Below are 57,671 nucleotides of genomic sequence, written 5' to 3'. Positions count from 1 at the left end.
GGATGGGAGATTTCAAGAGGAGCGAAAAGGAGGTTCACCAGCTTTTGGAATTGTATGCGTTTCGAATAGGAAGGCGCAGCCTTTTTTCAGTTGGAAAAGCAAAGGTTCTTACGCTTAACTCAGCGGAATACTGGTGAATTCACACGCTTTTCTGAAGGAGCATGACCTGCTCATGTAGTCAGAAATGGAATTTGAACAGCAGGACATTCACCGCACTTGGCGGCGAATACCCTCTGTTCAAGTTAAGCGAAAAGCAATGGTTAGACAGTTGCTGATGAAGGATGCCGGGCAGGACGGTGCGGGCACGGCGAGTGCGGCGGACGCCGAGCGGGACGGTGCGGGCGCGGCGAGTGCGGCGGACGCCGAGCGGGACGGTGCGGGCGCGGCGAGTGCGGCGGACGCCGAGCGGGACGGTGCGGGCGCGGCGGGTGCAGAAGACGCTGAGCGTGGTGGCGCGGGTGCGGCGGATGCCGGACGGGGCGGTACGGCGGGGCTGTTGTACGCCAGGTCTTCCCACTGGCGTACGAACTGCCGGACCGCGGTGCGCAGCCCCGCGTCCTCAATCGCCAGGGAGGCTGCGTACTCCCTGGCTGTTACGCCGGGCGGCGGCGGGCCATACCGCGCCGCCAGCCCGCGCCAGGCCAGCGCGGCTGCGCGCAGCTGCCGCTCGCGGCTCACGCTGCCGGTGCGGCGCACCGCCGGCAGCAGAGCAAGGCAACGCCGCCAGCGCCAGGCGGCGGCGAGCCCCAGCGCCGCAGCTGCGGCCGGCGCTGGCAAGTGCCCGCCCGCCTGCGGCAGGGCGGGCAGAACGTCCGCGCGCTGCGCAGCGGCGGACACGGGGGCAGCCGCCGGGCCTGCGGCAGCGGCGAGGGCGGCGGAGGGCGTGGGGTCGAAGGGGACCCAGCCCGCGCCGGGAAAGTAAACCTCCACCCAGGCGTGGGCATCGCCCTGGGTGACATTATAGCGCTGCGGCAGGGGATCTGCCGCCAGCGTTCCGGGCCCGTAGCCCTGGACATAACGGGCCGGAATGCCCGCGCTTCGCAGCAGCACGGTCATTGAGGTGGCGAAATGCACGCAGTAGCCTTGCTTTGTTGTGAATAAGAAGTCATCCACAAAATCCGCTCCTGACGGCGGCACCCGCGTCTTCAAGGTGTAGGTGTAGCCGCGCTGCAGATAATCCCTTACAGCGGTGGCGGCATCATAACGGTTGCCCGCAGAAGCTGTAAGCTGCTCGGCCAGGCCGGACACTCTTGCGGGCAGCTCAGCAGGCAACTGCAAATACTGGCTTTTGACTGCGGAAGGATCACCGCCAGAAGCCGCGCGCAGATCAGCCGGATCACTCTCCGGCAGCAGAGAATCAACGGTATATTCCGCCACTTTGGCGGGGCCTGAAGTCTCCGGGAGCCGGAAGCTGTTCATCTCCGGATTGGTCATTACATAGCCAAGGCGGCCCCCGTCTGTCAGCTTAATGGACTCCACATCAACCACAGCTCCCGCGCTGAAAAGCGGCAGGCCGCCGGAGGATGGAACAGCGAATTGAACCCTCTGAACCACCCTGCGGCCCTCCCCGGCACCGGACTCAATTAAATCCTGACCGGAAACAGGCAAGCCGGTCAGACTAAACGGCATAAGCTCCTCGCCCTCCCTGATCCAGCGGCGTCCGTCATAATAGGCAATGCTCTCCCCCCGCCAGTAGGACGGCTGATTGGTGAAGACGCTAAAAACAGCCTCAGTGCTGGGGGACAGCGGAGCACCAAGCTCAGCGTCTCCTGAACCGTAGCCTGATCTGCCGGACTGAAGCTGAAGCTCCTCAGAGGACTTCGACAGTTCTCCTGCCGCCCAGACCTGGATTTTGTCATAAACCGGCTGCAGTGTGATTGGAACTCCCGGCCGGGAGCCTTGCAGTTGGCCGATAGTCCAGGCTGCTGCCGCAATAATGAATGCGGTAGCCAGGGCAAGACCTCCCCAGAGTCCATACGGGAGAGAAGCGGCTCCGGTTCGATCCTTCAAGTGCAGCAGCCTGCTCATGGCCTGCATCCATAGAATCAGCCCCACGGAGACAACCACATCACCGGTCGTATTTACAGCAAAGCCCATATCCAGAGCCATAAGATAGACCAGTGTTACAAGAGTAAACAGCGCCGTGCTGCCTCTGTACAGCGCAAGCTGCTGTACAGAGGTAACCAGCAATCCCCAACCGAGTACAAGGATGAGCAGTCTGCTGTCACCGCTCAGGGAGGATATCCGTCCTGAAAAGAGCAGCGCGGCATCCTCCGGGATTTGTGCAATATACGCTCCCAGCCACCCCGTACCTTCATTGGTAGTGCATGTATAGAGCCAGGTCAGAGCAATCAGCAGGAACTGGCCGGTAAGCTGCAGAACACCCGGAAGCCGGCAGCTCCCCCACAGCAGCAGCACTGCCGCAGAGAACATCAGGATTTCCAGCAGATTGGCCGTATCCGGCACTTTGGCAGACCTGTGCAGTGGCAGCAGCCATTCTACGAACAGGCCAAAAATTGCCAAAGAGAACAGCAAACGATAGTGCAGGGGGATACTGTCCCTGATATCGGCATGGCTGTCCTCTGTGTCGCTCCCATTTTTCCCTGCTGCAAATAGCCCTTCCTGCCCGTTCTTATACTCCTCCCGCACACCTGGTGATTGAATCGGGCTTCCTGCCGTTTCCGGCAGTGCTCTACCGCAGCGTTGATTTCTCAGGACATTCACGGATATCCGCCCCCTTGTAGCTATATGCCGAAGAAATATCGCTCAGGCAATACACCCGCGCACCCAGTCTTGCCAGACTGCCGCTGATTGTATCTGCTGCACGCTTTTTAGGTTCGGATGATGCTGGAGCGGGCCCATCCCAGACATAATACAGCTCGACCTTGACCCCCTGCACGAGGAACCGGGCAAGTGTCCGGGCAGACTCTTCCGTCAGCCGGCCTGTAATGACGGCAACGGTCATTCCCGGAATCCAGCCCCGTGAAGCGTCTTCCAGCAGCCTGCTTAGACTGCGGTCGCCGTCCGGTGCAATTTCCGTGAGCATATCCTGCACCCTGCCGGGGATTTGCCCAAGTCCCTCATGTCTGGCCATGCCTTCCGGCCATCCGCCGCTGAAGAGCTGCACATAGGAACCGGAACGCTCGGCTGACAGCATAAGACCCATAGCTGCAGAAACAGCTCGTTCGAACGCCGGAGGCGCCATGCCACGCTGGCTGCGCGGCGCCAGCGCACCGAAAGGGATTTCATAATCCCCGGGACTATTGGCAAGAACAATGCAGGACATATGCCCTTCTTCCCGCTCCGGCACTCTGCTCTGCAGCGCCCCCTTGCGGGCGCTGCTCTTCCAGTGAATCCGGCTGAGCGGATCACCCGGTGAATACTCGCGGATATCTGCCGCTTCAGCATTGTAATTCCGGTTACGACTGCTGATCATAATGTCTCCGGTGATCATACCGCTGTCAGGCACTGCCCCGCCCAGGTACAGCGGTCTGGGCAAAACCTTGAAGCTGTCTTTGCCCTCCGGCTGACAGCCGCCTGTGAACAGGCCGGTCAGCTCTCCCCAGCTTACACTGCACCCGTGAAGCGTATGAATGCCTCTGGGCACCTCCTGCAGCTTATATGAGTAGACAAGTGAACGCCGGAATCCCGGAAAAAGCAATTGCTGATGCACCTCGCCGCCATAGTGGTCGGCGACAATCATCCACGGCAGCGGAATCCCTGCCGAGAAGCTGATCTGTACTTCTACGGTCAAGGTATCTCCCGCCACCGGGCGGAGAGGAGAAATACTGCGGGTAACCTTCACCTGCCGCGGCCCCAGAAGCTGCAGCAGCAGTCCGCCCAGCATAAGAACTCCGCAGGCCGTTAAAAGGAACAGCAGCGATGCTCCTCCCCGCCAGACATACAAGGAGGCGATAACCCCCGCTGTCAGAAGCATTCTCAGCCATTCTCCCAGTGCCGTCCGGCCGCCGGGGATAGGCAAGCTTTTAACATTTTCCGTGTGCTCCATTAGTGATGATGAGGACAATGGGATACCCTTCCTTTGGTCATAGACTAGCTCCCCTTAACCACCATATTTAAGCGGCGGCCTGGAGCCTGTTACTGTCTATTCTTCCCACCGAAAGGGATACCCAGACATTTAAAAACCTTAAAATCAGTTGATAACCGATTTTATCAGAGCGCCTTGACTCTGCGTTCCTCCCCGGTCACACCGGCCGTCAGCACCGGATGTCCTACAGCCTCCAGCAGACTCCGCAGCGGCACCCACAGCGAGGAGCCGATCATCTGCACCCCGGTATTCCGCTGCTGCTGCCTGCCGTCCGCGAAGGTTACAGTCAGCCGCTTATGCTCCGCATCCGCCATCACCGTCCGGCCGTTCCAGACAATTTTGCCGCTGCGTGTGGCTGTATCCCAGCTTACCTGCCCTCCCAGCCGTTCGACCGCCGCACGCAGCGGAACCTTATATTGCCCCCCGCTGATCTGGTATTCTCCCGGCTGCAGCTTTGTTTCCAGCATACCGACCTCCAGCGCGAGCGGCTTGCCGGGTGCAAAAAGCCTGCTGTTCGGAATAATATTCGCAGCAATCCAGGCTTTGGACGGCTTGATCCGGCCAGCCGCTGCTGCTTTGGCAGAAACTCTGAACTGTACCGGCTGTACCTCCTCATTCAGTACACCAAAAGCATACCCGGCTGCCTTGTATCGCCCGATAATCTCTGGCAGCGCCTTGGCGCTTTGCTCATGGCCTCCTCCGTCATGTAGCAGCAGAATCACCTCTGAGGCGCTTAAGTTTGCGGTGGAATCCCTTAATATATCTGCGGCAGGTACTCCCCGGCTTCTGGAATCACCGCTGTCCGCCGTCCAATCCACCACCGAATAGCCCGCTTGCTTAAGCAGATAGAAATACGTTCCGTCAAAGTGCCCGAACGTCCCTCCCGGGGCACGCACAAGCTGCGGGCGGACGCCGGTAATTCCCCGGACGATCTCTTCAGTTTGCTTGATTTGAGTCCAGAACTCCGTAAACCTGCTGTATAAATCATGGTAATTGTGATTATAGGAATGATTGCCGATAGCGTGGCCCTGCTCCCATATGGCATTAATCAGCTCCGGGCGGCTTTTGGCCTGCTCCCCAAGCACGAAAAAGGTCGCCTTGACCCCCTGGTGGCGCAGAATTTCCAGAACCTTTGAAGTGATATTGCTCGGGCCGTCGTCAAATGTTAAGTAGACCGTTTTTTGTTTCTTTTTGGCCGAAAGGGCCAAACCCGCTGAAGTTTTGGAAGATGATGCCGCCGTGGCCTTTGCCACTGTCTGCGGGCTGCGGTCCATGCTGAGCATTGCGGAAGCTGAAGCGGGGGCCTGCGGTGATTGCAGCTTACCAAAAGCCGGGGAAGCCGCGGGCAAATCTTGCTTCACAGCAGCAGGGCGATTATTCTTAGAGAGTGCGGGCATCACAAACCATATAACTGCCATAGCAAGCAACCCGCAGATGAATATCCGGCGGATATGAATTTTTTGGCTACTCTTCATCTTCTCTACCTCCAGCATTCTACTCGCGCGTTATGCGCCTTTTGGTAGATTGTATGAAGACAAGCCCCGAAATAGAATTAGGCATTTATGCCTTTGGAGAGTGGACAACATATGGAAATGCTGAAATGGATCGAGGAATTGTTTGCCAGCTATGGCTATAGTGTGCTGTTCTTTGGACTCCTGCTGGAGTTCGTCGCCCTGCCTTTTCCCGGAGAGACTACAATGGCTTTTGCGGGGTTTCTTTCCTATACCGGCAGACTTGATTTTATCCCGCTGATTGCCGTAGCTTTAGCCGGAACCACAATCGGTATGACCGTAACTTATTTCATCGGCCTCAAGGCCGGATTGCCTTTTATTCAGCGTTATGGCAAATGGTTTCTGTTCTCCCCGGCCAAACTGGAGAAAACACAGCGCTGGTTCGAGCGGTACGGCAGCATCCTCGTTTCCATCGGGTACTTCATCCCGGGCGTGCGCCATTTTACCGGTTACTTCTCAGGCATCATCGCCCTGCCGTTTCGCAAGTTCGCTATGTACGCCTACAGCGGCGCTTTGCTCTGGGTTATACTGTTTCTTGGTATCGGAAAAGTATTCGGCCCGCAGTGGATGGGCATCTTTCACCTGTTCGAGCTGTACGCCCTCTGGATCATCTCCGGCATCGCAGCCATTGCTCTGCTGATCCTCCTGTACCGTTACCGTCATCCCATCCGCTCCCGGCTGCTCCGGCGCAAAGCAGGCATGAAAGCTAAGGTGAAAGAAACCTCCAAGTAACACTGCAGTTATTTACGAATATTACGCCGGACCTTCTTCCATCTGCTGCGCACAAAAACATATCCCGCAAGCAGCAGAGCTACTCCGGCGAAACCGGCACCGCCCGCGAACCCCAGCGTTCTGGGTTCCACCAGATCCAGCAGCCAGCCTGCACCGAACATAGATACGCCGATCAGCGAACCGCTCACCGCCGACAGCATTCCAAACATGGCCGGCTGCTGCTCAGGCGGTGTCTCCCGCATCACAAGCGTGTCCAGGCAGGCATTGCCGATCCCCCCGCATAGCGACAGCAGAATATAGAGTACAAAAGCCACCCCAAAATAGCTGCTTGCACTGATACTCATAAGCATAATCCCTTCACACAGCAGTCCGGCCAGCGCTGCCGCAAGAAGTCTCCGCTTCACCAGCCGTCCGGCAAAAAAGCTGAGGCTAAGCCCAATGCCGAGTGCGGCATAGAAGGCCCCCACCCCAATATCTCCGGCATGAAACACTTGCACGGCGTACACACTGATCAGCACATTGTCCCAGCCATTGATAATCGACACCAGCAGCTCATAGGCAATAACGATCTGCAGCGCCAGACTTCCGCCCACCAGAAGCTTCAGCGTCCGCCAGCGCCCTGTTTTTTTAATCTTGCTTCCCTTTAATTCGGCCTCTCCGTCAACCAAGGGTACGTCTTGCCCGTCTGTGCTCTCTACATTCTGAGGAAAATGAATGCCCCAAATCAGCAGAGCCGCAACCAGGAAAGAGGCTGCATTCATGATAAAAGCCATATCCGGCCCCCACCACAACGACACGACTCCGCCGGTAAAGGCCCCAAGGATAAGCACACAGCCAGTCATCAACTGCTCCAGACTGTTAATTTTGAGCAAGGAATCCGGACCGGCCAGCAGCGGGATGGCAGATTTACGCACCGGACTATAAATTGCCTCGCCCGCCGCCATGATCAAGCTCCCTGCATACAGCAGCCACAATTTGCTCTCCCCATCCACCCATAGAAAAGACAGCGCCACCGGAACACGCAGCAGATCGACGGTCATCATAATGGCTTTGCGCGGCAGCCTGCTTGCCAGCATTCCACCCAGCGGGGCCATGAACAGATAAGGCAGCACTCTTACACCGAGCGATATTCCGACCGCCATCCCCGATCCGGTCACCTTCAGCACCAGCGCCAGCATGGCAATACTGCTGAACCGGTCACCAATCCCATTGACGAGCCCGGCCGCGAATAACCTTGAATACCCCCTATAATTTCGCTTAACAACTGTACATGAGCTTTTGTTCACAGCACTAATCCTCACATTCTTATTAAATAATTATCTAATTAGATGTTAATCGAATGATAGGTATATCGCAAGACTTTATTTTTTTGACTCCACGTGCAATATTAGGATAATGGATAAGCGTATAATTCCCGGGAAAGAAGGAAGCCACTTTGAAAATAGACCGTTTGCTCTCCATCGTCATTCTGCTGATGAACCGGCCCCTTGTTCAAGCCAAGGAGCTGGCTGATATGTTCGAAGTCTCTGTCCGCACCATCTACCGCGATATCGACAGCATCAACGGGGCAGGCATTCCCGTCGTCACCTATCAGGGGGCAAATGGCGGCATTGGCCTTATGGAGGGATACCGTCTGGACCGCAATCTGCTTACGGAGCGCGAGCTGGCTGAGATTTTCACCGCTTTGCAGAGTGTCTCCTCTTACGGAGGCAGCGGGAACAACCTGCTCATGGAAAAAATCAGCAGTGTGATCCCTCCCTCCCAGACCGATGCCTTCCGCAGCAAAACCAACCAGTTAATTATAGATTTCTCCCCCTGGGGATTGCAGGGGCCGCTGGAGGAACGTCTGTCCCTCCTGAAAGAGGCACTGGAGGAAACAGCCACTGTCAGCTTTGATTATGTCAATGCAGACGGCCATGTAAGCCATCGGCTGGTTGAGCCCTATACTCTTGTGCATAAAGGAGTGGCATGGTATTTATACGGCTACTGCACACAGCGCCAGGATTTCCGGCTCTTTAAGCTGCTCCGCATGCGAACGCTAGTCAAGGAGCTGCAGAAATATAACCGGCGGGAGATTCCGGTGCAGGATCTGCCTTGGGGTGCAGGATGGAAGGAAGCCATGAACCTGCTGCCGGTTGTCCTGCATTTTTCAGCAGAGGGCAGGCATCTTGCGGAGGATCACTTTGATTCTGAGGAGCTTCAGCCCGATGGCTGCGGCGGTTATACCGTTAAAGTAAATTATCCCGAAAACGGCTGGCTGTATGGATTTTTGCTGAGCTTCGGGACAATGGCTGAGGTGCTGGAGCCGGAGCATATCCGCTGCAGGCTTGGAGAAATAGCGGCGGGAATTGCTGCAAAATATAACAGCCATACATAATAACCTGAACGAATGCTGTCAGGTTTACTATTTTATAATGGACAGGAGTGTGCGGGGGCCGAAGCCTCCTCCAAAAAATAAAGGAGCGTGTGTGCAAATGGAAACAGCAGTATCGCATCAGAACGAGACTCATTACTGTCAAAGCTGTGGAATGCCTATGCCTGAAGCGGAGATGCAGGGCAGTGACCGGGAAGGTAATAAAACAACAGAATATTGCGTGTACTGCTACGAAGGCGGGGAATTCAAGCAGCCGGATATCACGCTGGAGGGAATGACCGATCTATGCGCCGGATTTATGGTCGAAGAAGGCATGGACGAAGCCGCCGCGCGTAAAATGCTGGCGGACTCCCTGCCGCGGCTGAAACGCTGGAGCACAGTAAGCGAAGCGAACTAGGAAGCAGGGCGGAGCTGTATCAGTTGAACTCCCGCAGTTACGACCAGCCCCATTATGAAAATCTATAGTTCAACTGTTTTTGCAGCAGCTATCAACAAAAAGGACTAACCATGCGCGCTGAATGAGAAGGCGGCAGGATAGTCCTTTTTTAACAGAATCCGATCTTAAATCAATTCACTTCTTAAGCTTGCTGCGATTTGGCCAGTTGCGGCTGTTCGGGCTTCACAGGCTCAGCTTCCTCTGTCTTCAGAAAGTCCGCCTGCGGCGAGGTCTTCTTGATGAACAAAGCCAGCACCAAGGCTACAACTGTAACCCAGGTGGCTACGGTAAACGAATGGGTAATCCCGTTAATCGTCGCTTCCTGTGTTAGCTTCAGCATGCCTGCCTTGTCAGTCTGCGATACAGCCCCGCTCATCACGGCATCTGTAATTACACTCTTCGTCCGGTTGGTCATCAGGCTGACAAACAGCGCCATCCCGAGTGCTCCACCCACCGTCCGAAGTGTGTTGGACATTGCCGTACCATGCGATGCCAAACGCTGCGGAAGCTGGTTCAGACCGGCGGTTACAATCGGCATCATCAGCATGGACATCCCGAACATCCGCGCTGTATATGTCAGGATCAGATGAGTATACGTGGTGGAGTCGGTAATTTGGCTGAACTCCCAGGTGGTAACGGTAGTGATGATCAGGCCGATGACGGACAGCCATCTTGCTCCGATTTTATCAAAAATAATCCCTGTGATCGGAGACATTACGCCCATCAGAATCGCACCCGGCAGCAGCATAAGCCCAGATTCCACCGGTGTGAATCCGCGGATGGTCTGCAAATAGATCGGAAGCAGAATCATGCCGGAATACAGCGCCATCGTAACAATAATGTTGATCACTGTGGTGAGTGAATACATGTTATACCGGAAAATACGGAATTCCAGCAGCGGATTGTCATGACTAAGCTCACGCCATACAAACAAGGCCAAAGCTACAACCCCCAAGATCAGACAGCTATAGACAGTCGCGCTGTTCCAGCCGTCCGTACCGGCGTCACTGAAGCCATACAGCAGACCGCCAAAGCCGAGGGTTGATAGGACAATCCCCAGCTTATCCAGCTTAGGCGAGGTTAACTTGCCGACATTCTGCATCGTCTTCATGCCAAGCAGTGTAGAGAGAACCGCCAGCGGAAGCACGATATAGAACAGTACCCGCCAGGAATAATGCTGAACAACCCAACCGGACAGCGTAGGGCCGACCGCCGGGGCAAAAATCATCGCTACCGCCATAAGCCCCATGGCTTTGCCGCGCTCTTCAATCGGGAAGATACGCAGGAACACAATGTTCATCAGCGGCATCAGAATGCCGGCGCCGACAGCCTGAATGACTCTGCCGACCATAATCATTTCAAACCCGGAACCTATGGCGCAGACCAAGGTCCCTATAGAAAAAAGGATCATTGCAGTTGTAAACAGTTGACGGGTTGTAAATTTCTCCACCAGATAGGCGCTGAGTGGAATGAGCACGCCGTTGACCAGCATGAATCCCGTTGTCAGCCATTGCGCCGTATTGGCGGCGATGCTCAGGTCCTCCATCATTTTCGGCAGCGCCACGTTCATCAGCGTCTGATTGAGCAGCGCCACGAATGCCCCGATCAAGAGCGCCGCAATGATTGGCCCCCTGCGTATCGTCTTCGCCGGCGCGGCGGCATTTGCGTTAATTGTACTCATAGCTTTTTATTGTCTCTCCCTTGCTCCAAAATTTTAATGATGTCCCCATGCAGCCGCAGCAGCTCTTGGGCATCCTCTGCAGATAAGTTCGATAATGGCTCCAGATGGCTTCTGAGCGCCTGTTTGCTTCGCGCCCTGATGTCCCTGCCTTTGTCGGTCATGGCCAGCTTAAATATACGTTTGTCGCTCTCTGAGCGTTGTCTGGTTATCAGTCCGGCCTTCACCATCCGGTCAACTACACCGCTCGCGGCGCTGTTCCCTAAGTGCAGCAGGTCCGCAAGCTCCGTGATTCCCACATCGGGGTGTGCCTTCAATTTGCGCAAGACCATTAACTGGGTCGATGTAACGCCCAGCTCTTCTGCATCCTTCCACATAAGCTGTTGAAAATTATGAATGATGCAGCGGAATGAAGAAAAGATTTCATCCAATTGCCGCTCTTTATCCTCCAACATTCATCATCTCCGTAAACTAGATAATATTTCGTATACGAACTATTTTACTATTTACGTATTTATGCGTCAAGAGTTTGCAGAAATTTTCTGAAATATGGGATTTGGCCCATCAGCTTAGTGTGGACTTCCTCCTTGTGACAGACTCTTCTAAAAATCACCCAGCTTTGGGGAATTTTTTATATAATCAAATTATTATAGCGAAAGCGGTGAAAAGCATGGATCAAGGAGCACGCAAGACCTGGAATGCGAAACATAAGCAATTAACGGGAATAATCACAAAACCGGAAGAGCACGCTAATGCAGTGTCGCTGTTCCTGGAGCAGCATGCCCGCCTGTACGCTTCAGACGGAAGCGATGTGCAGCAGCCGACCTATGAGGACGAACTGCTGCGGGAGCTGAGCGAGCAAACCATGCGCAGTTATCCGGTACATACGCCTGACAGCCGCAATTCGATTGTGTGGCATCTTTGGCACAGCGCACGTATTGAGGACATCACGATGAATCTCCTCGTCGCTGATGGGGAGCAGGTTCTACGGTCAGAGCAATATGCGGACAGGCTGCACATCCCTTTCCACCACTCGGGAAATGGCATGGAGGAGCAGGAAATCGCCGAGCTTAGCTCTGACATCCAAATTGATGCACTGCTCGCCTACCGGAAGGATGTTGCAGCCAGAACACGCTCTATCATCGCTGCACTGCTCCCCGGACAATTCCGGGCCAAGCCCGGTCCTGCACAGATCCGCAGAATCACCGAAGAAGGCGCAGTCAAAGCCTCGGAGCAATGGCTCATAGATTACTGGGGAGGGAAAACCATCGCAGGTCTGGTCCTGATGCCGGCCACAAGGCATAATTTTGTCCACTTGAACAAAGCGATGCGCATCAAGCAAAAGCTGCAGAAATAACCGGCACTTTCTTATATTTTCCAAAAAAAGAGCGTACCCCTTAACAGCTTAGGGTACGCTCTTCCTATACAAAATAAATGCTATAGCCCGTTTTCGATGCTTCCCGCCACAACAGGCTTTAGTTTGCTGCCTGTTTTTGCTTTTACGGGAGCCGGCTGCTCTTTGCTCTCCAGACCGCTGGCAATCGACATCATCAGCTTGATCCGGTTCGCCTGGTTCACCACGCTGACTCCGGCATCGTAATCAATGGCGGCAATGTTGGCGCCAGGATACAACTCCTTCAGCCCTTTTATCATTCCCCGGCCGGTAATATGGTTCGGCAGACAGGCGAATGGCTGAATACAAGCAATATTATTGACCCCGTTATCCAGCAGGTCCATCATTTCCGCCGTCAGGAACCAGCCTTCGCCCATCTGATTGCCCACGGACACAAGACGGCTGGCCTTCTCGGCCAATCCGTAGATAGTCTCACGGCCCTTGGCCAGCCCGGCTTCCACAAGCGCCGTCTTAACTGGTCTGCGGTAAATTTCCAGATAGGAGATCAGCATCGGATTGAGGTAGCCCAGCTTTTTGCTTTTGCCGAATTGCTCGGCTTTGTAGATTGGGTTGTAGACGCAATAAAAGATGAAATCCAGGAAATCCGGCATCACCGCTTCACCGCCTTCCGCCTCAATCATCTCGATGATGCGGTTGTTGGCGTCCGGATGGAACTTGATCAGAATTTCCCCTACTATCCCCACTCGCGGCTTAGTGGCCTTCGTCACCGGCAGTTGGCTGAATTCAGCGACGATCTCGCGGGTCAGCCGCTTGTATTCCCGGAATGAAAAGGTCGACAAGCTGGATTTGCAGCGCTCCATCCCTTTGCGGAACAGGGCCTCTGTGCTTCCCGGAATGACCTCGTACGGTCTGAAGCGGTGCAACAGACGCATCATCAGGTCGCCGTAGCACGCAGCGGCAATCAGCCGGTTAGCCAGCTTCAGGCTGATGCGGAAGCCCGGCTGGCTCTCCATTCCGGAGACATTCAGCGAAATTACCGGAATCTGCCCCAGACCAGAATCCTTCAGCGCCTTGCGCAGCAGTGAAATATAGTTGGTCGCACGGCAACCTCCGCCTGTCTGCGACATGATTACAGCGGTCCGGTCCGGATTATAATCGCCGCTCCTCAGCGCCGACAGGATCTGCCCGATGGTGACAATCGCCGGATAGCAGGCATCATTATTTACATATCTGAGACCTTCCTCCGTCTCCTGCGGTCCGGTACTTTCCAGAATCTTAAGACGATATCCGGCATCGCGGAAGACCCGCTCGAACAACTCAAAATGGATCGGCGACATCTGCGGCGCAAGAATCGTGTACGTATCCTTCATTTCCTTCGTGAACGGCACATTGGCCTGGGTCTTATACAGGAGCTGAGGCTGAACGTTGCCTTTCTCCCGCTCGCGCATTGCGGCAAGCAGTGACCGAAGACGGATGTGTGCCGCACCGAGATTGCTGATCTCATCAATCTTGATCAGGGTATACACCTTGTTATTGCGTTCCATGATCTCCTGAACCGCATCGCACGTAATCGCATCAATGCCGCAGCCGAAGGAGGTAAGCTGCACCAGCTCCAGATCGTTTCTGCTGGCGGCCAGACGCGCCGCGCGGTACATCCGGGCATGGTAGGTCCACTGATTGACCACCGCCACATCCCCTTCACTGCGATCCAGATGGCAGACTGCATCCTCCGTCAGCACAGCCAGCCCCATGCCGGTAATCATCTCTGCGATGCCGTGGTTGATCTCCGGGTCGGCATGGTAGGGATGTCCACAGAGCAGAATCCCCTTGGTATCACTGTGTGTAAGGAACTCCAGCGTCTCCTCTCCCTTGGTCCGCAGATCATATTTGGCGTTCTCTGCTTCCGCAAGTCCCGCCTGCACTGCGGCAGCGATCTCTTCCTTGGGAATATCCGCGAAGGTCTTTACCAGAACCCGGGTCAGCGCCGGAATATCGTCGAAGGTCAGAAACGGGCTGACCAGCGGAATGCCCTTTTCCTTCAGTCCATCCATATTGTTGCGGATCACTTCGGGATAAGAGGCCACGACCGGACAATTGAAATGATTCTGCGCTGCGTCATCCTCTTTCTTCTCATATACGACCGCCGGATAAAAGATAAAATCGACGTTTTTACCGAGCAGACTCTGCACATGCCCGTGGGCCATCTTCGCCGGATAGCAGATGGATTCCGAAGGAATGGTATCCATTCCGCTCTCAAAGAGCTTCTTGCTCGACTTCGGAGACAGCACGGTCCGGAAACGCAGTGCGGTGAAGAAGGTATGCCAGAACGGATAGTTCTCGAACATATTCATGGTCCGCGGAATGCCGACCGTTCCCCGCTCCGCCTGCTCCTCAGGCAGCCCCTCATAATCAAAGAACCGCTCATATTTATACTGCATCAGGTTCGGCAGACTGTTCTTCTCTTTCTTGCCTCCCGCCCCGCGTTCACAACGGTTGCCGGTAACGTGAAAGCTCTTGTCCGGGAACCGGCTGATCGTCAGGGCGCAGTTGTTGCCGCAACGGCCGCAGCGGCCCGGTGATACCTCGTATTTAAAGGCTTCCAGTTCTTCAGGACTGAGGAGGGTGCTGCGGCCTTCAAGTCCTGCATGCTCTCTGGCGATCAGCGCACAGCCGTAGGCTCCCATCACGCCGGCAATATCCGGTCTAACCACGGTTCTGCCAGTCAACAGCTCGAAGGCCCGGAGCACCGCTTCGTTATAGAACGTACCGCCCTGCACAATAATGTTGCGCCCCAAATCCTCGGGATTGCGGATCTTGATCACCTTTTGCAGCGCATTCTTGATGACGGAATAGGCCAGCCCTGCCGAGAGGTCGGCCAGAGAAGCCCCTTCCTTCTGCACCTGCTTCACCTTGGAATTCATGAACACCGTGCAGCGCGAGCCCAGATTGACAGGTCCCGTGGATTCCAGCGCCGCTGCGGCAAATTCCCCGATCCCGAGCTCCAGCGCGGAGGCAAAGCTCTCCAGAAAGGAGCCGCAGCCCGCCGAGCAGGCCTCGTTCAGCATCAGGCTGTCGATGGCTCCGCCCCGGATTTTGATGCACTTCATGTCCTGACCGCCGATATCGAGGATGAAATCAACCTCCGGCATGAATTTGGAGGCTGCCTTGTAGTGGGCCACCGTCTCCACTTCACCGCCGTCTGTACGCAGCGCCGCCTTCACCAAGCCTTCACCGTAACCGGTTGCGTAAGCTCCGGCGATGTGGCAGCCCTCCGGCAGTATGCGGTAAATCTCCTTCAGGGCATCGCTGACCGACTGCAGCGGATTGCCTTTGTTGCTTCCATAAAAGGTATAGAGAATTTCATCCGCTGATCCGGTAATGACCAGCTTCGTCGTTGTGGACCCGGCATCAATGCCCAGATAGCAAGGTCCTTTGTATGTAGAAAGTTCTGACCGGGGAGCTGAAGCCTGGGCATGGCGCTGACGGAACTGCGCAAGCTCCTCCGGCGATGCGAACAGCGGCTTCAGCTCGGCATCCTCGGCGCGGTCGGCACTGAAATCCACGGAAGCAATCCGCGCCAGCCAGCCGGACAACGGCAGCACCAGCGGGTCCTTCTGCGACAGCGCCGACCCAATCGCCACGAAATACTGTGAGCGCTCAGGGAACAGAATCTCGCCTTCCTTAAGCCCAAGCGTCTCGGCAAAACGCTCCCGCAGCGCAGGCAGGAAGGTGAGCGGCCCGCCAAGGAAGGCTACGCGCCCCCGGATCGGGCGGCCGCAGGCCAGTCCGCTGATTGTCTGGTTGACGATGCTCTGAAAAATCGAAGCCGCCACATCTTCGCGGCGGGCGCCTTCGTTGAGCAGCGGCTGCACATCGCTCTTGGCAAATACGCCACAGCGCGATGCGATAGGGTATATTCGTTCATGCTGCTCCGCCAGGGCGTTCAGCCCCGCAGGGTCCGTCTGCAGCAGGGAAGCCATCTGGTCGATGAACGCTCCCGTGCCCCCGGCACAGGCTGTATTCATCCGCTGCTCGATGCCGCCGCTGAGATAAATAATCTTAGCATCCTCGCCCCCCAGCTCAATGGCTGTATCACACTGCGGGATCAGCGAGCTGATCGCTTTGGTGCAGGCAATCACCTCCTGAACGAAGGGCACTTCGCCCAGCTTTGAGAGCGACAAACCCGAGGAACCGCTTACAGTCAGTGCTGCTTCGCTATCCGGGAACCTGTCACGTACATCCGACAGGAGGGATAGCGCTGCTTTTTTTATATCGCTATAATGTCTCACATAATCCTGATATACAATCGTATCGCGTTCCATAACAACCAATTTGGCCGTAGTTGATCCGACATCCAGCCCAATGCGCAGCATCATCATGCATTTATCACCATGCCTTGCTCCAAATTTGAAGTAATATGAGGCAACTATATCATGAGAGCGCCTTATGAAGGCTGTTAAAAATGTAACAGACATTTACAATTATTTACTAGCATACTTAATTATTTCATGATTTCTTCTAATACCGCTTCGACATGTCCCTTGACCCGTACCTTCCGCCATTCTTTGACCAGGATGCCCTGTTCATCAATGAGAAAGGTGGAGCGCACAATGCCCATAAATTCTCTGCCGTACAGCTTCTTGAGCTGCCAGACTCCAAATAATTCACTCACGGTATGCTCTTCATCCGATAGCAGCGGAAACGGCAGACTGTTCTTGTCAATGAACTTCTTATGAGAAGCCAGACTATCGGTGCTGATTCCCAGCAGGACCGCATTTCCCCGGGCAATCGGGTCCTCGGCGTCACGGAATTCACAAGCCTCCTGCGTGCAGGCAGGGGTCATATTTTTGGGATAGAAATATAGCAGCACTTTGCGGCCCCGGTACTCACTTAAGCTGATATTCTGCCCGGTTGAAGCGGGAAGGGTGAAATCCGGCACCTTTTGTCCGATTGTTAGTTCATTCATGTTCAGGTCCACTCCTAAAATTTATGGTTAAATATTCCGAAATTGCTTGTATACCTAAAAGAAATTATAATGTAGAGAATGTGAATCGGAAAGGAAGAACGAAATGCCACCAAGAAAGAAACGGCACGCAAAAGCCGGCAAGTCAAAGAAGAAGCCGCTGCTCTGGACTCTTGCAATCATACTTCTCCTGATTATCGGCGGGGCTGTTTATTATTTTACCTCCATCTACAATCAGCTCGATAACCTGCATAAGACCGGCGAAGACTCACCGTTTGCAGCAGTCCCCTCTCCTTCTGCCGAAGTGGTTCAGCCACCTAAATGGGAAGGCACGGAGCCAGTGAACATCCTGCTTATGGGTGTAGACGCGCGCGGGGTGAAGAAGGGTGAAGTGCCACGCTCCGATACGATGCTGGTCGCCTCCCTTGATCCGGTTAAAAAGAAATTTTATGTTTTCTCTATTCTCCGTGATACCTATGTAGATATTCCTCAGCATGGCAAGGAACGTATCAATACGGCAATTACCCACGGACCCGAGACGGCGATGCAGACGGTCAGCGACCTGCTCGGCATTCCGATTCAATATTATGTCTATACCGATTTCCAGGGCTTCATCAAGCTTGTAGATGCGGTCGGCGGCGTCGATTACGATGTCGAGAAGGACATGGTCTACAAGACGAAGGCTGACGGACCGGAATATGACATTGATCTGAAAAAAGGGTTCCAGCATCTCGACGGCAATAAGGCGCTGCAATATGTGCGTTTCCGTCACGATGCCACTTCCGACTTCACCCGGACGGAACGCCAGCGCGCCTTCCTTAAGGCTGTAGCGGACAAAGTGATCAGCACAACCTCTATCATCAAGCTGCCAAGCATCCTGTCCCAGGTTACTCCTTTTATTGATACCAACCTGAAGGTCGATGATATGTGGAAGCTGGCTACCGTCGGCTATGACAGCTCTATGGGCGGCAGTGAACAGATTCCGCCGATGGATCTGCTCACCGAAGAGAAGACAAAAGGCGGCTCCGCCGTCATTGGCATCAGCAGCGAAAGAAAGCTGAAGCAATTTGTGCAAGACACAATGACTGCCCCTGAGCCGTCGCCTTCACCGGAGGCTTCGCCAGGCAGCAGCCCTTCCGCAAGCGCCGGCAGCAAATAGGGCAATAGCAGGTTAAACGCATAGAAGGGCAATAAAACAACAATCTACCCATGCTAGGCATAAGGGCGGGCGAACAGCGGAACTTTCCGCGGTTCGCCTTTTCCCTTGCGCGGCATAACAGAAAGAAAGGATGACTAATTATGAACCGTACCACATCTGAACATCTGTATGAGGAGGCCCTGCAGCACATCGTCGGAGGCGTCAACAGTCCCTCCCGTTCTTTCAAAGCCGTTGGCGGCGGCGCTCCTGTCTTCATGAAACGCGCCGGCGGCTCCCGCTTCTGGGACGAAGACGGCAATGAATACATAGATTATTTGGCTGCCTACGGGCCGATCATTACCGGCCATGCCCATCCTCATATTACAGCCGCGATTACCAAGGCGGCAGAGAATGGCCTGCTGTACGGTACTCCCACCCAGCTTGAGATTAAGCTGGCGAAGATGCTGAAAGAGGCTATCCCGTCAATGGATAAAGTACGCTTCGTCAATTCCGGCACAGAGGCCGTCATGACCACGATCCGTGTAGCCCGCGCGTATACGAAGCGCAGCAAGATCGTCAAATTTGCCGGCTGCTACCACGGCCATTCCGATCTTGTGCTGGTGGCTGCAGGCTCCGGCCCGTCCACCCTCGGCATACCGGACAGCGCCGGTGTACCGGCCAGCATCGCCCAAGAGGTTATTACAGTTCCCTTCAATGATCTGGACGCGCTGCGTGAAGCACTCAGCAAATGGGGCGACGATGTGGCTGCGGTGATGGTGGAGCCGATTGTCGGTAACTTCGGCATGGTTATGCCGAAGCCGGGCTTCCTGGAAGGGCTGTGCAAGCAGGCTCATGACAATGGCTCACTGGTTATTTACGACGAAGTCATTACCGCTTTCCGCTTCCATTACGGCTCTACGCAAACCTATGCCGGGCTGCAAAATCATGAAGAGATCATCCCTGACCTGACAGCGCTTGGCAAAATCATCGGCGGCGGCCTGCCAATTGGCGCTTACGGCGGCCGCAAGCATATCATGGAGCAGGTTGCTCCGCTCGGCCCTGCTTATCAGGCCGGTACAATGGCGGGCAACCCCGCTTCCATCTCCGCAGGCATCGCCTGCCTGGAGGTGCTTGCCGCCGAAGGCGTCTACGACGAGATGGAACGGCTGGCAATCCGCCTAACTGAAGGGCTGCAGGCATCCGCTGACCGTCATGGCATCCCAATGACGATCAACCGTATCCGCGGCGCGTTCTCCACCCATTTCTGCAAGCATCCGGTGACCAATTACGATGAAGCGCAGGATACAGACGGCGAGCTGTTCGCCAGCTTCTTCCGCCATATGCTAAACCGCGGCATTAACCTGGCTCCGTCCAAGTATGAAGCCTGGTTCCTGACCACGGCGCATACCGACGCCGATATTGACGCCACGCTGGCAGCGGCGGAGGCTTCATTCGAGGCTATGGCGGCAGAGAGATAATATTGCTGCTCATTAGAAATTCAAACCCACTGCGTTGTTTGCGCAGTGGGTTATTTTTATTGCTGCAAAGGTTGTAGATCAGTTGAACAATAGTAGATCGTCAGACTCTAAATGTTGGAGTTCAAACGATGCCTGATCGGAAGAGTCTACCCGTTTGTAGCGGACTGAGCCGCTCTTATTTCTCCTGGAAGTCCTTTTTCCGCAAGTGAACGGACTCCAAAGCCGTTATGGGCGAACATTCACCCTAAATATACCTGCCGAAGAGGCGATAAGCACTTTACGGTCCGCAAGGAACAGGAGGATGGATACGACGAATCCCTCTCTCCCCAAACCACAAAGGCTCCGTCCTAAGTCACAAATTTAGAACTGATGCTGTACAAGTTTTTTTTCAAGTTCAAATTATATACATAGCCCCAAGCCGTTATCGAAAGTCAACCTTCTTATCCAGGATAACCTCTACCCTCACGGGCCGTATGAACCTGTTGCTGCCTGGCACTAGGGAAAGGCTAATAGTACTCAAGTCTTGCGGAAGTGGCGGGGAGACCATAAACTGCATTTGAAGATGCGAGCCTCCGCCTCGCGCACCATGCTCCTTAATCTCATAATCAGTACCACCATGAACCGCAAGAGTAAGCTCTGGCTGAATGTTTACAGGAGACACGGTCTCTTTCAAGTACTTAATTTCCAGCGTGACGATACTGTACCTCTCATACTGCATGGCATGTGTCAGGGTGTATTCGACATCGCCCTCCAGCGTTGTTTTCATAATCGGCAGCACGCCGTTCAAAGGGCCAGATCCATCCCAGAAGTGCCGTCTCGGCCGCGCCTCATTCAGATTGCTCAGAATAAACGTGATCTCGGCAACCTCAAGCCCAAATTCAACAGCCCACTGCTCTATGGTTTCCATTTCTGGAGAAAGCCCCTTACCACCCGCAACCGCCTTGCGCTGCCGGAACAGTTCCAGAATTTGTGCATCAATCTGCTTCGCTTCATCATTATACTCATTGGCTATACCCCTTATTGGCATTCTTGACCAGCCCATTGTGCCAATCCCCCTTTTTCAGTATCATCCGAGCTACAACACAGACAGTATAGCATTTTTTTCCACATTCAAGAAAAACCTGCCCAAAGTAGTAAAAAGCCGTAACCCCCTATTGGAGACACGGCTTATGTAATACAACATTAACATTAATCTCTTTTCTTATCATAGAGGCTGCGGATCTCCACACCCTGGGGAAGCTTGAACGGGTTCTCCTGATTAATCCGGTCGTAGAACATGATTCCGTCCAGATGGTCCATTTCATGTTGAATAACAATGGCCTGGTAGCCTTTGAATTTCATGACAACCTCCTTGCCGCTCATATCATAGCCCTTCACCTTCACCGACTCATACCTTGGCACAAAGCCATGCACCGGACGGTCAACGGACAGGCAGCCCTCGCTCTCCGGCAAATATACCATCGTGAGCGAATGGCTGATGATCTTGGGATTAACCCAAGCATGCTCCACCGTTCTTCCCTTCTCATCCTTCAGGTACATCACGAACATCCGCTGCTGAAGCCCGACCTGATTCGCCGACAAGCCCACGCCGGAGCGCAGCTTGTATTTGGCGGAAAGCTCTGTGTCCTGGCTGTTCTTCAAAAACTGCATCATACACTGCAGGGCCTCTTGGTCCTCCGCCTGTAGCGGAAGCTGTACCGGCTCCGTTACGGTGCGCAGCACAGGATCGCCCTCCCGTACAATGTCATCCATTGTGATGATATATTCTGTATTATATTTTGCGCTAGACAACAACCTTCATCCACCTTTATGCCGTACGGGCTGAATTTAATTTTATCTAAATATATATAAATTGAACTATAGATTTCATATTGGGGTCTGGTCGTAACTGCGGGGAATGTTTGGACTTCCGGCCGCTGTTATCTGCAGATTTCTTGATTTATACCGCTTTTCGCGGTGAAAATCCGCAGACAGCCTAATCATACGGCCAGCTTTCCTACGGAAAGCTCTCAGGCGGACGCGTTCGCTCCTACAGTTCCAAACTTCCCCTCCGTCACTTCCGCCCTTTTTGTATTTTCTTTAGTTCAATTTATATAGCTTATGCGCGTTTATGGATTTATGAAAGCCGTCCGCAGCTTGCTGCTGTAATTCACATCAAATCCAAGTCCGGTAGCGAGCGCGCCGAGCGGCAAATAGGTTTTTTCTTCTTTGCCAACCTTTTGCAGGAAAGCCGGTGTATCAATCGCCACAGCCGTTCCATCTACCTTGATTGTCTTCGAGCCGATAGTAATAACTACTGTTCTTCCGCCGTATACGATGGTTGCGCTGGAGGTTTTATTATCCCATTTCCCTGCTGCGCCGACGGCATTAAGAATATCCTTCAGCGCCAGGAAGTTCTGGCCGTTCTTCAGAATCGGCTTGTTCGGCGTATTCAGCTCCACTCCCTTCACCACAATCGACATAGGCGCCGATGCGGCAGTCCAAGCGGAGACGGACGGAGTGCGGTACTCTCCCCAATACGCTTCAGCAAACACCCGGGCAATCGTTTCATACCCTAGCTGAGTCGGATGAAAATCCGCTTTTCCCGCGCCAATGATATGAGTCAAGGAACCTTCCACACCTGCGAACTTCTCTGCTACATGCGCCACTTTCACCGGTGCATTCGCCTGATTGACGCTGGCTGCTACGCTTTCCGCCGTCGCAGTGAACTGCTGGGCTGCGCTCATAAGCTTGTCATACGAGCTGCCTGCGGCGATTCTGGGCGCCGGCTGATATTGATCGGCAAGCAGTATGGTGGCCTGCGGATTGACCGTGCGAATGTTCTCCAGTGCCGCCTTTACATTGCTGCTGTAGCTTGCCATAAGCTGGTCCAGCTTAGCCTTGAACTCATCCTCTGTCAGATCCTTGGCCGTTAGCAGCAGGCTGCTGACATCGTTCCCGCCAATCGTCAGGGTGATCAGATCCGCTTCGGCAAGCTCGGTCTTGATCTGCGGAGGCAGCCCGGCAAAACGGCTAATCCGCGGGTCAGGAAGATCAGCCTGTATCCCATCGGCAGTAATGGCAGCCCCATCCTTAATCGCTGTTGTATAATTCTGCAGCCCCGCTGAAGTCAGCCCCAGAATACCATAGTTGCCTAGTTCACTTCTGCCGTGATACCAGCCCTGCTCCAGCAGTCTTTCTGCATATCCGTAAGGCTTCACATTCGGATCGGTCATTCCCGGCTCATAGCCGGCGGTGATGGAATCCCCCAGCGCTACGATGCGAAAAACATCTGCCCCCGAACCTTGCGTTACTGCGGCGGCTTCAGCCGCACTGGCCGAACCTGCTCCTGTGCTGATCAGCAAGGTGAACAGCAGCAGGCTGCTTGAGGCGGCTGCGACTACTTTTTTCCATGTGTTAAGCATCGTATCCCTCCAAAATTAATATAATTCCATTCTATCATCCGGGCAGCCTATGCAAAAGAGCGGTTTCCCATTATCGGGAAACCGCTCCAGATATACATTAGTCATTTTTGGGGCCGTCCGTGTCTTCCGATCCGGGTTTCTTCCCCGCCCGCTCCAGATACTTATCGTATCTGTCATCAAGCTCATGGCCAATTTTACGATAACGCAGCGTTTCTTCTACAATCGGATCAAGCGTGGTCTGAATACGGATCTCATACTTGGGCGAAATCTGACGGATTTCCTTGGCTGTCCGTTCGCCCGCTTCCATCTCTCCGTCCTCCAGCAGCTCGCTCAGCTTGCGCTCCAGATCATCTTTATCGCTCATGCTCCCGGCTGCCTCCTTAGCCCTTGTACCCCGTTGCTGCCGCTTCCTTCAGCGATGCAATCAGAAAATCATGAATTCGCCCGTTGCTCGCCACTACATGACGGGTGCCGATGTCGTAGGGGTTGCCCAGCGTATCCGTAACCTTGCCGCCGGATTCCAGCACCAGCAGCACGCCTGCCGCGCAGTCCCACGGACTGAGGCCGACCTCCCAGTAACCGTCCACCCGGCCTGCCGCAACATAAGCCAGATGAAGCGCCGCCGAGCCGCCGGCGCGGACACCGCGGATCTGCGGAAGAATATGCTGCAGCCCCGCCATATTCGCCGGCTGGGCGAAGGTGCGGTCCGGCGGAAAGCCCATCGCGATCAGACTGCTTCCCGGGTCAACTTCAGCAGATACAGCGGTAGGGATACCGTGCATATAGGCTCCTTTGCCCTTCTCGGCAACAAACATCTCATCGCGGATTGGGTCATAGATCACCCCAACCGTCAGCTCTCCCTTGATAACCAGTGCAATGGAGACACAGTAAAAGGGAAATCCGTGTACAAAATTAGTAGTCCCGTCTATCGGATCCACAATCCACAAGTATTCATGCTTGCGTCCTTCTTCCAGCGCAGTAGTCAAAGCATCCGCCCCTGGCTGAACACTTTCTTCCCCAAGAATGGCATGGTCGGGAAAATGGGTCAGGATCAGCCGGCGGATCATCTGCTCTACGCCTTTATCCACTTCAGTCACCAGATCCTGAGCCGAGGTCTTGCTGCCCAGCTCCTTCACTTGGCCTTGTCTGCTCTTGATCCATTCGCCCGCTTTGGCAGCGGCGTTGATCGCTACCGCTGTATGCCCCTTACTTGTCACGACGTAAGGCTCACGTTCATTCCGGTTATCAGAATTTGTAGGATTCATCTCTTCACTCCGCTTTCTTGAACATGATCGTTCTCTTATGTAAAGACAAGGTGCGCTCTTGCTTCAGACAGACATCCGGCGATAGGCCAGGCAATGAGCCTTGAGAGCGCCGGCCTTGTTTTTGCTAAAGTTTCATTCAACGTACCTTATTTCAGGCTACTTATCAAGTCAAACCTCGGCCCGTTTCCGGCCTCTAGCACCAGGTTACCTGCCGTTTATGGTTCAATATTGACGCTTGCACCATCTAATACCGTAATTCCGCTTCCGGCTTCCGCCAGCTCCTTCAGCGCCCCCATTAGACCAAACAACGCCCCGTCCTTCGCCTTCGCCTCAATCATGACATCGACAGCAGGGGTATCTGCAGCAATCCGCTTAAGAAAAGCCAGCAGCGGCGCAGGTTCCACACCATCCGCATGACTGCGCGGGTCAGAAGGGCTGCGGGGGCTTGAGACATGAATCTTCGGCGGCAGCGATTCACCGGGAAGGACGTCCTTCACCGCAAGCGGGCTCTGCCAAGTCTTCTGAATCTCCGGCCACAGCTCCCAGGGAAGCTCCCCTCCATTGTTGACCCACTGATGATGAATATCCAGCACCATCGGCAGGCCCAGCTTCCGGCTGACCTCAAGCGTCTCCGGCGCATTAAAGGTCTTGTCATCGTTCTCCAGCGTCAACCGTTCCTGCAGTTCCGGCGGCAGGAGGGCAAAATGCTCACAAAAACGCGCCGCAGCAACCGGCTTGTCCCCGTAAGCGCCGCCGATGTGGATGTTGTTCTTGGCGGTTGCCGGGAGGCCCATAGCCTTCAGCATATCCACATGATGCTGCAGATCACGGACAGAGCTGGCCAGCACCTCCGGCCGGGGCGTGCTCAGCACGGTAAAGTGATCGGGATGAAAGGATACTCTCAGCCCGTGCTTTTTCACATAGCCGCCTACTTCGGCAAATTCCCCGGCCAGTTCAGCGAAAGGATTCCAATCCTGCAAGTCAGGATGGGTCGCCAGCGGAATCAGCTTAGAGGTCAGGCGGTAAACCTTGATATCCGAGCCAACATTATGCTTGAGCAGGCGCAGCGTGTTATGAAGGTTCGTACGGGCGATGGCTGCAAGCCGCCGCAGTCCGGCCTCACGGTCGTCAAGCTTCTTGAAGCTTGACAGCGTCATGGTCTTGGAGGGCGAGCAGTCCTGAATCACCGTGGACATGGCCACATAACCAAAGCGGACGATCATCCCTCTTCCCCAAAAAACATCTCATAAGCCAGCGCTGTCTGCACCCGGGATTCTTCCTCATTCAGCTTGCGCACCAGGTCCATCTCAACCGCTGTAACCTCATTGCCCTGAAAGTTGATTTCTGCAATAGAGGCGGAAATTTTGACAATCGCTACAGCGACATTCTCCGGCGTGTAGGCGATAACCTTCTGGCCGGTCGGATACACCCGGAAGCCCATCTTCACCATTTTGGTACGGCCGTATTCGAGCAGTTCATACAGCTCCTGCTCATTCTTGAACTTGCAGACTGAATTGAATTCCGATTGAAACCCCATCGTTTCCCGCTCCTTCCCGGCCGGAATGCTCCCGCCGCTGCCTAATGTTATTCGTTGTCGTATTTCAGATTCTGCTTGAAATTATAGCGCTCCAGCGCCAGCTCAATCATCCGGTCCAGCAGCGCCTGATAAGATACACCGGTCTCACGCCACAGCAGCGGATACATGCTGTATGGCGTGAAGCCCGGCATCGTATTCACTTCATTAATAAGGATTTTGCCGTCGGATCTACGCAGGAAGAAGTCAGCACGGGTAATCCCGCTGCCCTCGATTGCCTTGAAGGCCTGAATGGCTGATTCGCGCAGGCGGTCGGCAACCTCAGGGTCTACAGGCGCCGGGATCAGCATCTGTGATTTGCCGTCGGTGTATTTTGCCGCGTAATCATAATATTCTCCGGAAGAGACGATTTCACCCGGAACCGAAGCCTCCGGCTCTTCATTTCCCAGCACACTGACCTCCACCTCACGCGCATCGACGAACTCTTCAATAATGACCTTGGTGTCATAGCGGAAAGCAAAGTCAATGGCTTTGGTCAGGCTGTCCTTGTCAACGGCTTTGGAGATGCCCACACTGGAGCCCAGATTGGCCGGCTTGACGAAGACGGGATAGCCCAGCTTATCCTCCACAGCAACGATCAGCTCGTGGCTTTTGCTTTTCCATGCCCCGACATTAAAATAACAATATTCACACTGATCCAGACCTGCTTCCCCAAAAAGCTTCTTCATGACTACCTTATCCATGCCTGCCGATGAAGCCAGCACACCCGCACCGATATAAGGAACATTAGCCATTTCGAACAAGCCTTGAATCGTTCCGTCTTCGCCATTGGTGCCGTGCAGGAGCGGGAACATCACATCAATGGCTGTTTCTCCGCCGGTCAGTCTGCTGAATACAGCATTTAGGGCCACGCCCATATCCCCGGCTTCCCCGCCCAGCTTGAGCTGCTCAATCCCGCTAAAAGGAGCATTAAGCGTTGCTCCGACCTTCCACAGCCCCTGCTTGGAAATATAAAAAGGTACAATCTCATATTTAGCGTAGTCAAAAGCGTTCATGACCGCAAACGCCGTCTGCAGCGATACCTCGTGCTCTCCGGATTTGCCGCCGTACACCAGTCCTACGGTTATTTTTGTGTTACTCATGCCCTAACCTCTTTCTGATTTATAAGTAGTCATTAATATGAAAAAAACGGTAGGCCGTTTTGTCGGTCCACGCATAGGAATCACGGTAATCCCAATAACGGTGACGGCTGCTGACCGTCCGCGCATTCACCAGCGGCATGCCCCCCGCGTCAAAAGCGGTGACAATCGTACTGTGCTGAAAATGGCCGTTGCCGTCCCAATCGTACTGGATCACGTCACCAAGCATTAGCTGATCGGCCCGTTCCATCACCTCGGCACGAAGCCCGCTGCTGCGGCCTGCGCTCAAATAACGCTGCAGACTGTCAGACACTGCCCAACTGAAGCTCCACCATTCCTGCGCGCCGTTGTAGCCTTTGTACCACCAGCCCGTTTCTCTTTTACCAGTATAGTTGATAGGTGCGCCCCCTGCAAAGAGACATTGGGAGACATAATTGGTGCAGTCCACGTCAAAAACCTCGAACTCCGGGTTGCCGTCCTTCCACCAGCGGTCAGCGTAGTCCGCCGCCTCTTCCCTGTTGTAGTGCACCTCCCTGCTGCTTGTAATCCCCCCGAGAATATTCCGGTTGAGCAGCGGCTGGGACGGCTGCGGAGCAGGGAGAACCTCGCCCCATTTGGACAGCCGCAGCGCCGACTCTGCGCTCACCACTTTGCGCACGGAATTCCGTTCCGGCACGCTGCGCTCCACAGTCGCAATCTCCCACGCGCTTCCCTCCCGCACAAAGGTCAGGCGTTCAGACTCAATAACATCCTCGCGGTGCGTGATTCCGCCCTTCTCATAATACAGCGCACTGTGCAGCGCCACATCCGCCACCACCTCTGCGGGATTCTGCCGCACCGTTCGCAGCGTGCGCACACCGGTCTCCCCGCGCAGCGGAGTAATCCCGCGCCGCTTATACCACTGCGACAGCCGCCGGGAGCGCTCTCCGTGCTCCAGCAGAAACCGCGGGTCCCTGACACTGCTGCGCTGCAGGTCAGTCCCCGGCGCAACTCTCCCCTTATTCACTTGATCCACGTACACATAAAGACTTTGTTTCCACTGCTGCTCCATTCCATCCCCGCCCCTTCATCCCATTTTGGCTGCTGTTCTATGTATATGAAGAAAGCCTCGCAGCTATACAGCTAGAAGTAAGAAGCCGGGGAGGAGGGCGTTGTGGGGGGGGATTCCGGCAGGGCGCTCCAACAACGGCATTTCTGCCGTTGTTCCGCCCACTTCCCGGCGGCGGCGCTCCAACAACGGCACTTCTGCCGTTGTTTCGCCCACTTCCCGGCGACGGCCCTCCAACAACGGCACTTCTGCCGTTGTTCCGCCCACTTCCCGGCGACGGCCCTCCAACAACGGCACTTCTGCCGTTGTTCCGCCCACTTCCCGCCGGCGGCCCTCCAACAACGGCACTTCTGCCGTTGTTCCGCCCACTTCCCGCCGGCGGCGCTCCAACAACGGCATTTCTGCCGTTGTTTCGTCCACTTCCCGCCAACGTCCCTCCAACAACGGCACTTCTACCGTTGTTTCTCCCACTTCCCGCCGGCGGCCCTCCAACAACGGCACTTCTGCCGTTGTTTCGTCCACTTCCCGCCGACGGCCCTCCAACAACGGCATTTCTGCCGTTGTCTCGCCCACTTCCCGCACGCGGCGCCTTCCTCATTTTCCCAAGCCAAAAAAACCGCATGCGGCGGGGGAAATTCAGGCTTTTTAACAGCAAAAAAAACTTTACTCCCCCCTTTGTAACCGTTATACTTGAGATATACTCAATATGAAATATGGTTTCACCAGATGAAACAAGGAGGCGCATATATGCCAAGCAAGGACCATTTTTCGCTGGCCCGTACCCTGGAGTCAGGCGGCAAAAGCTATCGCTACTACCATCTTAATTCTCTGGAAGAGCAGGGTGCAGGCAACATTTCCTCCCTGCCGTTTTCGATCAAAGTATTGCTTGAGGCGGCTGTCCGCCAATATGACGGACGGGCGATTACAGAAGAACATGTGAAGCAGCTGGCCGGCTGGTCAGGCGGCATTGACCGCAATAAAGAAATCCCATTCATCCCAGCCCGTATTGTGCTGCAGGACTTCACCGGCGTACCGGTGGTTGTCGATCTGGCAGCTATGCGCGATACCGTCAAAAAGGCCGGCGGAGATCCCAAGAAAATCAATCCGCTCGTACCGGTTGACCTCGTTATCGACCACTCGGTTATGGTTGACGCTTTTGGTACAGCCGATGCGCTGGAATACAACATGAACGTGGAGTTTGAGCGCAACGAGGAGCGCTACCGGTTCCTGCGCTGGGCGCAGACGGCCTTCAATAATTTCCGCGCCGTTCCTCCGGCCACCGGTATCGTGCATCAGGTCAACCTGGAGTATCTGGCCTCTGTGGCAGCCACCAAGACCGCTGACGGCGAAACCGTCGTGTACCCGGATTCCCTGGTCGGCACCGACTCGCATACGACGATGATCAACGGCCTCGGCGTCGTGGGCTGGGGCGTAGGCGGAATCGAGGCGGAAGCCGGGATGCTGGGGCAGCCGCTTTATTTTGTAACCCCGGATGTTGTCGGCTTCAAGCTTACCGGCAGCCTGATGGAAGGCGCTACAGCAACCGATCTGGCGCTGACCGTCACCCAAATGCTGCGCAAAAAAGGCGTAGTCGGCAAATTCGTCGAATTCTACGGACCGGGCCTGGCCAACATCAGTCTGGCAGACCGCGCGACTGTAGCCAATATGGCTCCTGAATACGGGGCAACCATCGGTTTCTTCCCGGTTGATGAAGAGACTCTGGCCTATCTGCGCAGCACCGGCCGTCCTGAAGAGCTGGTGCAGCTGGTCGGAGACTATTACAAGGCACAGGGCATGTTCCGCACCTCGGATACCCCGGACCCGCAGTTCAGCGATGTCATTGAGCTTGATCTTGCTTCTGTCGTTTCCAGCCTTGCCGGACCTAAACGTCCTCAGGACCGGGTTGAGCTGACACAGATGAAAGAGAACTTCGAAAGCATTATCCGTACTCCGGTGGACAAAGGCGGTTATGGCCTCAGTGACGAGAAAATCAGCGAGACCATCGAAGTGCAGCACAAGAACGGCAGCAGCAGCAAGCTCAGCACAGGCGCGGTAGTAATCGCAGCCATTACAAGCTGCACCAACACCTCCAACCCAAGCGTAATGCTCGGAGCCGGTCTGCTTGCCAAGAAGGCTGTAGAGCGCGGACTAACCAAACCTGGCTATGTAAAAAGCAGTCTTACACCAGGATCGCTGGTCGTGACTGAATATCTGGAAAAAGCAGACCTGTTGAAGCCGCTGGAAGCGCTCGGTTTCTATCTGGCCGGTTACGGCTGCGCCACCTGTATCGGCAACTCCGGCCCGCTGCCGGATGAAGTCAGCCAGGCGATTGCGGACAATGATATGACGGTAGCTGCCGTAATCTCCGGGAACCGGAACTTTGAGGGCCGTGTGCATGCCCAGGTCAAAGCGAATTACCTGGCTTCCCCGCCGCTTGTCGTAGCGTATGCGCTGGCAGGTACGGTCAACATTGATCTGAAGACCGAGCCGCTCGGCTATGATCCGCAAGGTGAACCAGTATACCTTGCCGACATCTGGCCGACCTCCGCAGAAATCAGTGAAGCGATCAGACTCTCCCTTAGTCCGGAGATGTTCCGCCGCAAATATGAGAATGTATTCACCGCCAATGAACGCTGGAATTCGATTCCGGTGCCGGAAGGCGAGCTGTACGAATGGGATGACAATTCTACGTACATCCAGAACCCGCCGTTCTTCGAGGATCTGGCTGATGGTGTAGGCGATATCAAGGATATCCGCAATGCCCGCGTGCTTGCGCTGCTGGGCGATTCCGTGACCACCGACCACATCTCGCCGGCGGGCAATATCTCCACCTCCGGTCCGGCCGGTGAATATCTGCGGAGTCATGGCGTGGAACGCGCCGACTTCAACTCCTACGGCTCACGCCGCGGGAACCATGAAGTGATGATGCGCGGCACCTTCGCCAACATCCGCATCCGCAACGCAGTCGCTCCTGGAACGGAAGGCGGCGTAACCACCTTCCTGCCAAGCGAAGAGGTCATGTCGATCTATGATGCGTCCATGCTGTATCAATCAGCCGGACAGAATCTGATTGTCATCGCGGGCAAGGAATACGGCACAGGCAGCTCGCGCGACTGGGCGGCCAAAGGTACGCTTCTGCTGGGCGTCAAAGCCGTCATCGCCGAGAGCTTCGAGCGGATTCACCGCAGCAATCTCGTCGGCATGGGCGTACTGCCGCTGCAATTCCAGGAAGGCCATAGCTGGAGCAGCATGGGGCTGACCGGACGCGAGACCTTCAATATCACCGGGCTTGGCAACGATGTCCTCCCGGGTCAGGAGCTGACCGTTACCGCTACCCGCGAAGACGGCACACAGTTCGAATTCCCGGTTATCGCCCGCCTCGACAGCACCGTTGATATCGACTACTACCGCAATGGCGGCATTCTGCAGACCGTGCTCCGCCAGATGCTGGCTGATGCCACCACTTCGGACTCCGCGCTGACGGTAGAATAAATCAGACAAAGAGGGTAAGCGGACTTCATCGCCCGCTTACCCTCTTCTCAAACCACAACAAAGCCTCCGCCATCTCCCTAAGGGATTGCCGGAGGCTTTTAATATTATCCCATCATGAGTCCCATTTCTGCAGCGTTTTCCTTCAAGATCACCGCATATTCCTCCAATGTCTCCCGGGACAGACGGCTGACAGGACCCGACAGGGAGAGCGCGGCCACTACCGTACCTCTGCGCCCGACGATGGGCACTGCTACCGCAGCCGCACCCGGCTCCCGCTCCTCGAAGCTTGTTGCATAACCCAGGCGGGTAATCTCCCGCAGCTGCTCCATGTACACGCTCCTGTCGACAGACTCCGGCCAGCCCGGGTCAGCCAGCAGCCGGGCCTGCACCTCATGCGGCGCGTATGCGGCCAGCACCTTGCTTGACGCGCCCACCGACAGCGGCAGCCGGGCGCCAATCTGCGCGACCCGGCGGATGGCCTGCTGGCTCTGCACCGCCTGAATGCGTACGCGCTCCAGATCGTCGCGCAAATACAGGCTGACGGTCTCTCCCAGCCGGTCGCGCAGCCGCTCCATCGCCGGAAGCAGCAGCACAGCCGGTTCATCCAGCGTCGGCAAATGTGTAGACAGCTCCCAGATGCGGATGCCCAGACGGTACTTCTCCGTGGCTTCATTACGAATCAGGAAGCCCTTCTCCTCCAGAGTCGTCAGCAGCCGGTGTACGGTGCTTTTATGTAAATTGATTTTGGAAGCAATCTCCGTCAAGCTCAAATCACTTTCACTTTCCTGTGTGAAGCAAAGCAATATATCCAGCGCACGTTCCACGGCGCGTACGGTCAGTTTACGGTCCTCCACAGCAATCTCCCCTTTGGCTGTTTCACTAAATGAAACCCGGTTACATATTTTATTGTGATCAACTCTATCTTAGAGCAAAAACCCAAGAAAAGTCCAGCATATTCAGAGGGCGGAAAAGACTGGGCCGCACTTTACAGTTAGATTACAAAAGCGGCGATTTCATTGACTTTGTAAGGGCAGAATCATACGATTAAATATATGAATTAATAACGTAATTATGGACCATGTATTGGAGGGGACCTTATGGATTTAGCAACCACGCGTGCCGGCAGGCCGGTCTCCCGTAAGCCCGATGAGCCTACGCCAAGCTCCGCACTCAAGCTCTCACTGCGGATGATCCGCTTCAAGCATATTATCGTCGCTTTGCTGCTGTCCGTTTTTTTCTTCTTTGCTTTCTGCTTCATCGCACTGCACGGCTATATCGCCTGGGTGCTGTCCAATCCCACAGTGGCCCCGCTCTACTCCAACCCGTCACTAGCTAAGGGGCTGGATTATGAGGATATCACCTTTCCGGCGCTGGACGGCAGCCGTACGATGCAGGGCTGGTACATCCCATCCAAGGGCGCGGTCAAAACCATCGTATTCAGCCACGGCTACGGCGCCAATCGCGAAGAAACCTGGGTGCCCATGTACGATCTTGCCCATTATGCGCACAGCCTTCATTTTAATGTCATCATGTTCGATTACGGCTTTGCCTCCAAGACCAACAGGGATATCGCCACCGGCGGCAAAAAGGAATCCCAGCAGCTCCTCGGGGCCATAAAATACGCCAAGGAACGCGGAGCCAAAGAAATCGTCGTCTGGGGTTTCTCCATGGGTGCAGGCACTGCGCTGCAGGCGGGACTGGTTACCAAGGATGTGGATGCCATGATTCTGGACAGCACCTTCCTGCTCGAGCCGGATACGCTGTATCATAACATCAAGCAGAATATCGACCTGCCCCGGCAGCCCTCCCTGGAGATTATGAAGCTGCTCTTCCCGGTGCTGAACGGCACAGGTCTGAACCAGATCCCTTATACCAAGGTAAAATCAGAGGATTATCCGTTCCCGATACTGTTCATGCACGGCACCAAGGATGATAAAGCGCCTTATCCGATTGCCGAGGAGCTGGCGGCCAACCAGACCAACCCGTATTCCGGTTCCTGGATCGTGAAGGACAGCCACCATGAGCTGCTGTTCCGGGAGCATCCGCGCGAATATCTGCGGCGTGTCTCCGCTTTTCTGGGCAACGTGCAGTTGGCTAAAGCCCATTAGAACAGACACGTAAGTTTCAAACCCATATGGCGGCAAATCTTAATTGAGTTCATTATAAGGAATTTTGAGCAAGACTTGCGTCCCTTCTCCGGGAACACTGTTAATCGTCAGTCCATACTGTTCGCCGTACATCAAAACTGCCCGATCATTCACATTTTTGAGCCCGTATCCTTTAGATTGGGATTTAAGCAGTAGAGCAAGCCGCTCTTGCTCTACTCCAATTCCATTGTCCGTTATCAGAAAAACTATACTTTGATCTTCTTTTTGGCCTGAGAGCTGTATGACTCCACCGCCGTCTTCCCGGTTTTCAATTCCATGAATAATCGCATTTTCGATTAAAGGCTGGAGCATTAAATTGGGCATACGGCAGGAAAGAATGGGATCATCAATCTGATAGTCTATCTTGAAGCTGTTGCTGTGCATAATCAACTGGATATTAATATAGGACTGAACATTAAGAATTTCGTCCGAAACCAAAATAAGATTCTCGCCCTTATTGAGCGTAGTACGATAAAAGGTAGATAAGAGCTGGGCCATTTCACTAATATCCGTCGCATGTATCCGCAGCGCTCGCCAATTTATTAATGACAGGGAATTGTACAAAAAATGAGGATTGATCTGTGCCTGCAGAGCTTTCATTTCGTATTCCTTGCGTGCGATTTCTCCCACATACACAGTGTCGATAAGAGTCTTGGTTCTTCCTAACATACTTCCAAACCCCCGGATCAGATCTCCGATTTCATCTTTAGAATCGCTAAAAACTTTAATCTCTAAATTCCCTTCTCCTATAAGTTTCATATTTTTGTGCAGGCGGTGAATAGGCAGCATAATTTTCCGGGAAAAGAGTGTGCCGGACACAACGACTGCAGCGATGCAGGCGGCAATCATCAACAGGACGGTCAAAGCAATCCACCATGCGGATTTAGTGATCAGGCTTGTCGGCTTATACAAATATACTTTCCAGCCTGTAATCGGGATCGAAGATTGCAGGACAGTGTAGTTCTTCCCGCTCCAATGAAACTCATCAGCTGTCTTATCGGAAATGGGAATATCTGAATTTTTACGGTCAGCTCCCGAGGAATAGATAGAAGCCCCACTCGAATCCAATATAAGTATTTCCGCTCCATGAGATTGGAGGGGTTCAAACGTTTTAAATAGCGCATCATAGTCTACAAGTGCAAACAGAATGTTATCTTTGGGATTTTCTTGTTTCGTGCTGAGGATACGCCGGACACTATATACACTCTTGTTGCTGGAAAACCAAAGAACATCAACCGATTTCATTACGCGCGGATACCATGAGGTTTCTTTTACTTCATCAATAGGCATTACGGTGTTTCCATGCTGAGGCAGATTAGTTCCGGTATACAGGGTGATTTGTTCTACCCCGGTATTTAAGTAACGCGCTGTAAAGAAATTTTGATCAATGACGTTATTTAACTGGTCATACATTTCATACGCACTGGTATAAGTGGTGTTGGAGGCATTAACAATTTCCTGGTTGAAGCTCAGAAAATTCATTATTTTATTGTAGACATCCAGTTGATTGTTTACAGCCAGGACGCTTTGTTTTAATGTGGCATTCAGGTCGGCTTTTGACTGTTGCACTAAGAGCGATCTGGTTTCTGAGAAGCAAAAGCTTCCGAGAACAATCACAGGAATCATGCTAACCAGCAAAAATGAAAGCTTGATTTTAGTTTGAAATCTGAAGTCTCCAATTTTCTGTTTAAAGGACTTCCACGTTTGCATGCTGTTCCTCCCGGGCTCAGATTATTTCTGATTGTACTGCCGGAATTTCTCAGGAGTCTGCCCAAAAAAATCTCTGAAATTCTGACAAAAATAAGAAACATTTTGAAACCCCACTGTATAACAAATATCCGAAACCTTAAGATGTGTCTGCTGCAGCATGTCTTTGGCAATATTCATACGGACATTTTTAATGTACTTGTTCAATCCGCAGCCCGTATTTTTTTTGAAAATAGAGCTTAAATAATGAGGCGATAAATGGATCTTTGCAGCAAGAAGGTCCAAGCTCAAATCCTCGCCATAATGCTCCTCGATGTACTGCTTTACGGCGGCAATATCCCGGTTTAAAAATTCCGAACTGCTATACTCCTGGTCAAGGAGCGTAATCCCGGCAATGATAATCTCTTTTATTTCCTTTAACTCTTCGGACTTATATATTTTTTCGATTCCATGGCTCAATTCAATTTCAGATACAGGTGCAGAATATGTCATAATCTCCTGATACAACGAGGTAAACATATACTTTACATATAATTGTGAAAATTGAGCCTGATTCGCATATTTTTGATACAAAAGATCTGTATTTGCTCTAAGACTGAAAATATCCCTTTCCTTCAGATTATTTCTGATGTGATTTAATAGATCGTGATCTGATAGCTCAGGGAGCATGTCATTAGAAAAATAAAAATCCTTCTTCACTTCAAACACAAAATAATCCGGCGAGAAGAACCGGTATTCCATCAGTTGATCTAATTGAATCAGAGCAGCGGAAAGCTCCTGCAGCACCGTGAATTCATCATTTATCGCGAGATAGCAATGCACTTTATATTTATCTAGTATACGATCATGCAAGTGCGTGCCTAATTCACGGAAAGAACAGGACTCTGCTTGCAGACGGGGAAATAACAGCAAACTTTGGCAGCCATTCAAATTCACATAATCAACAGGGTCCTGTAGTAAAGACAGGATAAAATCCTCAAACTCCGGTCCGGCATTTTCAAAAAAGTTCTTGTCAAATTCCAGCAAAAACATTCCATGATAATGCTCTGGAAGCCCGAACGAAATCTCCTTCATAGAAGGAGGTATTCCGAGGCCGTTAACAAGGTTAAAAAGCACATGCTTTTTGACATATTCAAGTTTAATTTGCGAAGCGATGTGTTCCTGTTCCTGATCTGTGAGCTGAGCAATTACCTTTTGCAACGTAGTTTGAAAAGCTTCAACATTGATCGGCTTGAGAAGATATTCAGAAACACCAAGGGAGATGGCGGTTTGCGCATATTCAAATTCAGCGTACCCGCTGAAAAGAATAACCTTTAATTTAGGTTGAAGCTTTAAAGCTTCTGTTGTAAGCTGCAAGCCATCCATTATGGGCATCCGAACATCAGTAAAGAGAATATCGACAGGATTCTGCTTCAAATACCCGAGCGCCTTTCGGCCGTTTTCCGCCGTTTCGATATGCAGGGAAAACCCCAGTTCATGAATGAGAAATTCAATGCCCTCCCGTTCTTCCCTTTGATCATCTGCTATTAGTATAGTTAACATCCCGGCCGCCCTCTCATTGCGCAATAATCCATTTGTCCCTAATGATGTGTATTGTACCATGTTTTAATTGAGCTTTTTAGCAGGCAGAACGCATTGCTTCAAGTAGGTTATTTATTTGTATAAAACGTAATTTATTTGTATTTACGCTCAAAAGTAACGGACCCTACAATAAAGAAGCAGATATTTATTAAGGGGGTTCTTATATGTCATCCAAGATTACAAAGACTTGCTCTATTTTATTGGCAGCGCTTTTAGCCACTTCAGTCGCAGGCTGTCAAAGCTCCAATTCCAATGATTCGGCCAAAAGTCCCGCTACAAATTCAAATGATCCAGCGTGGAAGGAAGCCCAAACGACTCCTTTTGCCCCGTATCCTGAAACCGTTACCTATACGATTGGGCAGGTAGCCTCCAACTACTCCGCACTTGCGGGTACGCCGTATGAAAAGGATAATGCGACCGATAATGTCTGGACCAGATATTTCAAAAATAAACTCAACGTGCAAAACAAAGCTGCATTTGAAGCGAATGACGGCACAGACTATACCCAAAAGGTGTCAATGGCCATTGTAGGCGGTACGATTCCCGATATCATGGTTGTCCCTGACCTGGCTACACTGCAGCAGCTTTATGAAAACGATCTTATTGCGGATATGACAGATGCTTATAATCAATGTGCCAGCGACCAGATTAAGGAGATTTATGACTCCTATAAAGGCCGTGTTCTGAATACTGCAAAGTTTGACGGAAAACTGATGGCGCTGCCGACTACAGAAATTTCACACGGCCCAGGGGTGCTTTGGTTGCGCAAAGACTGGATGGATAAATTGGGACTCAAAGATCCCAAAACGATGGAAGATGTAGAGAACATCATCACCCAGTTCGTTGAAAAGGACCCTGGCGGCAATGGAGCGGGAAACACGGTCGGCCTTGTGGTCGACAATAAAGATACCGCTGGTGTGTCCGGCGGCCAGTATGAAGTGAACAACATCTTTACGCTGTATGGCGCATTCCCGAAGCAATGGATTGATGATGGAAGCGGCAAGGCGGTGTATGGTTCCGTGCAGCCCGAAATGAAGCCGGCCCTGGCAAAATTGGCGGATATGTACAAGAAGGGATTGATCGACCGGCAGTTTGCCGTACGCACAGCCGACGACCGAAAGGCGCTGCTTACCAGCGGAAAAAGCGGCTCGTTCATGGACAACTGGTGGGGAAGCTGGACGGTAGCGGATACGCTTAAATTAAATCCAAATGCCAAGTGGGTGTCTTATGTGGCTCCGCAGTCGGAGGATGGTTCAGTTACGATGTTCACCGGCAACCCTTCAAGCAGCTACCTTGTGGTCCGGAAAGGGTTCGAGCATCCCGAAGCCGCTGTAAAAATCGCCAGCCTTCAGTTTGATTATCTGCGTTATCAGGAAAAGGATGCAGCAGTCTTGAAGGAATTCGAGGACTACAGCAGCTATAACGTCGGGGGATCTCCGCTTGCTATAAATATTGATTACTATGATGCATTTTACCGTAATGTCGGGATTATGGAAGATGCGCTGAATACAGGGGACAGCAGCAAACTGCTCACCAGCAACGATAGAAACGCCTACCGCTCATACAAGAAGTATCTGGATAACGTGAAAAACGGGGAGACACTGGATTCGGGCGGATGGGCCGGGTATACATCGAGCATCACGACTGCCAACCTGGTCAAGAATTCAAAGATCAAGGAAGTGAACCCTGTATTTTTTGGAACGACGCCTTCCATGGCACTCAAGTGGCCGACGCTGACAAAAATGGAGCTGGAAATGTTTCTGAAGATCATTACCGGTGAGCAATCTCCTGATGCTTTTGATAGCTTTGTAAGCAGCTGGAAAAAAACAGGCGGGGATACGATTACGGGCGAAGTTAATGAAGCGATCGCTTCCAAATGATACTGAAAGAGATGATTCTAAATGAACAATAAAAAAGATCAGGCGGCGTTCCACCTTATGCTCGCACCAAGTATAGTGTTCTTGATTATCTTCTCTTTTATTCCAATGTTCGGTATCGTGATGGCTTTCCAAAACTACATTCCTGCTAAAGGCATCAGCGGATCGGCGTGGGTGGGACTTGATAATTTCAAGTTTATGTTTCAAATTCCCGACAGTAAGCAAATATTAATCAATACTGTGGTCATAGCCTTATGGAAAATCATTGCAGGTACTTTTGTCTCGATTGTGTTCGCCCTGCTGTTAAACGAAATTCGTGTACGATTTGTCAAAAAGTTCATGCAGACCGTTGTTTATCTGCCGAATTTTCTGTCCTGGGCCGTGCTGGCTACTGTCGTTATGAATATTTTTTCTTACGAAGGTCCGGTTAACGCATTTTTGGGATGGTTTGGCATTGATCCGGTTTTGTTCATGGCCAGTAATGACTGGTTCAGACCTATGCTGGTGTTAACCGATGTCTGGAAAGGGTTTGGATATGGCTCTATCATCTATTTGGCCTCCCTGACGGCAATTGATCCGGGACTATATGAAGCGTCATCCATTGACGGCGCCAATAGATTCAAACAACTGTGGTATGTGACGCTGCCCGGCTTGATGCCTACCATCCTGCTGGTTACAACTTTAAATCTGCCCAACGTGCTCAATGCCGGGTTTGACCAGATTTTCAATCTTTATAATCCTTTGGTTTACGCAACGTCCGATATTATTGACACCTATGTATACCGGGTGGGCCTGGTAGAGAGACAATACAGCCTGGGAACAGCGGTAGGGCTCCTGCGGTCAGTTGTTGGAATTGTCCTCATACTTTCCGCCAATAAGCTGGCGCAAAAACTTACAGATTACAGAATCTTCTGAACAGGGAGGTGTTATTCATTTTCACTCATTCTATCAAAAGCCGAATTGCAGATGCTATAATCTGGATATTGGTATTAACTTTCTCTTTATCCTGCCTCATACCCTTAATTAATCTGGTTGCCATTTCGTTCAGTGACAACGCAGCGGCTTCCGCGAACATGGTAAGTATTTTCCCGGTTAATTTTACGTTAAGCTCCTATGAGAAGCTGTTGTCGGACTCCCAGTTCTGGCGCTCCTTTATGATCTCGGTGGAACGGGTTGTTCTTGGTTTGATCGTCAATATGGTGCTGATGATTCTTGCTGCTTATCCGTTATCCAAAAGCTCAAAGCAATTCCGGGCACAGAAGGTGTATATGAATATTGTAATTTTCGCCATGCTGTTTTCCGGCGGTCTTATTCCAACCTTTATGGTTGTCAAAGGGCTTCATCTTCTGGATTCCATTTGGGCTTTGATTCTGCCGGGAGCTGTGCCGATTGCCAATGTCATTCTGCTGATGAATGCGTTCCGCGCCGTACCGAAATCTCTGGAAGAGGCCGCAACCATTGACGGGGCTTCGCAGTGGAGAATTCTCTCAACGATATATGTGCCTGTGGTGCTGCCTACACTTGCCACTGTATTGCTGTTTACGATTGTCGGACATTGGAATGACTACTTCAGTGCTTTGGTGTATATCAACAAAACATCGAATTACCCTTTGCAGACTTATATCCAGCAGCTTAGCGTGGACGTTCAGAATATAACTGATCCTCAAAAGCTCATAGAATATTCCAAGATTTCGAACCGGACGCTGAATGCTGCCAAAATCGTTATTTCCACATTGCCATTACTCCTGATATATCCTTTTATGCAAAAATACTTTGTTACAGGAATCGTGGTGGGTTCTGTTAAGGAGTAACGTATAAAATTATATTTCAGGAGGTAAGCAATAGTGAAATTGGATGAAATGAAAATAAATGTTTCCCGCGAAGAGAATCGTGGAATTTCCTTTACGAATAAGGAGGCTGCTTATTACTATACTCAATCCCATCTCAACAATCATGTGGAGCATGCTTATTTTGAGGGATTGAACATCGCGAAAAGCAGAATTTTCAGCGGTTACACTTTAATTACAGATCAACAGAAGCTGGATAATCAAGAAGCTGAAGTCTGTGTATACCCCTATAAAATGGTGCGCAGGCATGGAAGTCTGACAGAAGAGCTGTGGATGTTTGACTACAAAAATGTGCTGGAGATTACGCTCTCCGGTGCTCAAACAACCATTGGGATTGAATTATTGGGAGATCAGGTGAGCCTGCTGAACCCGCGTGACGGCATCGCTTTTTTCAAGTCAATAGAAGGCGGATGGGTTATTGCTGTTGCCGCAATAAGCAACCAGCCGGTAGAAGTTAAGAACCGTATCGTTTATTCCGGTGCCAACGCCGGAGGCTTCTATATAGCCGTAGGCAAAACGGCTGCCGAAGCGGCAGATATGATTCATGAGACGAGACGGGACATCATCCCTATGAAGCACGAGCGAATGAAACGTATGGAGGATTTTTTGCAGAAGAAGGTGTATATTGCCAGCAGCAGTGATTCGCTTGCCTTGTCTTTGAATTGGTTAAATATAACGATGGACCAATTGGTGACCAGACAGCAGGGCGACGGGATCTATGCCGGCCTCCCCTGGTTCAATGAATATTGGGGAAGAGACCAATTTATTGCGCTTCCGGGAGCCGTACTGGTGACCGGGCAATTTGAAACTGCTAAGAATATACTGCTATCCTTTGCGAAGTTTCAGAACACCGATGCAACCTCCAAATACTTCGGCAGGGTGCCTAATATTCTTGCCTTACAAAATGTAGACTATCATACAACCGACGGGACACCGCGGTTTATCATCCAATTACAGGATTATGTTAAATATTCGGGTGACACGGCGGTCATCACAGAGCTTTATCCGGCGGTACAAAACAGTATAGAAGGCTCTATTAAGCATTGGGTGGACGATAAAGGCTACCTTATGCACGATGATAACGAAACCTGGATGGATGCCCGGGATGCCAATCTGGTGTCCTACTCTCCCAGAGACACCCGGGCCAATGACATTCAAGCGCTTTGGTTTGGCCAGCTCCGAGCCGGGGTATACTTTGCCGAGTACATGGGCGACAGCGGCAGCGCGAAGAAATGGAGCAATATCGCTGACAAACTCAAAAGAAACTTTGCCGAGGATTTCAGGGATCCGGCACATCCCTATCTGGCTGACCGGCTGAACTCGGAGAATGAGCCGGAATTCTCACTGCGGCCCAACCAATTGTTTGCCTTGGACATGATTGAAGACGATGCCTTCAAATGTGAAGTGATTCGTACAGCATGGGAAAAGCTCGTGTATCCATGGGGGGTTGCCTCACTAGAGCAAAAACATCCGTTTTTCCATCCATTTCACTTAACCAGCCTTTACCATAAAGATGAAGCTTACCACAATGGAACGGTGTGGCTCTGGTTAAACGGCATAGCCATGCAGCGTATGATCGAGGCCGGTCAGACAGAAACTGCTTATCAGCTTTTCAAGAATATGAACCGGCAGGCGCTGAACTTGGGAGTGGTCGGGGGACTGAGCGAGAATATGGATGCTTATCCGCAGGAAGGCCAGAGCTGGGCCAAACTTACGGGAGCATACCTGCAAGCCTGGTCCAATGCCGAGCAGCTGCGTGTGTGGTATCAGTATTTTCTAGGGTTCCGGCCGGATATGATTAATCAGGAGCTTACGCTTGCGCCCCGGATTCCCGGGGAGATCGGGGATTTGCAGGCCCGCGTTAAGATTGGAAATGGAACCATTGACATAACCTATACAGCTACATCTGCAGCAGAACAAACGTATCTTTACGGGTTTAAGGGAATCGGACTCACGGCAGTTATTGATATAGCTCCTTTTAAGCTCCTGCAAATTGAAGTGGACAATGATTGTGAACTGAAAATTATCCGGACAGAGCTTGAATTGACGGCTACCCTTAGCGATGCAACCGGCATAACCGTCAAAGAGATTACAGCGTCCCCATTACCACTGCGTGTAGAACAGCAATTGAATGTAAATCAAGTATTTAAGAATGTTAAGTTTGCAGAGCCGATGGATTTGGAGAATCACCCTGTTATGAAGCGCTAAGAATTCGATATGGAGAACATAAGCTGCTGATCCCGTACATAGAATGAACTGTTAAAGATCTATGACGGGAGGATTGCATGCAATGCTGGATATATACGGACCGCTGATGCCAGTACGCATTCTGGAAGAAATCGTATTCTGGAAAAAACAAGAGCAGGAGCATACGGCTGTAATCAAAGCCATTGTTCCTCAGTTGGAGGAGCCGTACGTTAAACTGCTGGATGAATGGGCCGTGGTCTTTGGGGCTACGGAGCAGGCAGCACAGCAGCTGCTGGCGGCTTGGCTGGCTCCGGCAACCTCCGGCCAGCCGGCGCTGGCAGCCGAAACAGAGCAGCTGCTGCACGTGGCCTGCGCCCAGTCCCAGGAATTCGTCCGGCAGCTATATGCTCTGATGGAAGGAAGCGCAGCCGTAAAGGCCCAACCGCTGGCCGGGACCGTCCTGCTGCATATCATCCGGGAATCGGAATATTTCCTTGTCAAGCTGAACGGCTTGACCCTATCCGGCCACGCTTACGGATGGATGCGCGAGGATACCGGAGAGCGTCCAGAGCTAGATACAGCGGCTGCACTGGGCTTTGAGGGCTGGAGCAGCCCGGCAGAGCATGATGAAAGACGTGAACAAGGCTCTGTTCCCATTGGGGGCCATACTCTGCCGCCGCTTCCCTATGCTTACAATGCACTTGAACCCTACATCGACGAGAAGACGATGATCATCCATCATGACAAGCATCATCAAAGCTACGTAGACGGGCTGAACAAGGCGGAGACCAAGCTGGCCGAGGCCCGCAAAGCCAAGGATTTTGATCTTGTGAAGCATTGGGAGCGTGAGCTTGCTTTTAACGGGGCCGGACATTATCTGCATACGATCTTCTGGAACGTCATGTCCCCGCAGGGCGGAGGCCGTCCGACCGGTGCGCTGATGGATGCCATCGAACGCAGCTTCGGCAGCTATGATGCCTTCAAAGAGCAGTTCACCGAAGCGGCGAATAAGGTCGAGGGCGGAGGCTGGGCCATTCTTGTCTGGAGTCCGCGCAGCCGCAGGCTGGAAATTCTGACGGCAGAGAAGCACCAGAACCTGTCGCAATGGGATGTGGTTCCGCTGCTCGCCCTGGATGTATGGGAGCATGCTTATTACATCAAGCATCAGAACAACCGCGCAGATTATATTAAGGACTGGTGGAAGGTCGTCAACTGGCCTTATGTCTCCGAACGGTATGCCGCCGCCCGCAAGCTTGTCTGGCAGCCTTTTTGACCACATTATTCTTCCTTCCCAAACTGTGAGAAGCGCGCCTCAAAAAAGGTGCTTTGTACCGCCTGCCAAGTAGAAATGACTTCGCCGTCCTTTAAAAGGATGGTACCGTTTCAGCGAGAAATATTTATTCAAAAAGCCCATCCGTCACTTTGCAGTGATGAACGGGCTTTTTAGCATATGCTGTCTTCTATTCTTTGATCAAAGCCAGAAACTCCGCCCGGGCAGCGGCGTCCTCACGGAAGGAACCCCGCGTTGCCATAGTAACGGTCTTGCTGCCGGGCTTCTTCACCCCGCGGGCACACATGCACAGATGCTCCCCTTCCACAACGACCATCACACCATGCGGGTTCAGCACCTCTGTCATAATGTCGGCAATTTGCGCCGTGATGCGTTCCTGCACCTGCAGACGCCGGCTCACCGCCTCAACGAGACGGGCCAGCTTGCTGAGTCCGGCTATTCTTCCGCTTGGAACGTAGCCGATATGCACTTTGCCGAAGAACGGAGCCATGTGATGCTCGCATTGACTGTAATATACGATATCTTTTACAATGACCAGCTCTTCATGAGACTCATCAAAGGTCACGCCGAGCGCCTCACGGGGATCTATCGAATAGCCGCCGAAGATCTCCTCGTACATTCTTGTAACTCTAGCCGGTGTTTCCAGCAGCCCTTCGCGGCCTGTGTCTTCACCGATCAATTCCAATATTTTCTCAACGTGGTACTCGATTTGCTCACGGTTCGCAGCAACCTTGCCGTTGATGTATTCATTAACGCCCCCCATGAAGCCTCCCCCTTCCGTACCCGTATCTGATTTCATCTATTTGGGCCTGTTACTTTCCCTTACGGCGCTGCCCTCTGTTTGCCGCAGGAGCGCGGCCCGGCTGATTGTTGTTCTTCATCATCTGCTGGGCACGCTGCATTTGTTTTCCGTTCAAGTTATAACCCATTTGCTTGGCGACCTTTTGCAGCATTTCAGGATCATTCTGCATCGTTGTCATTTGTCTGCGCAGATAATATACACCGATGAAGAACCCGCCGATCAGACCTACGACAAGCGTAATAATTGGCAATGCAATGTTCATCTAAAGTCCACCTTTGTGCTCTATTGTCTGCAATACCGCTGTGGGCATGCGAATATATCATAGCATTTCAAGAACTGGACAGCAATTGTCAAATCCTTCGATCCGAGGGCGTACTTCTACACTAAAAGAGGTAGGCTCCGCCTGGCATGCCATGCTCCGCTTCCAGCTCCAGCAAGCGGCTCTTGATCCCCAGTCCGCCAGCATACCCGACGAGTGTGCCGCCCGCACCGATGATCCTGTGGCACGGTACAATGACAGGCACAGGGTTGCGGTTATTGGCTCCGCCGACTGCACGCACAGCCTGCGGATTGCCGATCAGCACAGCGATATCCTTGTACGAGGCCGACTCTCCGTAGGCCACTGTACGCAGCGCCTCCCACACCTGCCGCTGAAACTCGGTCCCCCGCATATCCAGCGGCAGCGAGAAGTCCCGCAGTTCTCCGGCAAAATAGGCTGTTAGCTGACGTACAGCCTCGGACAGCTTTCCCTTCTCCTGATATAACCCAGCCTGTCCCATCTGCCGCTTGAGCCATTGCTTAATATCCGCCCCGGTCTCCGCGTATGTCCCGAACCTGATCAGGCACAAACCCAGCTCCGTTGCGCAGAGCGTCAGCGGGCCAATAGGGGAATCCATTTCGTCATAATAGACGGCAATCTCCGTACTCACCGCGTCTTCCACAGCCCTCCTCACAGCCTATACCTCCTCCTGCTTACGCAGCTTATCCTGCGCCCGCTCCAGCATATCCCGGACCGTGGCATCCTCTTCGCCTCGCAGCGCCTGCTCTACCGCTGCCAGGGCTTCCGCTCCGCCGATGCGCCCAAGCGCCCACGCCGCGCTTCCGCGCATTTCCGACCGGGTCTCCCGCAGCACAATTTCAGTCAGCTTCGGTACAGCACCGGCCTCTTTGAAATTGCCAAGCGCGATCACCGCATTGCGCTGAATGGGCTTCTTGCCCCGCCAGGCTGCTGCACTGCTGCCGAACCGGTCCTTGAACTCGCGGTTGCTGAGCTCAAGAATCGGCAGCAGCAGCGGCTTCACAATCTCCGGATCAGGAAGCAGCTCCGGGCGGTGAATCCAATTCTTCCCGCGGTTATGCGGGCAGACGATCTGACAGGTATCGCAGCCGTACAGCCGGTTGCCGATCTTGGTCATATACTCTTCGCTCAGGAAACCTTTGGTCTGCGTAAGGTAGGAGATGCAGGCCTGGGCATTCAGCTCTCCCGGACCTACCAGCGCCCCGGTCGGACAAGCGTCAATACATTTCGTGCAGTCCCCGCAGCCCTCCTGCACCGGGACATCCGGCGGGAACGGGATATTCGTCACCATCTCCCCAAGATAGATCCATGAGCCCCATTTGGGGGAGATGATGCTGCAATTTTTCCCGCTGAAGCCGATTCCCGCACGTTCAGCTACCGCCCGGTCTACAAGCACACCCGTATCAACCATGCTGTCCAGCTCCGCTTCCGGGACCCGCTCCCGGATGAACATTTCCAGCTTCGCCAGTGCCTCCCGCAGCACATGATGATAATCCTTGCCCCAGGAGGCCCGGGCCAGAATTCCCCGGCGTGCACCCGGCTCCGACTTGGGCGGGTCTTGCATTTTGGATGGATAAGCTACGGCGATGGCGAGGATAGACTGCGGCTGCTCACCGGACTTCAAGGCGGGGATGGTCCGCTTGTCCAGATCAGGCTCCTCGAAACCGGATTCATAGCCGTTATCGCGGTGCTCCTGAAGAATATTTTTCAAATATAAAAACGGCTCCGCAGTAGCAAACCCGATATCGTCAATACCGAGCGCCGGTGCGGCTGCCTTAATTTCAGCTTTGAGATCTTCCCACTTCGAAGGCGGGGGAGCGTAAGATGCCTGGATGTTATTATTCATTTCCGCCTTCTCCTTCCCTTTATAATGCATTCATTTTGTTAAAAGGCCACCAGATATAAGCAGCCTTGCCGACAATACGGTTCTGCGGAACAGCGCCAAAATACCTGCTATCCTTGCTGGCTCCGGCATGCCGGTTGTCGCCCATCACAAAGTAGGTTCCCTCTTCCACAGTAAGCTGAGAGAAATCGGAGTCCTCTATTTCCGAATCCACATAAGGCTCGTCAGCCAGCTTGCCGTTCACATACAGCTTATGGCCCCGCACCTCGACACGATCTCCGGGTACCCCGACGATCCGTTTCACCAAATATTCCTTGCGGTCCGGTCCGGTGCTGGGGTCATGCAGAACAATAACATCCCCCCGATGGGGACTGGCAAACGCCAAAATTATTTTGTTAATAATCAGCTTCTCGCCCTCCAGCAGCGTCGGCTGCATGGACTGGCCTACAACGGTGGAGATATTGAACACATAAATGTTGAGCAGCGACATCATTGCAAATACTATAGCGGCGGTAATGATCCAATCCCGCAGTTCCGCGATCCAGCCTTTTCCAGGCAGCAATCCGGGACGCTGATGTGTAACGGATCGGTATCTTTGCTTGCGGCTCCGCAAGGAATTTCCTTCAAGCTCCCGGTTCATAGTCCACCCTCTAGCTTCAATTGGAATTTCTAATCCATAACAATAGAAAAGCATATCTCCCAGCCATTTGCAATGGACGGTGGATATGCTTCAGTATAATGAAACAGACTATGCAAGTACGCGCCTAGGCATCAATCACTCGGGCAATCATGCAGTCGTACAGGTCGCTATAGTTCTCTATTCTAGTAAATGTTTCCGCTTACGCAGTACCGATATCGAAGATCGTTATCCGACAATGCTGAGCTTCCGTACGGATTTGAAGATGTGGTTCTCGTCATAACCCATTGCTTCATACAGCGGCAGCGCAAAGGAATTATGCTCATCAACGGCTACAAAAATACCGCTGACCTTACGCGCCTGGAATCTGTGCTCCATCGCCGATACAAGACCTCTGCCGACTCCTCTGCGGCGGTAATCGGGATGGACGGCAATGCGGAAATAACAGCCGTGATTCTTCTCAATCGTACCAATCAGCGCACCAACAATCTCTCCTTCATCTTCGGCAACTACAATGAGATCAGAATCCCATGAAAGCTGCCTGGAGAAAGGTTCCATAGTGCTCTCGAAACATTCTTCCGATAATGCGGTCTGCAGTAGTTCAGTTACAGGGGTAACGTCGCTTAATTGAAAGGAACGAACGTGCATTCTTTAAAATCTCCCTTTTCTATGGCTTAGAATTTAACAAAAAGAAGGAAGCTCCCGTAACGACGGTGTGTAGAGGAAACAGCAAAGAAAAGCAACATGGACGCCAGCCCGAGGAAATCGGCGAATCCATCATTCCCAAAAGCTTTTGTATGATCAGAGAAGTATTAACCTAATGTTAAGGAGGTCAGCAGCTTCTTCAATCACCAAAAAACGAGGAATACCTGCTTTTAAGTCTATTAAAGCATACTTTTCTTGTGTTATCACCATTTTTCTTTTGAAAGCGCTTAATATAAAGCGATTACATTAGATTTGATTACACAAATTTCATAATCAGGAAATTAATCAGAGGTAAACGCGGTCCGGTGACGGAATGCTATAACATTAACACAGCGTTAACACTTACAGTCAGATCCGGTTGATCCATAGTTTTTAAACATTATTGTTTGTTTAGTGTTGCATTATTGTTCCAAATACGGTTTAATAAAAGTATCTTATCGGGTAAATAACCTATAGGATCCATTAGGATTATCAAATCAAATACAATATACTCAGGAGGGATTTTTCCATGGCATTTCAATTACCGGCACTTCCTTATCCGAACAACGCTCTTGAACCGCACATCGACGCATTGACAATGGAAATTCACCATGACAGACACCACAACACATACGTGACGAACCTGAACGCCGCTCTGGAAAAGGCACCTGAACTTCAAAACAAGAGCATCGACGAGCTTCTCACAGACCTGAACGCTGTACCGGAAGCTATCCGCACTGCCGTTCGCAACAATGGCGGCGGACATGCCAACCACACTTTGTTCTGGGAAGTTATCGGACCAAATGGCGGCGGCGCTCCAACCGGCGCACTGGCTGCTGCAATTGACAGCGAGCTCGGCGGCTTCGACAAATTCAAAGAAGATTTCGCTGCTGCGGCTACTACCCGTTTCGGCAGCGGCTGGGCATGGCTCGTTGTTAAAGACGGCAAGCTGGCGGTTACCAGCACACCGAACCAGGACAGCCCAATCAGCGAAGGCGCAACTCCGATCCTCGGATTGGATGTATGGGAGCATGCGTACTACCTGAACTATCAGAACAAACGCCCTGACTACATCAAAGCCTTCTGGAATGTAGTAAACTGGGAAGAAGTCGGCAAACGCTACGATAGCGCAAAATAAATCTCTGTTCAAAAACAACCCCGAAATCCACGGTAAGTGGAGGTCGGGGTTGTTTTTTTATGGCATTTTTACCGTTGTTTCCGGGCGGACTGGCCGCAGGGGCTTCAACAACGGCATTTCTGCCGTTGTTTCCGGGCGGATCGGCCTCTGGGGCTTCAACAACGGCATTTTTACCGTTGTTTCCGGGGCGGATCAGCCGCTGGGGCTTCAACAACGGCGTTTTTGCCGTTGTTTCCGGGCGAACCGGCCTCTGGGGCTTCAACAACGGCATTTTTGCCGTTGTTTCCGGGCGGATCTGCCGCCGGGGACTCAACAACGGCATTTTTGCCGTTGTTTCCGGGCGAACCGGCCGCCGGGGCTTCAACAACGGCGTTTCTGCCGTTGTTTCTACACACCGTCGCCCTTCGGACTCCCTCCTTATCTGCGACAAAAGAAAATCCCAACTACGTAGCAGCCTGCTCGTCAAAGTAGCTGTTCAGCAGCTTCAAAAACACGTTTGGAAAAGCATAATTCGCCATTTCCTCACGGTTGATCCACCTTATGGCTCCCCCGTCCCCGGGGTCCCCGCTTCCGTCCGCGAACAGCTCTATGGAGCTGTCAGCGGCGAACAAATCGGGCGGAATATTGCCGCTATCGGCAGATTCCGCGTTGTAAGCCGCCCGCCCTTCCGCCGCCAGAGGCAGGTGGCTTGCGGCCTCTTCCCTGCAGCGGTAGACCTGCAGGGTCCACACAATATGGCTGAATGTATGCTCCGCAGCCATCCAGTGCCCTTCAGGCCGGGCGAGAATCCCGGCCTGCCGCAAGGACCGGCGCAGCCGGTCCTGCGCTGCGGCCTCCGGCAGCAGCGCCCCAGCCCTGCCGCCCTCCGCAGGCGGCGCAGGCCAGTGCGGCAGCTCCCACATGCGGGCTAGTAGCCCGCTGGATGGCCGCTGCCGGATGAGCACCCGGCCCGCGTGTGCGCCGCGGCCCTCCACCAGGGCCGCCAGCCGCTCCTCCGGGCGCGGCGGCTTGGCCTTGGTCTTGACGGGCAGCGAGGTCTCGCAGCCCGCCAGCCGCGCGGCGCAGTGCTTCATCACCGGGCAGGGCAGGCAGCGCGGTGATTTCGGCGTGCAGACCAGCGCGCCAAGCTCCATCAGCGCCTGGTTGAAATGCGAGGCCTCTCCCTCCGGGATCAGCTCTGCCGCCAGGCGCTCCATTTTCACGCGGGTGGGTCCCTTGGCGATATCGTCCTCGATCAGGAAATAACGGGACAGCACCCGCATGACATTGCCGTCCACCGCAGGCTCAGGCCGGTTGAAGGCAATGCTGAGAATGGCCCCTGCGGTGTAGGGGCCTACCCCCTTGAGGCCAAATACGGCATCGCGGTCATCCGGGACCTGTCCGCCGTATTGCTCCTTCACCTGCCTTGCTGCATGCTGCAGGTTCCGGGCACGCGAATAGTAGCCCAGCCCCTCCCAGCACTTCAGCACATCCTCCTCCGGCGCATCAGCAAGCGACTCTACCGTAGGGAAACGCTCAATAAAGCGGTTGAAGTAAGGAATAACCGTATCCACCCTCGTCTGCTGCAGCATGATTTCTGAAATCCAGATATAGTATGGATTGCGGTGGCGCCGCCAGGGCAAATCCCGTTTCTGTCCTTGATACCATTCCAGCAGATAGCGGCTGAAAAACAACTTGGCATCCTGCTGCCCTTGCTCCTGCTGTTCATGCGTTGTCATCATTTTTCTCCTTGCCGTTAATTTATTTGTTCCACCACAGCAAACGCCGAAGCCAGATCGCGGCTGTGTGTAATTGTAAGATGAATAGTATACTCCCGCTCCGTCAGATGAAGCCGGGCCCACGCCTTTTCCGAGAGTGCGGCTACAGGCTTGCCGTGCGCATCAGGCAGAATCTCGATATCCTGAAACCCCACCTCGCGTCCGATTCCGCAGCCAAGCGCCTTCACCACTGCTTCTTTGGCCGAGAAACGTCCGGCGATGAATTCCGCTGCATTCCCGCCCCGCCGCTCAGCCAGCATAAGCTCCTGCTCCGTTAGAATGCGGGAGATAAATTTGGAGCCGAGCCCCCGGCTGGTTATACTTGCTATCCGCTGAATTTCCAGCACATCATGTCCGATTCCGTAAATCAAAAATTCCACGCTCCTCATGGACGTGCAGTCGTTAACCGCTATAATATACCTTCTATCCTTAACAGGGATAGTAATGGTATGATCTTCCTGAATGTTCTTTACAAAGATAACCAATAAACAAGGTTCGTAAATGCTATAAATGATAGTCTTAGCGCATTCTTTCTGCTATCTTAAAAGAAAAAACCGCCAAAGTCTATTCCGGGCCTGTTCTTATATTTTATAAAAAGGGAGATACCCCCATGATCCGTAATTTTGAATTGCCTGCCGGCGAGGATGCGTTCCTCCGCTGCTCCCATTTCCCTGCCCAAAGCGCTGCCAAGAGCCTTATTGTTATTGCACACGGATACAAGGGCTTTAAGGATTGGGGCATGTTCCCTTACGCCGCCGCTGCGCTGAGCCGTGAGCATGAGGTGATCAGCTTCAACTTCTCGCATGGCGGAATCGGCGAGGACCTGCAGAATTTCACCGAGCTTGAGAAGTTCGCCCGCAATACCACCCAGCGCGAGATCAAGGATATGGAGATTCTGCTCTCCTATCTCAGCCAGCACCACAAGTTCGGAAGTCTGCCGGTATTCCTGCTCGGACACAGTCTAGGGGGCGGCGTCAGCTTGGTTTACGCCCTGGACCACCCGGATGAAATTGCCGGTGTCATCTCCTGGAACGGCGTAACCAATCTCGACCTGCTCACGGAGGAGCAGAAGCGTGAAATGAGAGAAAAGGGCCGGACGCATGTGCTTAATGGACGGACAGGCCAGCAGATGCCGCTGGATGCCGTGATCATGGAGGATCTGGAGCAGCAGGCAGAGCGGTACAATATACTGGAGCGGATGAAGCAAGCCAGCTTCCCGGTCGTTCTGATTCAGGGAAGCGAGGACGGCGAGAAGCTGCAGCGCGGATCAGAACAGCTCGTCAAGCTCCGCCCGGATATCAACTGGGTGAGAATACCTGGCGGTACTCACACCTTCGGCACCGTCCATCCTTTTGCCGGAGCCACACCACAACTGGAGCAGGCGATATCCGCAACCGAAGAGTTCATCAGCCGCACATTAGCCGGGTAGCCGGCACATAGAGAACCGCCGCAAAATCTGCGAAGAATCACAGCTTCCCCGGCGGTTCTTTTGTCACAAGCCCTTAGATGCCTGGAATCGCATTCCGCTTATGCGCGGTTCTCCGGTAGAAGCCTTCCAGCTTCTCCGCCACTTTGGGGGTTACCGGCTTGCCCTCCAGATAATCACTGTTGTCATCGTAGGTAACGCCCAGCTCGGTCTCATCTGTCTGTCCCGGCCAGAGGCCTGCCGTCGGTGCTTTGGTCACAATATCCGCAGGCACTCCAAGAAATTCAGCCAACTGGCGCACCTGACGTTTGTTCAGGGAGCTTAGCGGCGTAATATCCACTGCACCATCCCCCCACTTGGTATAGAATCCGGTTATAGCTTCGGAAGCATGGTCTGTCCCTACTACCAGCAGATTGTTCTCGAAGGCAAGCGAATACTGCATCACCATGCGGGTTCTCGCTTTTACATTGCCTTTGCCTTGATGTGTCAGGTGGCGGTACTGCCCCAGCGATTTCAGGCTGTGCTCAACCTCAAGCGCAATCTCGTTAACAGTATCCTCAATATTGGTCTCCACCGTATGGGTCAGCTTAAAAGCCTCAGCCACCGCATAGCTGTGCCCGATATCCTCCTGAACGCCATAAGGCTGGAAGACGCCAAGCGTGATATACTCCTTGCCTTCCTCTGCGGTCAGCTCATCCGTCGCCTGCTTGCACAGTCCTGCAGCCACCGCGCTGTCCACCCCGCCGCTGATGGCGATCAGCAGTCCTTTTGCCCCGGCTTCCAGCACATACTTTTTCAAGAAATCCACACGTCTGCGCACCTCCGCCTCCACCGTAATGGACGGCTTTACCCCAAGGGCGGCTATAATCTCTGCCTGCATACTCACCAGATACACCCCGTTTCATCGTCTTCAACAAAAACAAAAGATCCCGCAGACCGCCGGACTTCCGGTTGCCTGCGAGACCTACCATACCGCACTATTTTATTGGCACAGACGGTTGAATACATCCTTCAGCTCAGCGGCGATTTCAGCAGCCGAACGGTCTTCTACCCCATGACGTTCAATGAAATGAACGAGCTCCCCATCCTTCATTAGAGCGATGGAAGGCGAAGAAGGCGGATATGGAGCAAAGTACTCGCGCGCTTTCGCGGTCGCTTCCTTCTCCTGTCCGGCGAATACGGTGAACAAGTGATCCGGCAGGATTTCATTCTGCAGCGCCTGGGCTACACCGGGACGGCATTGGCCGGCGGCACACCCGCAGACGGAATTGATGACAACAAGTGAAGTTCCTTTAGCGGTAGGAAGAGCGGCTTCCACCTCTTCTGGAGTTAACAGCTCCTGAAACCCGATGCTTGTCAGATCATCACGCATTGGCTGAATGGAATCTCTCATATATTGATTGAATGACATGGACATTCTTAGCACTCTCCTTTAATCCATTAAATTTTACTAACTTTATTATACATACATACTCTGTGAAAGCAAACAAAAAGGGCTCGTCCGTCCTGCATAACGTGAAGGCTGTACACATGTCTTTATTCCTTTGCAGTTGCGGCTTCCATTCTGTATTCCTGCCCGTATGGTAATGCCACAGTAAACGCCGTGCCTGCGCCTTCCTGGGAGTCCACCGTGATTGTGCCATTATGCCGTTCGACGATGCTCAAGCACAGCGGCAATCCGAGGCCCGTCCCCTGGCTTTTTGTTGTAAAAAAAGGCACAAACAGCTTTTCAAGCTGACTCTGGGGAATGCCGCTTCCTGTATCCCGTATAATCAGCTCTGCCCGGTCCGCATTTATCCGTGTCTCCAGAATCAGCACCCCCTTGGCCTCCATCGCCTCCATGCCGTTGCGGGCCAGATTGAGAATGAGCTGCTTGATTTCTCTTTTATTTAACTGGAGCAGCGGCAGCGACGGGCATAATCTCAGCTCCACGCTTTGGCCGCGAAGATTGGCATCCGCCCAGAGAAGCGGAGTAAGCTCTTCTATTATATGATGCAGTTGCACAGTCTCTTTATCCGAAATCCGGCTCTGCGCCAATGATAGAAAATCATTGATGATTCCGTTGGCCCGGTCCAGCTCCTCCATTACAATCTGATAATACGAATCCAGCTCCCCGGGGCTTTTCTCCCGCATTAGCTGCAGAAATCCGCGCACAACCGCCATCGGGTTGCGGATTTCGTGGGTGATTCCAGCCGCCATCTGCCCGACCAGGGTTAGCCGTTCCACGTTATCCAGCTCGCTGCGGAATTTCTCTTCATCCGTCAGATCCTGGACAATCACCACTCTTCCGCCTGGTCCTCCCCCGATTCCATGCTGCAGAGGAGCAGAGAATACATGATAGGTCCTGGAATCATAAATAATCTTCTCACTGCACCGTTGTTTATTATTGGCGGTCTCCGAGAGACGCCGTATCGTATCATCCATTTGATTGCGGATCAACTGACTGGCCGGCCGGTCAATAATGGCTTCTCTGGTGATCTGGGGATAGTGGCACCTGATCAGGTTCAGCATACATTCATTAAGGTCTGTTACATAGCCGTTATCATCAAGTGTCATAATATTAAGCGGTACCACATTGGTGATCTGCTGCAGCTTTTCTGATTCACGTTCGAATTTCTCAGAGATCCCCTTCAATTGTTCCTTGATTTGCAGCCTGTCCCAGGCGGTCTCTATAAAATATACAAAGCTCCCTCCCAGGATAACCGAGACCAGAAAATATATGATTAACAGAAGCATTTCACTCGTATAGGCATTTGATATCCTCCTGTCGTACATTTTGGGCGCAAGCACAATAAACAGCATGCTCGGGAACAGAACACTCCATAACATGCCGATCTTCTCCATAAGTGTGCCCTTCTTAAAAGATTTGGCGATAGCGAACAATAGCGGGTAGAACAACACTCCTGTATTCAGCACCAGATTGGTGATTCCGGGCGGCTCGGAGAATAAGGCCGTGCAGAGCAGAAAAAAACCAGCCAGGCTGATCCCCGAGCGGAAGCCTGCGTATAGAATGCCGATATAGGCCGGTAAAATCGCTAAATTCAGATAGACGACTCCAAACAGAGTAGTGGACAGAACCATGCAGAACACAATGCTAAGCGCACAGCAGATGATCAAAAATGACTGGTCGTCCGGGAATCTGTGTTTCCTGCGGACAATGTGGCTCTGATCCAGCCACCACTGAAACATGAACAAAAAGGAGCACGCAGCCGAGATTTGCAATAAAATATCCTTTACAGCATAAATAATTGCAATCACTCCTCAAATTGGACAAATTACCCTATTCTCTTAAATTAAAACATACCCGCGCTATCCTGACAATGTAAAACAGCGTCACCCCCGCAGCCCTGGCCCATCCGCTGCCGTAATGGTATGATGCGGTTAGAGAAGCACCGAATTCACAGTGCCTTAACATGTAAAGGAGCATATTCATGAGCAACTACGATGTGATCATCATTGGAGGGGGGCCTTCCGGCCTGATGGCCAGTATCGCCGCAGCCGAGCGCGGAGCCGCCGTTCTGCTGGTGGATAAAGGGGCCAAGCTGGGACGGAAGCTGGGGATATCCGGCGGTGGCCGCTGCAATGTGACCAACGTCAAGGAAACCTCCGAGCTGATCGCCCATATTCCCGGCAACGGCCGTTTTTTGTACAGCGCGTTTGATCACTTCAACAATCTTGATATTATCAATTTCTTCGAGGAGCTTGGCATTGCCCTGAAAGAAGAGGACAACGGCCGAATGTTCCCCGTCTCCGATAAGGCTTCAAGCGTCGTCTCCGCACTTGTAGGCAAGGTTCGCAGTCTTGGCGTACAGATCATAACGGATAGTCCGGTGCGGGAAGTGCTGTATGGAGATGGCCGGGTGGAAGGCGTTCTTTTATCCTCGGGGAATAAGCTGGCCGCGGGCGCTGTTGTAATCGCCACCGGCGGCAAATCCGTGCCACAGACTGGCTCTACAGGAGATGGATACCCGTGGGCCATTGCCGCAGGGCACACCATTACCGAGCTTTTCCCAACAGAAGTCCCCATTGTCTCACGGGAGGAATGGATCAAGTCGGGGGAGCTCCAAGGCCTCTCTCTGCGCGATGTAACACTTACGGTCTGGAATCCCAAAGGGAAGAAGGTGGTCTCGCACCGGGGCGACATGATTTTCACCCATTTTGGCCTGTCCGGGCCAATTGCGCTGCGCTGCAGCCAATTTCTGCGCCAGGTTCAGCGCAAAACAGGGACAGACACCGTGGAGCTGTCCATTGACCTGTTCCCCGATCTCAATCAGCATGAAGTGGAGTCACAGTTGCAGGGCAAGCTGGAGCTGGAGCAGAGGAAAGCGATCCGCAATTCGCTGAAGGGGCTGCTCCCGGAACGCCTTATCCCGCTGGTGCTGGATAAAGCGGGGCTGAGCGGCGACACCACCGGCCATCAGTTGCCCAAAAGCGGACAACAGGCGATAGCGGCCCTGCTGAAGCGGATGCCTGTTCATGTGCATGGCACCCGTTCGCTGGCGGAAGCTTTTGTTACTGGCGGAGGCGTCAATCTCAAGGAGATTGATCCCAAAACGATGGAATCGAAGCTGATGCAGGGGCTCTATTTTTGCGGCGAGGTACTTGATATTCATGGGTATACCGGAGGATACAATATTACCGCCGCCTTCTCCACGGGATACACCGCAGGCAAACATGCGGCATTGCAGCGGGATCAATAAGGAACCGCCAGTTCTTCGTGCAGGTTCATAATAATATTGAGCCTCCAACACGGCTAAAGCCGTGGGATTCCTAGCTAGTTAACGCACGCAAGCCATTTCTGTTTTGTGCAGACTGCTAAGTCAAGAGCTAGCTCATTAGCTCGTCCTGGATCAGA

At 52.9% G+C, this 57,671-nt stretch carries 47 protein-coding genes and 1 pseudogene; 16 read left to right on the top strand and 32 right to left on the bottom strand.

Translation table 11 applies throughout. The features are described from left to right. Nucleotides 1-237 precede the first annotated feature (237 nt). From ACX1DY_RS28640 to ACX1DY_RS28630, 3 genes are all read right to left on the bottom strand, one after another. The gene (locus ACX1DY_RS28640; RefSeq protein ID WP_458967526.1) at nt 238-2,724 is read right to left on the bottom strand and encodes a DUF4129 domain-containing transglutaminase family protein; all 2,487 of its coding nucleotides are present in this window, start codon (nt 2,722-2,724) and stop codon (nt 238-240) included. After that, complete coding sequence (locus tag ACX1DY_RS28635) at nt 2,693-4,027, bottom strand: DUF58 domain-containing protein (protein WP_458967525.1); 1,335 nt, start codon at nt 4,025-4,027, stop codon at nt 2,693-2,695. Before ACX1DY_RS28635 ends, ACX1DY_RS28640 begins: the two co-directional genes overlap by 32 nt. A gap of 146 nt (nt 4,028-4,173) precedes the next feature. Next, nucleotides 4,174-5,523 (bottom strand): polysaccharide deacetylase family protein, encoded by a 1,350-nt coding sequence (locus ACX1DY_RS28630; RefSeq protein WP_458967524.1) that lies wholly within the window; start codon nt 5,521-5,523, stop codon nt 4,174-4,176. Between the two features lie 111 nt (nt 5,524-5,634). Between ACX1DY_RS28630 and ACX1DY_RS28625 the strand changes: the two genes are divergently transcribed. Continuing rightward, on the top strand, nt 5,635-6,291 hold the full coding sequence (locus ACX1DY_RS28625) for a DedA family protein (RefSeq protein WP_458967523.1): 657 nt from the start codon (nt 5,635-5,637) through the stop codon (nt 6,289-6,291). An 8-nt stretch (nt 6,292-6,299) separates the two neighbouring features. On the opposite strand, the gene ACX1DY_RS28620 is transcribed toward ACX1DY_RS28625, so the two are convergent. Then, a complete protein-coding gene (locus ACX1DY_RS28620; protein WP_458967522.1) occupies nt 6,300-7,577 on the bottom strand; it encodes an MFS transporter in 1,278 nt (425 codons plus the stop codon). Nucleotides 7,578-7,726: 149 nt separating this feature from the next. Here ACX1DY_RS28620 and ACX1DY_RS28615 point away from each other — a divergent pair, with 149 nt between their 5' ends. Together ACX1DY_RS28615 and ACX1DY_RS28610 are read left to right on the top strand one after the other, a co-directional pair. Then, entirely contained in the window at nt 7,727-8,668 is a 942-nt protein-coding gene (locus ACX1DY_RS28615) for a helix-turn-helix transcriptional regulator (RefSeq protein ID WP_458967521.1), read from the top strand. A 97-nt stretch (nt 8,669-8,765) separates the two neighbouring features. After that, a complete protein-coding gene (locus ACX1DY_RS28610; RefSeq protein WP_458967520.1) occupies nt 8,766-9,062 on the top strand; it encodes a zinc ribbon domain-containing protein in 297 nt (98 codons plus the stop codon). Between the two features lie 181 nt (nt 9,063-9,243). On the opposite strand, the gene ACX1DY_RS28605 is transcribed toward ACX1DY_RS28610, so the two are convergent. Together ACX1DY_RS28605 and ACX1DY_RS28600 are read right to left on the bottom strand one after the other, a co-directional pair. Next, entirely contained in the window at nt 9,244-10,782 is a 1,539-nt protein-coding gene (locus ACX1DY_RS28605) for a DHA2 family efflux MFS transporter permease subunit (protein WP_458967519.1), read from the bottom strand. Continuing rightward, nucleotides 10,779-11,234, bottom strand: a complete 456-nt coding sequence (locus ACX1DY_RS28600; protein WP_458967518.1) for a MarR family winged helix-turn-helix transcriptional regulator — start codon at nt 11,232-11,234, stop codon at nt 10,779-10,781. The genes ACX1DY_RS28605 and ACX1DY_RS28600 overlap by 4 nt, the downstream gene beginning before the upstream one ends. A 215-nt stretch (nt 11,235-11,449) precedes the next feature. Here ACX1DY_RS28600 and ACX1DY_RS28595 point away from each other — a divergent pair, with 215 nt between their 5' ends. Beyond that, nucleotides 11,450-12,136, top strand: coding sequence for a DinB family protein (locus ACX1DY_RS28595; protein WP_458967517.1), 687 nt, complete (start codon nt 11,450-11,452; stop codon nt 12,134-12,136). A gap of 80 nt (nt 12,137-12,216) precedes the next feature. Here the strand turns inward: ACX1DY_RS28595 and ACX1DY_RS28590 are convergent, their stop codons facing one another. Both ACX1DY_RS28590 and bcp read right to left on the bottom strand, forming a co-directional pair. Then, nucleotides 12,217-16,512 (bottom strand): acyl-CoA dehydratase activase-related protein, encoded by a 4,296-nt coding sequence (locus ACX1DY_RS28590; RefSeq protein WP_458967516.1) that lies wholly within the window; start codon nt 16,510-16,512, stop codon nt 12,217-12,219. Between the two features lie 122 nt (nt 16,513-16,634). Continuing rightward, on the bottom strand, nt 16,635-17,099 hold the full coding sequence (bcp, locus tag ACX1DY_RS28585) for a thioredoxin-dependent thiol peroxidase (RefSeq protein ID WP_458967515.1): 465 nt from the start codon (nt 17,097-17,099) through the stop codon (nt 16,635-16,637). A gap of 103 nt (nt 17,100-17,202) precedes the next feature. Here bcp and ACX1DY_RS28580 point away from each other — a divergent pair, with 103 nt between their 5' ends. Together ACX1DY_RS28580 and ACX1DY_RS28575 are read left to right on the top strand one after the other, a co-directional pair. Further along, nucleotides 17,203-18,255 carry an LCP family protein gene (locus ACX1DY_RS28580; protein WP_458967514.1) on the top strand — a complete coding sequence of 351 codons (1,053 nt, stop codon included), beginning with the start codon at nt 17,203-17,205 and terminating at the stop codon, nt 18,253-18,255. 140 nt (nt 18,256-18,395) lie between these two features. Continuing rightward, a complete protein-coding gene (locus tag ACX1DY_RS28575) occupies nt 18,396-19,712 on the top strand; it encodes a glutamate-1-semialdehyde 2,1-aminomutase (protein ID WP_458967513.1) in 1,317 nt (438 codons plus the stop codon). A gap of 421 nt (nt 19,713-20,133) precedes the next feature. Here the strand turns inward: ACX1DY_RS28575 and ACX1DY_RS28570 are convergent, their stop codons facing one another. The 10 genes from ACX1DY_RS28570 to ACX1DY_RS28525 all read right to left on the bottom strand — a co-directional run bounded on the left by ACX1DY_RS28570 (nt 20,134) and on the right by ACX1DY_RS28525 (nt 28,684). Then, complete coding sequence (locus ACX1DY_RS28570; RefSeq protein WP_458967512.1) at nt 20,134-20,754, bottom strand: chorismate mutase family protein; 621 nt, start codon at nt 20,752-20,754, stop codon at nt 20,134-20,136. A gap of 146 nt (nt 20,755-20,900) precedes the next feature. Further along, nucleotides 20,901-21,464, bottom strand: a complete 564-nt coding sequence (gene def / locus ACX1DY_RS28565; protein WP_458967537.1) for a peptide deformylase — start codon at nt 21,462-21,464, stop codon at nt 20,901-20,903. Between the two features lie 356 nt (nt 21,465-21,820). Further along, entirely contained in the window at nt 21,821-23,116 is a 1,296-nt protein-coding gene (locus ACX1DY_RS28560; protein WP_458967511.1) for a stalk domain-containing protein, read from the bottom strand. A 97-nt stretch (nt 23,117-23,213) separates the two neighbouring features. Continuing rightward, the gene (locus ACX1DY_RS28555) at nt 23,214-23,480 is read right to left on the bottom strand and encodes a hypothetical protein (RefSeq protein WP_458967510.1); all 267 of its coding nucleotides are present in this window, start codon (nt 23,478-23,480) and stop codon (nt 23,214-23,216) included. 16 nt (nt 23,481-23,496) lie between these two features. Further along, entirely contained in the window at nt 23,497-24,381 is an 885-nt protein-coding gene (locus ACX1DY_RS28550; RefSeq protein WP_458967509.1) for an inositol monophosphatase family protein, read from the bottom strand. A 215-nt stretch (nt 24,382-24,596) separates the two neighbouring features. After that, a complete protein-coding gene (gene uvsE / locus ACX1DY_RS28545) occupies nt 24,597-25,604 on the bottom strand; it encodes a UV DNA damage repair endonuclease UvsE (protein WP_458967508.1) in 1,008 nt (335 codons plus the stop codon). Then, entirely contained in the window at nt 25,601-25,918 is a 318-nt protein-coding gene (locus ACX1DY_RS28540) for a hypothetical protein (protein WP_458967507.1), read from the bottom strand. The genes uvsE and ACX1DY_RS28540 overlap by 4 nt, the downstream gene beginning before the upstream one ends. Before the next feature lie 47 nt (nt 25,919-25,965). Then, nucleotides 25,966-27,057 carry a D-alanine--D-alanine ligase gene (locus ACX1DY_RS28535; protein WP_458967506.1) on the bottom strand — a complete coding sequence of 364 codons (1,092 nt, stop codon included), beginning with the start codon at nt 27,055-27,057 and terminating at the stop codon, nt 25,966-25,968. Nucleotides 27,058-27,076: 19 nt separating this feature from the next. After that, nucleotides 27,077-28,105, bottom strand: coding sequence for an amidase domain-containing protein (locus ACX1DY_RS28530; protein WP_458967505.1), 1,029 nt, complete (start codon nt 28,103-28,105; stop codon nt 27,077-27,079). A 63-nt stretch (nt 28,106-28,168) separates the two neighbouring features. Next, nucleotides 28,169-28,684 (bottom strand): hypothetical protein, encoded by a 516-nt coding sequence (locus ACX1DY_RS28525; protein ID WP_458967504.1) that lies wholly within the window; start codon nt 28,682-28,684, stop codon nt 28,169-28,171. Between the two features lie 165 nt (nt 28,685-28,849). On the opposite strand from ACX1DY_RS28525, the gene acnA reads away from it, so the two are divergent. After that, a complete protein-coding gene (gene acnA / locus ACX1DY_RS28520) occupies nt 28,850-31,594 on the top strand; it encodes an aconitate hydratase AcnA (RefSeq protein ID WP_458967503.1) in 2,745 nt (914 codons plus the stop codon). Nucleotides 31,595-31,698: 104 nt separating this feature from the next. Here acnA and ACX1DY_RS28515 read toward each other — a convergent pair whose 3' ends face one another. Then, complete coding sequence (locus ACX1DY_RS28515; protein ID WP_458967502.1) at nt 31,699-32,448, bottom strand: IclR family transcriptional regulator; 750 nt, start codon at nt 32,446-32,448, stop codon at nt 31,699-31,701. A gap of 243 nt (nt 32,449-32,691) precedes the next feature. On the opposite strand from ACX1DY_RS28515, the gene ACX1DY_RS28510 reads away from it, so the two are divergent. After that, nucleotides 32,692-33,702: an alpha/beta hydrolase gene (locus ACX1DY_RS28510; RefSeq protein ID WP_458967501.1), complete on the top strand. Its 1,011-nt coding sequence runs from the start codon at nt 32,692-32,694 to the stop codon at nt 33,700-33,702. Nucleotides 33,703-33,741: 39 nt separating this feature from the next. Here ACX1DY_RS28510 and ACX1DY_RS28505 read toward each other — a convergent pair whose 3' ends face one another. Further along, nucleotides 33,742-35,451 (bottom strand): cache domain-containing sensor histidine kinase, encoded by a 1,710-nt coding sequence (locus ACX1DY_RS28505; protein WP_458967500.1) that lies wholly within the window; start codon nt 35,449-35,451, stop codon nt 33,742-33,744. Nucleotides 35,452-35,472: 21 nt separating this feature from the next. Then, the gene (locus tag ACX1DY_RS28500; protein ID WP_458967499.1) at nt 35,473-36,990 is read right to left on the bottom strand and encodes a response regulator transcription factor; all 1,518 of its coding nucleotides are present in this window, start codon (nt 36,988-36,990) and stop codon (nt 35,473-35,475) included. Between the two features lie 203 nt (nt 36,991-37,193). Between ACX1DY_RS28500 and ACX1DY_RS28495 the strand changes: the two genes are divergently transcribed. The 5 genes from ACX1DY_RS28495 to ACX1DY_RS28475 all read left to right on the top strand — a co-directional run bounded on the left by ACX1DY_RS28495 (nt 37,194) and on the right by ACX1DY_RS28475 (nt 44,213). After that, nucleotides 37,194-38,909 (top strand): type 2 periplasmic-binding domain-containing protein, encoded by a 1,716-nt coding sequence (locus tag ACX1DY_RS28495; protein WP_458967498.1) that lies wholly within the window; start codon nt 37,194-37,196, stop codon nt 38,907-38,909. Between the two features lie 21 nt (nt 38,910-38,930). Continuing rightward, on the top strand, nt 38,931-39,821 hold the full coding sequence (locus tag ACX1DY_RS28490) for an ABC transporter permease (RefSeq protein ID WP_458967497.1): 891 nt from the start codon (nt 38,931-38,933) through the stop codon (nt 39,819-39,821). A 158-nt stretch (nt 39,822-39,979) separates the two neighbouring features. Continuing rightward, nucleotides 39,980-40,717 (top strand): carbohydrate ABC transporter permease, encoded by a 738-nt coding sequence (locus ACX1DY_RS28485; protein ID WP_458967496.1) that lies wholly within the window; start codon nt 39,980-39,982, stop codon nt 40,715-40,717. 33 nt (nt 40,718-40,750) lie between these two features. Beyond that, nucleotides 40,751-42,961 carry an amylo-alpha-1,6-glucosidase gene (locus ACX1DY_RS28480; RefSeq protein WP_458967495.1) on the top strand — a complete coding sequence of 737 codons (2,211 nt, stop codon included), beginning with the start codon at nt 40,751-40,753 and terminating at the stop codon, nt 42,959-42,961. 82 nt (nt 42,962-43,043) lie between these two features. Further along, nucleotides 43,044-44,213 (top strand): Fe-Mn family superoxide dismutase, encoded by a 1,170-nt coding sequence (locus ACX1DY_RS28475; protein ID WP_458967494.1) that lies wholly within the window; start codon nt 43,044-43,046, stop codon nt 44,211-44,213. A 187-nt stretch (nt 44,214-44,400) separates the two neighbouring features. On the opposite strand, the gene folE is transcribed toward ACX1DY_RS28475, so the two are convergent. From folE to ACX1DY_RS28450, 5 genes and pseudogenes are all read right to left on the bottom strand, one after another. Further along, on the bottom strand, nt 44,401-44,994 hold the full coding sequence (gene folE, locus ACX1DY_RS28470) for a GTP cyclohydrolase I FolE (RefSeq protein ID WP_458967493.1): 594 nt from the start codon (nt 44,992-44,994) through the stop codon (nt 44,401-44,403). Nucleotides 44,995-45,043: 49 nt separating this feature from the next. Then, a complete protein-coding gene (locus tag ACX1DY_RS28465; RefSeq protein WP_019913721.1) occupies nt 45,044-45,295 on the bottom strand; it encodes a YneF family protein in 252 nt (83 codons plus the stop codon). Nucleotides 45,296-45,416: 121 nt separating this feature from the next. Continuing rightward, nucleotides 45,417-47,177, bottom strand: a pseudogene (gene queG, locus ACX1DY_RS28460) (tRNA epoxyqueuosine(34) reductase QueG). Between the two features lie 19 nt (nt 47,178-47,196). Further along, a complete protein-coding gene (gene lepB, locus ACX1DY_RS28455; protein ID WP_458967492.1) occupies nt 47,197-47,814 on the bottom strand; it encodes a signal peptidase I in 618 nt (205 codons plus the stop codon). Nucleotides 47,815-48,039: 225 nt separating this feature from the next. After that, nucleotides 48,040-48,459 (bottom strand): GNAT family N-acetyltransferase, encoded by a 420-nt coding sequence (locus ACX1DY_RS28450; protein ID WP_458967491.1) that lies wholly within the window; start codon nt 48,457-48,459, stop codon nt 48,040-48,042. A gap of 565 nt (nt 48,460-49,024) precedes the next feature. Between ACX1DY_RS28450 and ACX1DY_RS28445 the strand changes: the two genes are divergently transcribed. Next, entirely contained in the window at nt 49,025-49,633 is a 609-nt protein-coding gene (locus tag ACX1DY_RS28445; RefSeq protein ID WP_458967490.1) for a superoxide dismutase, read from the top strand. Between the two features lie 170 nt (nt 49,634-49,803). Here the strand turns inward: ACX1DY_RS28445 and ACX1DY_RS28440 are convergent, their stop codons facing one another. From ACX1DY_RS28440 to acpS, 3 genes are read right to left on the bottom strand one after another with little or no spacing between them, the layout of a single operon-like run. Next, nucleotides 49,804-50,028: a hypothetical protein gene (locus tag ACX1DY_RS28440; protein WP_458967489.1), complete on the bottom strand. Its 225-nt coding sequence runs from the start codon at nt 50,026-50,028 to the stop codon at nt 49,804-49,806. A gap of 48 nt (nt 50,029-50,076) precedes the next feature. Then, nucleotides 50,077-51,351, bottom strand: a complete 1,275-nt coding sequence (gene mutY, locus ACX1DY_RS28435; protein ID WP_458967488.1) for an A/G-specific adenine glycosylase — start codon at nt 51,349-51,351, stop codon at nt 50,077-50,079. A gap of 17 nt (nt 51,352-51,368) precedes the next feature. Then, the gene (gene acpS / locus ACX1DY_RS28430) at nt 51,369-51,761 is read right to left on the bottom strand and encodes a holo-ACP synthase (protein WP_458967487.1); all 393 of its coding nucleotides are present in this window, start codon (nt 51,759-51,761) and stop codon (nt 51,369-51,371) included. A 239-nt stretch (nt 51,762-52,000) separates the two neighbouring features. Between acpS and ACX1DY_RS28425 the strand changes: the two genes are divergently transcribed. Then, nucleotides 52,001-52,819, top strand: coding sequence for an alpha/beta hydrolase family protein (locus tag ACX1DY_RS28425; protein WP_458967486.1), 819 nt, complete (start codon nt 52,001-52,003; stop codon nt 52,817-52,819). Nucleotides 52,820-52,892: 73 nt separating this feature from the next. Here ACX1DY_RS28425 and nadE read toward each other — a convergent pair whose 3' ends face one another. The 3 genes from nadE to ACX1DY_RS28410 all read right to left on the bottom strand — a co-directional run bounded on the left by nadE (nt 52,893) and on the right by ACX1DY_RS28410 (nt 56,038). Then, on the bottom strand, nt 52,893-53,702 hold the full coding sequence (gene nadE, locus ACX1DY_RS28420; protein ID WP_458967485.1) for an ammonia-dependent NAD(+) synthetase: 810 nt from the start codon (nt 53,700-53,702) through the stop codon (nt 52,893-52,895). Nucleotides 53,703-53,798: 96 nt separating this feature from the next. Next, the gene (locus tag ACX1DY_RS28415; protein ID WP_458967484.1) at nt 53,799-54,233 is read right to left on the bottom strand and encodes a BrxA/BrxB family bacilliredoxin; all 435 of its coding nucleotides are present in this window, start codon (nt 54,231-54,233) and stop codon (nt 53,799-53,801) included. A gap of 119 nt (nt 54,234-54,352) precedes the next feature. Continuing rightward, nucleotides 54,353-56,038 carry a two-component system sensor histidine kinase NtrB gene (locus ACX1DY_RS28410; protein ID WP_458967483.1) on the bottom strand — a complete coding sequence of 562 codons (1,686 nt, stop codon included), beginning with the start codon at nt 56,036-56,038 and terminating at the stop codon, nt 54,353-54,355. A gap of 209 nt (nt 56,039-56,247) precedes the next feature. Between ACX1DY_RS28410 and ACX1DY_RS28405 the strand changes: the two genes are divergently transcribed. Continuing rightward, the gene (locus ACX1DY_RS28405; RefSeq protein ID WP_458967482.1) at nt 56,248-57,516 is read left to right on the top strand and encodes a BaiN/RdsA family NAD(P)/FAD-dependent oxidoreductase; all 1,269 of its coding nucleotides are present in this window, start codon (nt 56,248-56,250) and stop codon (nt 57,514-57,516) included. Nucleotides 57,517-57,671 lie beyond the last annotated feature (155 nt).

It is taken from the genome of Paenibacillus sp. BAC0078 (assembly GCF_054483875.1).
Note: the sequence above shows the minus strand (reverse complement) of the source record. Positions and strands in the feature narration are given on the sequence as shown.

Bases quoted from the DNA above. Each gene is read 5' to 3' on its own strand.
- ACX1DY_RS28630 (WP_458967524.1), bottom strand. From the start codon at position 5,523: ATGAAGAGTAGCCAAAAAATTCATATCCGCCGGATATTCATCTGCGGG.
- ACX1DY_RS28625 (WP_458967523.1), top strand. From the start codon at position 5,635: ATGGAAATGCTGAAATGGATCGAGGAATTGTTTGCCAGCTATGGCTAT.
- ACX1DY_RS28610 (WP_458967520.1), top strand. From the start codon at position 8,766: ATGGAAACAGCAGTATCGCATCAGAACGAGACTCATTACTGTCAAAGC.
- ACX1DY_RS28605 (WP_458967519.1), bottom strand. From the start codon at position 10,782: ATGAGTACAATTAACGCAAATGCCGCCGCGCCGGCGAAGACGATACGC.
- ACX1DY_RS28600 (WP_458967518.1), bottom strand. From the start codon at position 11,234: ATGTTGGAGGATAAAGAGCGGCAATTGGATGAAATCTTTTCTTCATTC.
- ACX1DY_RS28595 (WP_458967517.1), top strand. From the start codon at position 11,450: ATGGATCAAGGAGCACGCAAGACCTGGAATGCGAAACATAAGCAATTA.
- ACX1DY_RS28590 (WP_458967516.1), bottom strand. From the start codon at position 16,512: ATGATGATGCTGCGCATTGGGCTGGATGTCGGATCAACTACGGCCAAA.
- bcp (WP_458967515.1), bottom strand. From the start codon at position 17,099: ATGAATGAACTAACAATCGGACAAAAGGTGCCGGATTTCACCCTTCCC.
- ACX1DY_RS28580 (WP_458967514.1), top strand. From the start codon at position 17,203: ATGCCACCAAGAAAGAAACGGCACGCAAAAGCCGGCAAGTCAAAGAAG.
- ACX1DY_RS28575 (WP_458967513.1), top strand. From the start codon at position 18,396: ATGAACCGTACCACATCTGAACATCTGTATGAGGAGGCCCTGCAGCAC.
- ACX1DY_RS28570 (WP_458967512.1), bottom strand. From the start codon at position 20,754: ATGGGCTGGTCAAGAATGCCAATAAGGGGTATAGCCAATGAGTATAAT.
- def (WP_458967537.1), bottom strand. From the start codon at position 21,464: ATGGATGACATTGTACGGGAGGGCGATCCTGTGCTGCGCACCGTAACG.
- ACX1DY_RS28560 (WP_458967511.1), bottom strand. From the start codon at position 23,116: ATGCTTAACACATGGAAAAAAGTAGTCGCAGCCGCCTCAAGCAGCCTG.
- ACX1DY_RS28555 (WP_458967510.1), bottom strand. From the start codon at position 23,480: ATGAGCGATAAAGATGATCTGGAGCGCAAGCTGAGCGAGCTGCTGGAG.
- ACX1DY_RS28550 (WP_458967509.1), bottom strand. From the start codon at position 24,381: ATGAATCCTACAAATTCTGATAACCGGAATGAACGTGAGCCTTACGTC.
- uvsE (WP_458967508.1), bottom strand. From the start codon at position 25,604: ATGATCGTCCGCTTTGGTTATGTGGCCATGTCCACGGTGATTCAGGAC.
- ACX1DY_RS28540 (WP_458967507.1), bottom strand. From the start codon at position 25,918: ATGGGGTTTCAATCGGAATTCAATTCAGTCTGCAAGTTCAAGAATGAG.
- ACX1DY_RS28535 (WP_458967506.1), bottom strand. From the start codon at position 27,057: ATGAGTAACACAAAAATAACCGTAGGACTGGTGTACGGCGGCAAATCC.
- ACX1DY_RS28530 (WP_458967505.1), bottom strand. From the start codon at position 28,105: ATGGAGCAGCAGTGGAAACAAAGTCTTTATGTGTACGTGGATCAAGTG.
- acnA (WP_458967503.1), top strand. From the start codon at position 28,850: ATGCCAAGCAAGGACCATTTTTCGCTGGCCCGTACCCTGGAGTCAGGC.
- ACX1DY_RS28510 (WP_458967501.1), top strand. From the start codon at position 32,692: ATGGATTTAGCAACCACGCGTGCCGGCAGGCCGGTCTCCCGTAAGCCC.
- ACX1DY_RS28505 (WP_458967500.1), bottom strand. From the start codon at position 35,451: ATGCAAACGTGGAAGTCCTTTAAACAGAAAATTGGAGACTTCAGATTT.
- ACX1DY_RS28500 (WP_458967499.1), bottom strand. From the start codon at position 36,990: ATGTTAACTATACTAATAGCAGATGATCAAAGGGAAGAACGGGAGGGC.
- ACX1DY_RS28495 (WP_458967498.1), top strand. From the start codon at position 37,194: ATGTCATCCAAGATTACAAAGACTTGCTCTATTTTATTGGCAGCGCTT.
- ACX1DY_RS28490 (WP_458967497.1), top strand. From the start codon at position 38,931: ATGAACAATAAAAAAGATCAGGCGGCGTTCCACCTTATGCTCGCACCA.
- ACX1DY_RS28485 (WP_458967496.1), top strand. From the start codon at position 39,980: ATGGTAAGTATTTTCCCGGTTAATTTTACGTTAAGCTCCTATGAGAAG.
- ACX1DY_RS28475 (WP_458967494.1), top strand. From the start codon at position 43,044: ATGCTGGATATATACGGACCGCTGATGCCAGTACGCATTCTGGAAGAA.
- folE (WP_458967493.1), bottom strand. From the start codon at position 44,994: ATGGGGGGCGTTAATGAATACATCAACGGCAAGGTTGCTGCGAACCGT.
- ACX1DY_RS28465 (WP_019913721.1), bottom strand. From the start codon at position 45,295: ATGAACATTGCATTGCCAATTATTACGCTTGTCGTAGGTCTGATCGGC.
- lepB (WP_458967492.1), bottom strand. From the start codon at position 47,814: ATGAACCGGGAGCTTGAAGGAAATTCCTTGCGGAGCCGCAAGCAAAGA.
- ACX1DY_RS28450 (WP_458967491.1), bottom strand. From the start codon at position 48,459: ATGCACGTTCGTTCCTTTCAATTAAGCGACGTTACCCCTGTAACTGAA.
- ACX1DY_RS28445 (WP_458967490.1), top strand. From the start codon at position 49,025: ATGGCATTTCAATTACCGGCACTTCCTTATCCGAACAACGCTCTTGAA.
- mutY (WP_458967488.1), bottom strand. From the start codon at position 51,351: ATGACAACGCATGAACAGCAGGAGCAAGGGCAGCAGGATGCCAAGTTG.
- ACX1DY_RS28425 (WP_458967486.1), top strand. From the start codon at position 52,001: ATGATCCGTAATTTTGAATTGCCTGCCGGCGAGGATGCGTTCCTCCGC.
- ACX1DY_RS28415 (WP_458967484.1), bottom strand. From the start codon at position 54,233: ATGTCCATGTCATTCAATCAATATATGAGAGATTCCATTCAGCCAATG.
- ACX1DY_RS28405 (WP_458967482.1), top strand. From the start codon at position 56,248: ATGAGCAACTACGATGTGATCATCATTGGAGGGGGGCCTTCCGGCCTG.